This window comes from Mycobacterium sp. SMC-2, from assembly GCF_025263485.1.
Taxonomy (GTDB): Bacteria; Actinomycetota; Actinomycetes; order Mycobacteriales; family Mycobacteriaceae; genus Mycobacterium.
Genome location: NZ_CP079863.1, coordinates 2742773 through 2797867, shown reverse-complemented (window position 1 = coordinate 2797867; position 55095 = coordinate 2742773). Strand labels below are relative to the sequence as shown.

58 protein-coding genes (2 of these 58 only partly in view) are annotated in these 55095 nt (G+C 68.3%); 25 read left to right on the top strand and 33 right to left on the bottom strand.

Going from position 1 to position 55095, the window contains the following annotated elements; translation table 11 throughout:
- Positions 1 to 337, bottom strand: partial view of a pyridoxal 5'-phosphate synthase lyase subunit PdxS gene (gene pdxS / locus KXD96_RS13420; protein ID WP_260745364.1) — the beginning only. Its footprint begins 512 nt before the window's first position; only the first 337 of its 849 coding nucleotides appear in the window; it begins with the start codon at positions 335 to 337; the stop codon falls past the left edge of the window.
- A gap of 259 nt (positions 338 to 596) precedes the next feature.
- Between pdxS and KXD96_RS13415 the strand changes: the two genes are divergently transcribed.
- Complete coding sequence (locus tag KXD96_RS13415; protein ID WP_260745003.1) at positions 597 to 1724, top strand: PPE family protein; 1128 nt, start codon at positions 597 to 599, stop codon at positions 1722 to 1724.
- 15 nt (positions 1725 to 1739) lie between these two features.
- Positions 1740 to 3041: a PE-PPE domain-containing protein gene (locus KXD96_RS13405; RefSeq protein WP_313901645.1), complete on the top strand. Its 1302-nt coding sequence runs from the start codon at positions 1740 to 1742 to the stop codon at positions 3039 to 3041.
- A 9-nt stretch (positions 3042 to 3050) separates the two neighbouring features.
- On the opposite strand, the gene KXD96_RS13400 is transcribed toward KXD96_RS13405, so the two are convergent.
- From KXD96_RS13400 to thrS, 6 genes are read right to left on the bottom strand one after another with little or no spacing between them, the layout of a single operon-like run.
- Entirely contained in the window at positions 3051 to 4076 is a 1026-nt protein-coding gene (locus KXD96_RS13400; protein ID WP_260745002.1) for an NUDIX domain-containing protein, read from the bottom strand.
- Positions 4076 to 5200 carry a glycosyltransferase family 4 protein gene (locus tag KXD96_RS13395; protein WP_260745001.1) on the bottom strand — a complete coding sequence of 375 codons (1125 nt, stop codon included), beginning with the start codon at positions 5198 to 5200 and terminating at the stop codon, positions 4076 to 4078. Before KXD96_RS13395 ends, KXD96_RS13400 begins: the two co-directional genes overlap by 1 nt.
- Positions 5200 to 6138, bottom strand: coding sequence for a phosphatidylinositol mannoside acyltransferase (locus KXD96_RS13390; RefSeq protein ID WP_260745362.1), 939 nt, complete (start codon positions 6136 to 6138; stop codon positions 5200 to 5202). The genes KXD96_RS13395 and KXD96_RS13390 overlap by 1 nt, the downstream gene beginning before the upstream one ends.
- An 8-nt stretch (positions 6139 to 6146) precedes the next feature.
- Positions 6147 to 6779, bottom strand: coding sequence for a phosphatidylinositol phosphate synthase (gene pgsA / locus KXD96_RS13385; protein ID WP_260745000.1), 633 nt, complete (start codon positions 6777 to 6779; stop codon positions 6147 to 6149).
- Positions 6776 to 7315: an HIT family protein gene (locus tag KXD96_RS13380; RefSeq protein WP_396878795.1), complete on the bottom strand. Its 540-nt coding sequence runs from the start codon at positions 7313 to 7315 to the stop codon at positions 6776 to 6778. Before KXD96_RS13380 ends, pgsA begins: the two co-directional genes overlap by 4 nt.
- A 36-nt stretch (positions 7316 to 7351) precedes the next feature.
- Entirely contained in the window at positions 7352 to 9406 is a 2055-nt protein-coding gene (thrS, locus tag KXD96_RS13375) for a threonine--tRNA ligase (protein WP_260744998.1), read from the bottom strand.
- A 130-nt stretch (positions 9407 to 9536) separates the two neighbouring features.
- On the opposite strand from thrS, the gene KXD96_RS13370 reads away from it, so the two are divergent.
- Positions 9537 to 11117 carry an MmgE/PrpD family protein gene (locus tag KXD96_RS13370; protein WP_260744997.1) on the top strand — a complete coding sequence of 527 codons (1581 nt, stop codon included), beginning with the start codon at positions 9537 to 9539 and terminating at the stop codon, positions 11115 to 11117.
- On the opposite strand, the gene KXD96_RS13365 is transcribed toward KXD96_RS13370, so the two are convergent.
- Positions 11108 to 11734 (bottom strand): PaaI family thioesterase, encoded by a 627-nt coding sequence (locus tag KXD96_RS13365; protein ID WP_260745361.1) that lies wholly within the window; start codon positions 11732 to 11734, stop codon positions 11108 to 11110. The two genes, KXD96_RS13370 and KXD96_RS13365, sit on opposite strands and share 10 nt — an antisense overlap.
- A gap of 35 nt (positions 11735 to 11769) precedes the next feature.
- The gene (locus tag KXD96_RS13360) at positions 11770 to 12654 is read right to left on the bottom strand and encodes an aldo/keto reductase (protein ID WP_260744996.1); all 885 of its coding nucleotides are present in this window, start codon (positions 12652 to 12654) and stop codon (positions 11770 to 11772) included.
- A gap of 57 nt (positions 12655 to 12711) precedes the next feature.
- Between KXD96_RS13360 and KXD96_RS13355 the strand changes: the two genes are divergently transcribed.
- Entirely contained in the window at positions 12712 to 13212 is a 501-nt protein-coding gene (locus KXD96_RS13355; RefSeq protein WP_260744995.1) for a DUF1990 family protein, read from the top strand.
- Positions 13213 to 13222: 10 nt separating this feature from the next.
- On the opposite strand, the gene KXD96_RS13350 is transcribed toward KXD96_RS13355, so the two are convergent.
- On the bottom strand, positions 13223 to 13660 hold the full coding sequence (locus KXD96_RS13350; RefSeq protein WP_260744994.1) for a DoxX family membrane protein: 438 nt from the start codon (positions 13658 to 13660) through the stop codon (positions 13223 to 13225).
- 79 nt (positions 13661 to 13739) lie between these two features.
- Here KXD96_RS13350 and KXD96_RS13345 point away from each other — a divergent pair, with 79 nt between their 5' ends.
- Entirely contained in the window at positions 13740 to 14447 is a 708-nt protein-coding gene (locus tag KXD96_RS13345; RefSeq protein WP_260744993.1) for a metalloregulator ArsR/SmtB family transcription factor, read from the top strand.
- Between the two features lie 7 nt (positions 14448 to 14454).
- On the opposite strand, the gene KXD96_RS13340 is transcribed toward KXD96_RS13345, so the two are convergent.
- From KXD96_RS13340 to fdxA, 5 genes are read right to left on the bottom strand one after another with little or no spacing between them, the layout of a single operon-like run.
- Positions 14455 to 15396 carry a nitronate monooxygenase family protein gene (locus KXD96_RS13340; RefSeq protein ID WP_260744992.1) on the bottom strand — a complete coding sequence of 314 codons (942 nt, stop codon included), beginning with the start codon at positions 15394 to 15396 and terminating at the stop codon, positions 14455 to 14457.
- Positions 15397 to 15400: 4 nt separating this feature from the next.
- Positions 15401 to 15745 (bottom strand): cupin domain-containing protein, encoded by a 345-nt coding sequence (locus KXD96_RS13335; RefSeq protein ID WP_260744991.1) that lies wholly within the window; start codon positions 15743 to 15745, stop codon positions 15401 to 15403.
- 32 nt (positions 15746 to 15777) lie between these two features.
- A complete protein-coding gene (locus KXD96_RS13330) occupies positions 15778 to 16203 on the bottom strand; it encodes a hypothetical protein (RefSeq protein WP_260744990.1) in 426 nt (141 codons plus the stop codon).
- Entirely contained in the window at positions 16200 to 16880 is a 681-nt protein-coding gene (locus KXD96_RS13325) for a metalloregulator ArsR/SmtB family transcription factor (RefSeq protein WP_260744989.1), read from the bottom strand. Before KXD96_RS13325 ends, KXD96_RS13330 begins: the two co-directional genes overlap by 4 nt.
- A 7-nt stretch (positions 16881 to 16887) precedes the next feature.
- Entirely contained in the window at positions 16888 to 17244 is a 357-nt protein-coding gene (gene fdxA / locus KXD96_RS13320) for a ferredoxin (protein WP_260744988.1), read from the bottom strand.
- Between the two features lie 95 nt (positions 17245 to 17339).
- Here fdxA and KXD96_RS13315 point away from each other — a divergent pair, with 95 nt between their 5' ends.
- Positions 17340 to 18161, top strand: a complete 822-nt coding sequence (locus tag KXD96_RS13315; protein WP_260744987.1) for a class I SAM-dependent methyltransferase — start codon at positions 17340 to 17342, stop codon at positions 18159 to 18161.
- Positions 18162 to 18167: 6 nt separating this feature from the next.
- Here the strand turns inward: KXD96_RS13315 and KXD96_RS13310 are convergent, their stop codons facing one another.
- Both KXD96_RS13310 and KXD96_RS13305 read right to left on the bottom strand, forming a co-directional pair.
- Positions 18168 to 19328 carry a site-2 protease family protein gene (locus tag KXD96_RS13310; protein ID WP_260744986.1) on the bottom strand — a complete coding sequence of 387 codons (1161 nt, stop codon included), beginning with the start codon at positions 19326 to 19328 and terminating at the stop codon, positions 18168 to 18170.
- 135 nt (positions 19329 to 19463) lie between these two features.
- A complete protein-coding gene (locus KXD96_RS13305; RefSeq protein ID WP_260744985.1) occupies positions 19464 to 21569 on the bottom strand; it encodes an adenosylcobalamin-dependent ribonucleoside-diphosphate reductase in 2106 nt (701 codons plus the stop codon).
- 134 nt (positions 21570 to 21703) lie between these two features.
- On the opposite strand from KXD96_RS13305, the gene KXD96_RS13300 reads away from it, so the two are divergent.
- The 3 genes from KXD96_RS13300 (at position 21704) to KXD96_RS13290 (ending at position 24076) form a co-directional block, all read left to right on the top strand.
- On the top strand, positions 21704 to 22135 hold the full coding sequence (locus KXD96_RS13300) for an Hsp20/alpha crystallin family protein (RefSeq protein WP_260744984.1): 432 nt from the start codon (positions 21704 to 21706) through the stop codon (positions 22133 to 22135).
- A 196-nt stretch (positions 22136 to 22331) separates the two neighbouring features.
- Positions 22332 to 22547 (top strand): hypothetical protein, encoded by a 216-nt coding sequence (locus KXD96_RS13295; protein ID WP_260745360.1) that lies wholly within the window; start codon positions 22332 to 22334, stop codon positions 22545 to 22547.
- Positions 22548 to 22660: 113 nt separating this feature from the next.
- Entirely contained in the window at positions 22661 to 24076 is a 1416-nt protein-coding gene (locus KXD96_RS13290; RefSeq protein WP_260744983.1) for a wax ester/triacylglycerol synthase family O-acyltransferase, read from the top strand.
- 18 nt (positions 24077 to 24094) lie between these two features.
- Here the strand turns inward: KXD96_RS13290 and KXD96_RS13285 are convergent, their stop codons facing one another.
- The 3 genes from KXD96_RS13285 to KXD96_RS13275 all read right to left on the bottom strand — a co-directional run bounded on the left by KXD96_RS13285 (position 24095) and on the right by KXD96_RS13275 (position 28534).
- Positions 24095 to 25747 (bottom strand): HAD hydrolase family protein, encoded by a 1653-nt coding sequence (locus KXD96_RS13285; RefSeq protein WP_260744982.1) that lies wholly within the window; start codon positions 25745 to 25747, stop codon positions 24095 to 24097.
- A 126-nt stretch (positions 25748 to 25873) separates the two neighbouring features.
- Positions 25874 to 27265 (bottom strand): wax ester/triacylglycerol synthase family O-acyltransferase, encoded by a 1392-nt coding sequence (locus KXD96_RS13280; RefSeq protein ID WP_260744981.1) that lies wholly within the window; start codon positions 27263 to 27265, stop codon positions 25874 to 25876.
- A 15-nt stretch (positions 27266 to 27280) separates the two neighbouring features.
- Entirely contained in the window at positions 27281 to 28534 is a 1254-nt protein-coding gene (locus tag KXD96_RS13275) for a S9 family peptidase (RefSeq protein ID WP_260744980.1), read from the bottom strand.
- A 215-nt stretch (positions 28535 to 28749) separates the two neighbouring features.
- On the opposite strand from KXD96_RS13275, the gene KXD96_RS13270 reads away from it, so the two are divergent.
- A complete protein-coding gene (locus KXD96_RS13270) occupies positions 28750 to 29019 on the top strand; it encodes a hypothetical protein (protein WP_260744979.1) in 270 nt (89 codons plus the stop codon).
- Between the two features lie 8 nt (positions 29020 to 29027).
- Here the strand turns inward: KXD96_RS13270 and KXD96_RS13265 are convergent, their stop codons facing one another.
- The 3 genes from KXD96_RS13265 to KXD96_RS13255 all read right to left on the bottom strand — a co-directional run bounded on the left by KXD96_RS13265 (position 29028) and on the right by KXD96_RS13255 (position 33404).
- Positions 29028 to 31829, bottom strand: coding sequence for an AMP-binding protein (locus KXD96_RS13265; RefSeq protein ID WP_260744978.1), 2802 nt, complete (start codon positions 31827 to 31829; stop codon positions 29028 to 29030).
- Positions 31830 to 31832: 3 nt separating this feature from the next.
- Positions 31833 to 32315, bottom strand: a complete 483-nt coding sequence (locus KXD96_RS13260) for a flavodoxin family protein (RefSeq protein WP_260744977.1) — start codon at positions 32313 to 32315, stop codon at positions 31833 to 31835.
- 105 nt (positions 32316 to 32420) lie between these two features.
- On the bottom strand, positions 32421 to 33404 hold the full coding sequence (locus KXD96_RS13255) for a GNAT family N-acetyltransferase (RefSeq protein WP_260744976.1): 984 nt from the start codon (positions 33402 to 33404) through the stop codon (positions 32421 to 32423).
- A 329-nt stretch (positions 33405 to 33733) separates the two neighbouring features.
- On the opposite strand from KXD96_RS13255, the gene KXD96_RS13250 reads away from it, so the two are divergent.
- From KXD96_RS13250 to KXD96_RS13240, 3 genes are all read left to right on the top strand, one after another.
- Positions 33734 to 33997 carry a hypothetical protein gene (locus KXD96_RS13250; protein ID WP_260744975.1) on the top strand — a complete coding sequence of 88 codons (264 nt, stop codon included), beginning with the start codon at positions 33734 to 33736 and terminating at the stop codon, positions 33995 to 33997.
- 159 nt (positions 33998 to 34156) lie between these two features.
- Entirely contained in the window at positions 34157 to 35998 is a 1842-nt protein-coding gene (locus KXD96_RS13245; protein WP_260744974.1) for a long-chain fatty acid--CoA ligase, read from the top strand.
- Positions 35999 to 36003: 5 nt separating this feature from the next.
- Entirely contained in the window at positions 36004 to 37350 is a 1347-nt protein-coding gene (locus KXD96_RS13240; protein ID WP_260744973.1) for a nicotinate phosphoribosyltransferase, read from the top strand.
- A gap of 3 nt (positions 37351 to 37353) precedes the next feature.
- Here KXD96_RS13240 and KXD96_RS13235 read toward each other — a convergent pair whose 3' ends face one another.
- On the bottom strand, positions 37354 to 38442 hold the full coding sequence (locus KXD96_RS13235) for a YncE family protein (protein ID WP_260744972.1): 1089 nt from the start codon (positions 38440 to 38442) through the stop codon (positions 37354 to 37356).
- Between the two features lie 105 nt (positions 38443 to 38547).
- Here KXD96_RS13235 and KXD96_RS13230 point away from each other — a divergent pair, with 105 nt between their 5' ends.
- From KXD96_RS13230 to rtcB, 3 genes are read left to right on the top strand one after another with little or no spacing between them, the layout of a single operon-like run.
- Positions 38548 to 39672, top strand: a complete 1125-nt coding sequence (locus KXD96_RS13230; protein ID WP_260744971.1) for a hypothetical protein — start codon at positions 38548 to 38550, stop codon at positions 39670 to 39672.
- Positions 39673 to 39683: 11 nt separating this feature from the next.
- A complete protein-coding gene (locus tag KXD96_RS13225; protein ID WP_260744970.1) occupies positions 39684 to 40106 on the top strand; it encodes an archease in 423 nt (140 codons plus the stop codon).
- A 15-nt stretch (positions 40107 to 40121) separates the two neighbouring features.
- Positions 40122 to 41540 carry an RNA-splicing ligase RtcB gene (gene rtcB, locus KXD96_RS13220; protein WP_260744969.1) on the top strand — a complete coding sequence of 473 codons (1419 nt, stop codon included), beginning with the start codon at positions 40122 to 40124 and terminating at the stop codon, positions 41538 to 41540.
- A 37-nt stretch (positions 41541 to 41577) separates the two neighbouring features.
- Here the strand turns inward: rtcB and KXD96_RS13215 are convergent, their stop codons facing one another.
- Positions 41578 to 42381: an HPF/RaiA family ribosome-associated protein gene (locus tag KXD96_RS13215; protein ID WP_260744968.1), complete on the bottom strand. Its 804-nt coding sequence runs from the start codon at positions 42379 to 42381 to the stop codon at positions 41578 to 41580.
- Positions 42382 to 42409: 28 nt separating this feature from the next.
- Complete coding sequence (locus tag KXD96_RS13210; protein ID WP_260744967.1) at positions 42410 to 42691, bottom strand: DUF1876 domain-containing protein; 282 nt, start codon at positions 42689 to 42691, stop codon at positions 42410 to 42412.
- Between the two features lie 215 nt (positions 42692 to 42906).
- Between KXD96_RS13210 and KXD96_RS13205 the strand changes: the two genes are divergently transcribed.
- Entirely contained in the window at positions 42907 to 43554 is a 648-nt protein-coding gene (locus tag KXD96_RS13205; RefSeq protein WP_260744966.1) for a TetR/AcrR family transcriptional regulator, read from the top strand.
- Here the strand turns inward: KXD96_RS13205 and KXD96_RS13200 are convergent.
- The 5 genes from KXD96_RS13200 to KXD96_RS13180 are packed head-to-tail and all read right to left on the bottom strand — an operon-like array spanning position 43542 to position 47563.
- Positions 43542 to 44771, bottom strand: coding sequence for a lyase family protein (locus KXD96_RS13200; RefSeq protein ID WP_260744965.1), 1230 nt, complete (start codon positions 44769 to 44771; stop codon positions 43542 to 43544). The genes KXD96_RS13205 and KXD96_RS13200 overlap by 13 nt on opposite strands.
- Positions 44768 to 45340 (bottom strand): protocatechuate 3,4-dioxygenase subunit alpha, encoded by a 573-nt coding sequence (gene pcaG, locus KXD96_RS13195; RefSeq protein WP_260744964.1) that lies wholly within the window; start codon positions 45338 to 45340, stop codon positions 44768 to 44770. The genes KXD96_RS13200 and pcaG overlap by 4 nt, the downstream gene beginning before the upstream one ends.
- A complete protein-coding gene (gene pcaH / locus KXD96_RS13190) occupies positions 45333 to 46088 on the bottom strand; it encodes a protocatechuate 3,4-dioxygenase subunit beta (protein WP_260744963.1) in 756 nt (251 codons plus the stop codon). Before pcaH ends, pcaG begins: the two co-directional genes overlap by 8 nt.
- A gap of 60 nt (positions 46089 to 46148) precedes the next feature.
- On the bottom strand, positions 46149 to 46634 hold the full coding sequence (locus KXD96_RS13185) for a hemerythrin domain-containing protein (RefSeq protein ID WP_260744962.1): 486 nt from the start codon (positions 46632 to 46634) through the stop codon (positions 46149 to 46151).
- A complete protein-coding gene (locus KXD96_RS13180) occupies positions 46631 to 47563 on the bottom strand; it encodes a Rieske 2Fe-2S domain-containing protein (protein WP_260744961.1) in 933 nt (310 codons plus the stop codon). Before KXD96_RS13180 ends, KXD96_RS13185 begins: the two co-directional genes overlap by 4 nt.
- Before the next feature lie 342 nt (positions 47564 to 47905).
- Here KXD96_RS13180 and KXD96_RS13175 point away from each other — a divergent pair, with 342 nt between their 5' ends.
- From KXD96_RS13175 to KXD96_RS13155, 5 genes are read left to right on the top strand one after another with little or no spacing between them, the layout of a single operon-like run.
- A complete protein-coding gene (locus KXD96_RS13175) occupies positions 47906 to 49204 on the top strand; it encodes an aromatic ring-hydroxylating dioxygenase subunit alpha (protein ID WP_260745359.1) in 1299 nt (432 codons plus the stop codon).
- Complete coding sequence (locus tag KXD96_RS13170) at positions 49201 to 49725, top strand: 3-phenylpropionate/cinnamic acid dioxygenase subunit beta (RefSeq protein ID WP_260744960.1); 525 nt, start codon at positions 49201 to 49203, stop codon at positions 49723 to 49725. Before KXD96_RS13175 ends, KXD96_RS13170 begins: the two co-directional genes overlap by 4 nt.
- A 50-nt stretch (positions 49726 to 49775) precedes the next feature.
- On the top strand, positions 49776 to 49949 hold the full coding sequence (locus KXD96_RS13165) for a dihydrodiol dehydrogenase (protein WP_260745358.1): 174 nt from the start codon (positions 49776 to 49778) through the stop codon (positions 49947 to 49949).
- Positions 49946 to 50740, top strand: a complete 795-nt coding sequence (hcaB, locus tag KXD96_RS13160) for a 3-(cis-5,6-dihydroxycyclohexa-1,3-dien-1-yl)propanoate dehydrogenase (RefSeq protein ID WP_260744959.1) — start codon at positions 49946 to 49948, stop codon at positions 50738 to 50740. Before KXD96_RS13165 ends, hcaB begins: the two co-directional genes overlap by 4 nt.
- On the top strand, positions 50737 to 51459 hold the full coding sequence (locus tag KXD96_RS13155) for a class II aldolase/adducin family protein (protein ID WP_260744958.1): 723 nt from the start codon (positions 50737 to 50739) through the stop codon (positions 51457 to 51459). The genes hcaB and KXD96_RS13155 overlap by 4 nt, the downstream gene beginning before the upstream one ends.
- Positions 51460 to 51538: 79 nt before the next feature.
- Here the strand turns inward: KXD96_RS13155 and KXD96_RS13150 are convergent, their stop codons facing one another.
- On the bottom strand, positions 51539 to 52351 hold the full coding sequence (locus tag KXD96_RS13150) for an IclR family transcriptional regulator (protein WP_260744957.1): 813 nt from the start codon (positions 52349 to 52351) through the stop codon (positions 51539 to 51541).
- A 50-nt stretch (positions 52352 to 52401) separates the two neighbouring features.
- Here KXD96_RS13150 and KXD96_RS13145 point away from each other — a divergent pair, with 50 nt between their 5' ends.
- Positions 52402 to 53220: an SGNH/GDSL hydrolase family protein gene (locus KXD96_RS13145; RefSeq protein ID WP_260744956.1), complete on the top strand. Its 819-nt coding sequence runs from the start codon at positions 52402 to 52404 to the stop codon at positions 53218 to 53220.
- A 36-nt stretch (positions 53221 to 53256) separates the two neighbouring features.
- Positions 53257 to 53922 carry a DedA family protein gene (locus KXD96_RS13140; protein ID WP_260744955.1) on the top strand — a complete coding sequence of 222 codons (666 nt, stop codon included), beginning with the start codon at positions 53257 to 53259 and terminating at the stop codon, positions 53920 to 53922.
- 9 nt (positions 53923 to 53931) lie between these two features.
- On the opposite strand, the gene KXD96_RS13135 is transcribed toward KXD96_RS13140, so the two are convergent.
- On the bottom strand, positions 53932 to 54552 hold the full coding sequence (locus tag KXD96_RS13135) for a TetR/AcrR family transcriptional regulator (protein WP_260744954.1): 621 nt from the start codon (positions 54550 to 54552) through the stop codon (positions 53932 to 53934).
- Between the two features lie 154 nt (positions 54553 to 54706).
- On the opposite strand from KXD96_RS13135, the gene KXD96_RS13130 reads away from it, so the two are divergent.
- On the top strand, positions 54707 to 55095 hold the 5' portion of the coding sequence (locus tag KXD96_RS13130) for an anti-sigma factor antagonist (protein ID WP_260744953.1). It continues 49 nt past the right edge of the window; 389 of the gene's 438 nt are visible here — the first part of the coding sequence; it begins with the start codon at positions 54707 to 54709; its stop codon lies off the right edge, out of view.

Below are 55095 nucleotides of genomic sequence, written 5' to 3'. Positions count from 1 at the left end.
ACGGCACGGTGAACTTCCACTTGTCGATGTGGTGGGTGTAGTCCGCGGGGGTCAGCACCTCGGACTCGTCGACGTAGTCGACACCGAGGCTCTGCAGGATCTGCGCCTCGACGAAATGGCCGATGCGCGCCTTGGCCATCACCGGGATGGTCACCGCGGCAATGATGCCCTCGATCGTGTCGGGGTCGCTCATCCGCGACACCCCGCCCTGGGCGCGGATGTCGGCGGGCACGCGTTCCAGCGCCATGACTGCGACGGCGCCGGCGCCCTCCGCGACGCGGGCCTGCTCCGGGGTGACGACGTCCATGATGACGCCGCCCTTGAGCATCTCGGCCATGCCGCGCTTGACGCGCGCGGTTCCGGTTCGCCCGCTGCCGTTGGGTGAAGCGGCGCTATCCACTGCTGATCTCCTTCAACCGATTGTCTGTCCAGTCTAGTGGGGGTCGGAAGCGAGTTTTCCCACCGCGGATTCACAAAGGGCCGATTGACCCTAGGCCCGCAAACCGGCCGTTTGTTACACACGTTTTCGTTATTTTGCTCGTGTGGCTACCTAGTTGCGGAGACGGCGGCCGCCACGGGGTTAGGGAGGGATCGCGATGGTGCCGGATTTTGGGTTGTTGCCACCCGAGATCAACTCCGGCCTGATGTACGCCGGGCCGGGGGCGGGTTCCATGCTGGCCGCCGCGGCCGCGTGGGCCGGTCTGGCCGCCGAGCTGGGTTGGGCGGCGTCGTCGTATGGGACGGTGATCTCGGCGCTGACCAGCGGGCCATGGCTGGGCCCGTCGGCCGTGGCGATGGCCGCAGCGGCCAGCCCCTATGTGACCTGGCTGGCGTCGACGGCATTGCAGGCCGAGCAGGCGTCGCCCCAGGCCACCATGGCCGCGGCCGCCTACGAGGCGGCGTTCGCGATGACGGTGCCCCCTCCGGTGATCGCCGCCAACCGCGCACAGTTGATGACGCTGGTCGCCACCAACTTTTTCGGTCAGAACACCCCGGCGATCATGGCCACCGAGGCCCACTACTCCGAGATGTGGGCGCAGGATGCCGCCGCGATGTCCGCCTACGATGCCAGCACGCTGGCGGCGGCCGCGCAATTGACGTCTTTCGACGAGCCGCCCGGCGGTCTGGGCGGGTCCCCTCAGGCCGTGGACAGCGCCCCGGCGGCGGTAGACCAGGCGCAGTCGGCCATGTCAGACGCCCAGCTGGTGGCGAATCTCTATAGATCGTTTGGACTTTCGCCCTCCTCGGCCTCGGGTCTGTCGCCGCTGGAGATGCTTTCCATGGGCGGCGAGTTCGGGATGCAACCGCTGAGCATGATCGTGAGTCAGCTCTTCGGCCAGTTCCTGGGTGGCGGCAACCCGTTGATGGGCGGCGCCATGGGCGGCATGCCGATGCTGGGTTCCCTGGCGTCCACGGCCGGTTCGGCGATGGGCGCGCTGAATCCCGCGCAGCTGAGCGCTCCAGCGGTGTTGGCGGACGTGGGGCGGGCGGGCTCCATCGGGCCGTTGTCGGTGCCGCCGAATTGGGCCACCGAGGTGCAGGCGACCACGCCGAGTGCTCCGGTTTCGGCGTTGCCGACCGGTGGTGTGAGTCAAGTCGCGGCCAACGTGCCGAGAATGCCGTTCAAAGCCCCGATCAGCGCGGCCGAGCGCGGCCCGGGTGCCGCCACTCCAGTGGGCGAGGGGTCCCGCGCCGCCGTGGTACCGCGCACGGTGGTCGGCTAGCCAGGGGGAGATGCGATGTCGTTTGTGGTCACGGCCCCGGACACATTGGCAGCGGCCGCCGCTGATCTGCAGGGAATCGGGTCGACGATAGCCGCCGCCGACGGGGCCGCGGCCACCCCGACGACCGTCGTGTTTCCGCCGGCCGCGGATGCGGTATCGGTGCGCACCGCGACGCTGTTCGCCGCGTACGGCCAGCGCTACCAGGAGCTCAGCGCGCGGGCGGCGGCGTTTCATGACCAATTTGTGCAAACGCTGATCGCCAGCAGGGATTCGTATGCCGAGGCCGAGGCCTCCAATGCCGCCGCCACGCAGCTGACGTCGGGGCTCCCAGCGCAGACCGCCAACGCGACGGGCAGCCAATTGTTGAGTCCCGCGCTGGCAAGCCCGATGCAGAGCACCCCGACGACGACGACGTCGAGCAACGTGGCGTTGATCATGGGCGGCACCGGAAACCCGCAACCCAACGCGGCCTACCTGAGTTCCGTCTACAACACCTACATCGCCCCGCATTACCCCGGCTATAGCCCGGTTGGCCTGACCACGCCCGAGGACTTCTGGCCCGTCACCGGCCTCACCAGCCAAACCTTCGGCCAGTCGGTCCGGCAGGGCGTCGCGATACTGAACAATGCGATCATGAGCGAAACCGGTGCGGGCAATCATGTTGTGGTATTGGGTTATTCGCAGAGCGCCACGATCGCCACCCTCGAGATGCGCTATCTGGACGCCCTGCCCGCCGCCATCCGGCCGAGTTCGGACCTGCTGTCGTTCGTGCTGCTGTCCGACCCGAACGTTCCCGGCACCGGCATCCTCACGCACTTCATTCCCGGCTTCGGCGCGTTTCACGTGCTGACTCCGGTGGACACCCTGTACCAGACCGCCATCTACACGGTCCAATACGACCCCATCGCCTACTTCCCGCGGAGCATCTTCAACATCGCGGCGGACCTCAACGCCCTCCTGGGTTTCCCCTACCTGCACTCGACATATCCAAACCTCACCGTCGCGCAGCTGGCCACCGCCATCCAGACGCACATCGGCGTGACCACCTATTACCTGATTCCCACCCAGAATCTGCCGCTGCTGGAACCGCTGCGCATGATCCCGATCCTGGGGGACCCGCTGGCCGACCTGCTCCAGCCCTTCATTCGGCCGTTCGTCGATTTCGGGTACGCCACCGGGCTTCCCGGGCCGTTCCAGTCCATCTCGATCACCGCTGCCGGTAGCCTGCCTCCGGTTGCCGCCCAGGCGATCCCGGAACCGATCGTCGCGGCGTTGAGCCCGCCACCCGACTTCCCTGCCTCCTTTGACAGGCTTTAGCCCGCTGGATCAACGGATGGAGTGCAGCGGGCCCGGCGCGCGGCCGCCGGCCAGCGCGGCCGCGTCGGTGAGCAGTTCGGCCAGCTGCATCGGGTACACCGTCTCGCCGGCCGCGGCCAGTCGGGCGATGTCCGCGGCATCACACCAGCGGTGGCCGTGAATGTAGCTGTGTTCGAAGTCGGTTCGGCCCGCGCCGGAAGGCTCGAACCGGCGGGTGCGGTAGACGAAGTAGAACTCTTCGCTGTCGATCAGGGAGTCGTTGAACTCGAATACCTCGTCGCGCCGCCAGACAGGGCCGATCATCTCGCCCGGCGCCACTCGTAACCCGGTCTCCTCGGCCAGCTCCCGGGCGGCGGCCTCGGCCAACCGCTCCCCCTTGCGCACCTCGCCACCGACGGTGATCCACCATTTCGGCGCGTCCTCGCGGGCCAGCGCCGGATCCGAACCGCGCAGCAACAGCACCGCGCCGGCCTCGTCGAGCAGCACCACCCGCGCCGAGGTGCGGTGGTCGAGCACCCCGTGGTCGCCGTGGGCCAACGCGTGGGGCCGTTCGACGATCTCGAAATAGCTTGGCAGCGCGGCGGTTCCACCGAGGTGGAACAGGCGGACCAGGGGCCGCTCGGCCAGCGCCAGGGTGTCGCGCACCGCGTCGTTGTGGAACCGGCGCGCCAGCAGCACCCGGGCCTCGGCGTCGGCCAGCTCGGCGATCAGTCCCGTCGGCAGCGAGGCCGGATCGACGACCGCCAGCGCGGCCGACAGCTCGTTCTCACAAGACTCACGCGCGTGCCGCGGCGCGCCCTCGGCGGCGTCGGCCAGCGCGGCCAGTCGCCTGCCCTCGGAGGAACCGCCGTAGGCGTCGATGGCGACCGCCCGTGCGACCACCGCGCGCCGGGCCAGCGCGCCGTCGAGCGCCTGCCACGACAGGTCGTAGCGGACGTGCAACCGGTCCAGCCGGTTGGCCGTCTGGTAGGCCCAGGCGCCCAGGATCGCGAGCAGCCCGACGAACACCGCGAGGGCGACCAACAGCCACGTCATCAGCCGGCCACCTGAACCTTGGCGCCGGACGCGGCGACCGTCTCGTAGACCCGCATGATCTGGCTGGCCACCACCGACCAGTCGTAGCGCTGGACCGCCGCCGAACCCGCCGCCACATAACGTTCACGCAGCACATCGTTTTCTAGCACCGAAACCAGGGCGTCCGCGAGCGCGGGCCCGTCGCCGACCGGCACCAGGCGCCCGACTTCGCCGTCACCCAGCACGCGCCGGAAGGCGTCCAGGTCGCTGGCCACCACCGCGGTGCCGGCGGCCATCGCCTCGACCAGGACGATGCCGAAGCTCTCGCCCCCGATGTGGGGCGCGCAGTACACGTCGGCGCTGCGCATCGCCGACGCTTTCCCGGCGTCGTCGACCTGCCCCAAAAACCGCATGTGCCTCACCAATTCGCCCGCCTGCCCGCGCAATTGGTCCTCGTCGCCGCGGCCGACGATGAGCAGCTGAACATCCGGGAAGCGCTGGACCACCCCGGGCAGCGCCTCGAGCAGGACCGACATGCCCTTGCGGGGCTCGTCGTAGCGGCCCAGGAACAGCACGGTCCTGCCCGGCCGCGGATAGCCGTCCAGCGGGGGCGCCGAGGCGAACGAGTCGACGTCGACTCCGTTGGGAATCTCGACCGCGTCGGTCCCCAACGCCTCCACCTGCCAGCGGCGGGCCAGGTCGGACACTGCGATCCGGCCGACGATCTTCTCGTGCATGGGCCGCAGGATGCCCTGGAAGACGGTCAGCGTCAGCGACTTGGTGGTCGAGGTGTGAAACGTCGCGACGATCGGACCTTCGGCGATGTTCAGGGCCAGCATCGACAGGCTCGGCGCGTTCGGCTCGTGCAGGTGCAAAACGTCGAAATCGCCTTCGGCCAACCATTTCTTGACCTTGCGGTGGGTCGCCGGGCCGAACCGCAGCCGGGCGACCGAGCCGTTATAGGGAATGGGGACGGCCTTCCCCGCGGACACGACGTAGTCGGGCAGCACCGCGCGCGGCGAAGCCGGCGCCAGCACGCTCACCTCCTGCCCCCGCCGGCGCATCACCTCGGCCAGCTGCAGGACATGCGACTGCACCCCGCCCGGGACATCGAACGAGTAGGGGCAGACCATCCCGATTCGCATCAGGTGTCCTCGAGCCGGGCCAGCTTGACCTGCCTTTCAGTCGGCAGGTCGGCCAGCCACTGCGGTTGCAGCATGTGCCAGTCCTCGGGGTGCGCGGCGATGTTTTCGGCGAATCGGTCGGCGAGCGCCTGGGTGATGGCGCCGACGTCGCCGCTGCTGCAATCCAGGGGTTCGAACACGTGAAATCCCCAGCCGTCGCCGTCGAACCAGCAGTGCACCGGAAGCAAGGCCGCCCCGGTCGCGATCGCCAGCTTCGCCGGACCGGCCGGCATCCGGGTGGCTTCGCCGAAGAAGTCGACCTGCACACCGGTGCGGGTGAGGTCCCGATCGGACATCAGGCAGACCAGCCCGTCGTCTCGCAGCCGGTCGCACAGCACCTCGAAGGGCGGCCGCTCGCCTCCGGACAGCGGCAGCACCTCGAAGCCGAGGCTCTCGCGATAGCGGACGAAACGCCGGTACAGCGACTCGGGTTCGAGCCTTTCCGCGACGGTGGTGAAGGTGCCGCGCGTCTGCGTGAACCACACCCCGGCCATGTCCCAGTTGCCGCTGTGGGGCAACGCGCATATCGCGCCGCGGCCCGCCGTCAGCGCCGCATCCAGGTTGTCGGCGCCCCGGAACGCGGCGTCGAGTTCGCCGGCCAGCGCGCGCCGGTCCATCGACGGCAGGCGAAACGCCTCCCGCCAGTAGCGGGCATAGGACTCCAGCGATGCCCGCATCAGGTCGTCGGAAACCTCGGCGGGCGGGACGCCGATGACGCGGGCCAGGTTCTTGCGCAGCTGCTCCGGTCCGCCGCCGCGGGCCGCGTAGCGCGCCCCGGCCTCGAACGCGGCGCGCGCGGCGAACTCCGGCAACGCCCTCACCGCCATCCAGCCGGCCGCGTACGCCCAGTCGCTCGCGGCGCCGGACACCCGGCGCCGCCGACCGGCGATCAGCCCCATGCCCGGGATCACGGCATGCGCTCCGTCGCACCGGGCGAGGTCCACACCGTGCGCAGCCGCTGCACGCAGGTGAGCACGCTGGCCGCCGCCAGCAGCCACATCGCCACGGGCAGCGCGGGCGGCCAGTCAACGAACGGGAAGTCGGCTACGCCGGCACCGACCAGCACGATGATCAGCCGCTCCGGGCGTTCGATGATGCCGCCGTCGCCGCGCAGCCCGCTGGCTTCGGCTCGCGCCTTGATGTAGGAGATCACCTGCGAGGTGACGAGGCAGATCATGGTCGCCACCGCGAGCGGTTCGTCGTGCATGCCGAAGGCGACCCACCACAGCAGGCCGCAGAACACCGCGCCGTCGCTGACGCGGTCGCAGGTGGCGTCCAGCACGGCGCCGAAGCGGGTGCCGCCCCCGCGCTCGCGGGCCATGGCCCCATCGAGCATGTCGAAGAGCACGAAGAACCACACCACGCAGCTACCGGCGAACAACTTGCCCATCGGGAAGAGCGTGAGCGCACCGGCCACGGACCCGGTGGTGCCCAGGACGGTGACCAGGTCCGGGGTCAACCCAAGCCGCAGGCACGCCTTGGCGGTCGGGGTGGTGAGCCGCGCGAACGCCGCCCGCGACAGGAACGGCACCTTGCTCATGGCTGCTTTGCCCACTCCGTGGCCAGCAGCTGGCGGGTTTCGCGCAGCAACTGCGGAATCACTTTGGACCCGCCGATGATGGTGATGAAATTCGCGTCGCCACCCCAGCGCGGCACGACGTGCACGTGCAAATGTTCGGCCAGCGACCCGCCGGCCGACGTGCCCAGGTTGAGGCCGACGTTGAAGCCGTGCGGCCGCGACACGTTCTTGATGACGCGAATTGCCTTCTGCATGAAGGACATCAGCTCCGCGCTCTCCTCCGCGGTGAGGTCCTCCAGCTCGGACACCCGCCGGTACGGCACCACCATCAGGTGCCCCGGGTTGTACGGGTAGAGATTGAGCACGGCGTAGACGAGTTCGCCGCGGGCGACCACCAAGCCTTCCTCGTCGGACAGCAGCGGGATGTCGGTGAACGGCTGCTCGGTCTTGCCCGAGGAGTTGGGGTCGCGCTTGAGCGGCGCTTCGGCCAGGTAGTTCATCCGGTACGGCGTCCACAGCCGCTGCAGGTGGTCGCTCTGGCCCACACCGGTGTCCATGATGGTGTCGTCGGCGCGTTCGTCTTCGGTCACTGTCTACTCACCGCCGGTTACCTTCACGAGTTCGGCCGTGGGGGCGGCATTCTCGCGCTCGGCGATCCACGCCACGATGGCGTCGACGGCGCTGTCGCGGGGCACGCCGTTGATCTGCGTGCGGTCACCGAAGCGAAAGCTCACCGCCTTCGCCTGGACGTCGCGGTCACCGGCGAGCAACATGAACGGCACCTTCTGGCCGGTGTGGTGGACGATCTTCTTGGCCATCCGATCGTCGCTGCTGTCCACCTCTACCCGCACTCCGTGCGATTTCAGTTGCGCGGCAACGCTTTCCAGGTAGGGAACGTGCTCGTCGGCGACCGGGATGCCGACCACCTGCACGGGCGCCAGCCACGCCGGGAACGCCCCCGCGTAGTGCTCGGTGAGGATGCCGAAGAATCGCTCGATCGATCCGAACAGCGCGCGGTGAATCATCACGGGCCGCTGGCGGGTGCCGTCCGGGGCGGTGTATTCCAGCTCGAAGCGCTCCGGGAAGTTGAAGTCGACCTGGATGGTCGACATCTGCCAGCTGCGGCCCAGCGCGTCGCGCGCCTGCACGGAAATCTTCGGTCCGTAGAACGCCGCACCGCCGGGGTCGGGAACCAGTTCGAGGCCCGACTCGGCCGCCACCTCGGCCAGGGAGTTGGTGGCCTGTTCCCACATTTCGTCGGTGCCGACGAATTTCTCCGGGTCCTTGGTGGAGAGCTCCAGATAGAAGTCCTCCAGGCCGTAGTCGCCGAGCAGTTCGAGGACGAATCGCAGCAGCGACGCGAGTTCGCCGTGCAGCTGCTCGCGGGTGCAGAAGATGTGCGAGTCGTCCATGGTGAACCCGCGCGCCCGGGTCAGCCCGTGCACGACGCCGGACTTTTCGTAGCGGTACACGGTGCCGAATTCGAAGAGCCGCAACGGAAGTTCGCGGTAGGAGCGCCCCCGCGACCGGAAGATCAGCGTGTGCATCGGGCAGTTCATCGGCTTGAGGTAGTAGTCCTGCCCGGGCTTGCGCACCGTTCCGTCGTCGTCGAGCTCGGCGTCGAGGTGCATCGGCGGGAACATCCCCTCGGCGTACCAGTCCAGGTGGCCCGAGGTGTGGAACAGCTGCGCCTTGGTGATGTGCGGGGTGTTGACGAATTCGTACCCGGCCTCGATGTGCTTGCGCCGCGAGTACTCCTCCAGCTCCCGGCGCACGACGCCGCCCTTGGGGTGGAAAACGGCCAGCCCCGAACCGATTTCGTCGGGGAAGCTGAACAGGTCCAGCTCGGTGCCCAGCTTGCGGTGGTCGCGGCGCTGGGCCTCCGCGAGCAGCTCGAGGTGGCGGTCCAGCGCCTCCTGCGACTCCCAGGCCGTGCCGTAGATGCGTTGCAGGCTCGCGTTTTTCTGGTCACCCCGCCAATAGGCGGCGGAGCTTCGGGTCAGCTTGAACGCCGGGATGTGCTTGGTGGTGGGGATGTGCGGCCCGCGGCACAGGTCGCCCCACACCCGTTCGCGGCTGCGGGGATTGAGGTTGTCGTAGGCGGTCAGCTCGTCGCCGCCGATTTCCATGATGTCGGGGTCGCCGGACTTGTCGTCGACGAGCTCGAGCTTGTAGGGCTCGTTCGCCAACTCCGAGCGCGCCTGGTCTTTGGACTCGTACACGCGGCGCTCGAACAGCTGTCCCTCTTTGACGATCTGGCGCATCCGCTTTTCCAGCGCCGCCAGATCCTCGGGGGTGAACGGCTCCGCCACGTCGAAGTCGTAGTAGAAGCCGTCGGTGATGGGCGGCCCGATCCCCAGCTTGGCTTCGGGGAAGAGACCCTGGACGGCCTGGGCCAACACGTGCGCGGCCGAGTGCCGGATGACGCTGCGCCCCTCGTCGGTGTTGGCCGCCACCGGGACGACCTCGACGTCGGTCTCGGGCACCCAGCTCAGGTCCCGCAGCTTGCCCTCGGCGTCGCGCACCACCACGATCGCGTCCGGGGCGCCCCGGCGCGGCAGCCCGGCCTCGCCGACCGCGGCGGCCGCGGTAGTCCCGGCGGGCACCCGGATCGGGGCTGCTCGGACGTCGTCGGCGGGGGCACTCATCGGGTCAATTCTCCAGGTTCGGACATGTCGGAACGATGGCGACCATGCTATCCGTGCGGCCGACCACCACCCGACACCGCCAGGCCAGCACTGATTGACCCCTCGATCGAAGTGCGCCTACCGTGCCAGCGTGGTCACGACGATCGAACGGTTGGCCGGGTGGGCCGCCGCCCTTCGTCTCGGCGATGTCCCGGACGCGGTGGTCGACCTGTGCCGCACCCAGCGCCGATCCGTGTTCGCGGCCACGGCCGCATCGGCCCGCGACGTAGCGTCACGGCGCGTGCTCGCCGGCGTGGAAAGCTGGGCCGGCGACGGCCCCGCAGCTGTGCCGGGATTACACCGCTCCGTCGCCGTCGACGACGCCCTCTACGCCGCGGCCGCGTTGTCCATCGCGCTCGACTTCGACGATTACATGTGCTTCGCCCACGCCGGCCACTCCGCTGTATGGGTACCGGTACTGCTCGCCGCCGAGACCGGCGCCTCGGCGGCCGAACAACTCACCGCCCAGGTGGCGGCCAACGAGCTCGAGGCCCGCCTGGGCGGCGCCTGCCTGCTCGGGCCGCTCAATGGTCAGTTGTGGTCGTTCGTGCATGCCGCCGGGGCCGCCGTGGCCACCGGGCGGCTGCTTGGACTCGGCGCGGGCCGGCTGGCGCATGCCCTGGCCCTTGCCCTCTACCAGGCTCCGCGGCCCACCGTGCCGGGGTTCATGGCCCCCGATTCGAAGCTGCTGACGGCGGCCGAACCGACTCTGGCCGGTGTCCGGGCCGCCCGACTCGCCGCCAATGGCGTCACCGGTCCACTCGATGCGCTCGACCACCCGCAGGGCTTCTTCGATGCGTTCTCCTACGCGCCGCTGCCCGCGCTTCTGGGTGGGCTTGGCTCCGATTGGGCGACACGGACTCTGAGCGTCAAGCGGTATCCCGGTTGCGCTTATGTCGACACGACCGTCGACGCGCTGCACGAACTCGGGCCGCCGCCGGCCGCCGAAGTCGCGTCGGTGGTCGTCGACGCCGGCGTGCTGACCTGCGGGATGGACGCCATGTCGCACGGGTACACGGCCGAGCGCGTGCCCACACCGGTGACCATCAACTTCTCGATCCCGTGGACCGTCGCCGCCACGCTTGTCGCCGGCCGGCTCACGCCGGACGAAGTCAACGAGGAATGGCTGGCCGGTCACCACCGCGAGCTGGCCGACGTCGCCGCCCGGGTGTCGTTGCGGCACGACTGGTCGCTCACGCTGCGAACAGCCGAGGCGATGGCCCCGCTTCTTCCGGTTCGCGCCATGACGGCGGGGACGCCCACCCGCCGGCTGCTCGGCGCCGTCCGGCGAACTCGCCGGGAACACAAGGGCGTTCGCTTCGCCATCGGCGACGGCATCGCCCTACTCCGCGCCCTGCGGGATGGCGGACTCGGCGCGGCTGGGCGGGCAGCGACGGGACGGTTGTGGGCGCCGGCGGCACTTGACGCGTTCACCATGACCTTCCCGGCCCGGGTGCGGGTGAGGTTGCGCGACGGCCGGGAGCTAGCGGCCGAATGCGCTGTTCCACACGGCGGGGCCGGCAACGCGAAAACCAGTCCCGACGCCGTCAGCCGCGAAAAGCTTTCGGCGAGCGGCCCTGCGGTGTGGGGCCAACAACGGTCCGACGACATCGTCGAGGCGATCGACGGCGACGCCGACGACCTGTGGCGCCTGCTGGGCCGTCAGGGCTGACCGGGCTTGAGCCGGACGAACAGCGCGTCGGCCTCCGTCAGCAGCGTGTCGCCGTCGGTCAACCGGCCGGACACGAAGATCTTGCGCCCGTCCACCCTGTCGATGCCCGCGTCGAACTGCAGCTCCTTCTCGATGGGCACGATGTGGCGGTAGTCGATCTTCAGGTAGGCCGTGCGCTGGTAGGGCCCGCCGGTGAGCACCGAGGACGTCAGCCCGAGCACGCTGTCGAACAGCATCCCCAGGCACCCGCCGTGCACGGCGCCGTTGCGGCCCAGGTGAAACCGGGCGAAGCGGGCCGTACCGTGGATCCGGCCGTCGTCGCCCTTGCTCGCCTTCATCGGGATGCTCAAGATGTTGCCGCGCATGGGCAGGTCCATGCGGCGCCCCGACGGGGATGCCCATTCGTCGGCGTCGAACGGGCTCAGCAACGACGACACCTTGTCCAGCAGGTCGGCGGCCTCGGTGATCACCGCGTCGGGCGCGTCGACGGCGCGGGCGTGGTCCTGCAGGGTGCGCACGGCGTCGATGAACCTGCCGTAGTCGGGCCCGCCCTTGGTCGTCGGCTCGGGCGGGTTGAACCCGCCGCCGCGATGCTGCTCATGTTCCGCCACCACCACACCGTATTGGGCCGGAAGCGCACGGCGCGCGGCGGTCACACCGTCTGTTGCGCCCCGGCCGCCGAGAGGGTTTCGAACTCGTCGTCGGACAGCGTGATCTCGGCGGCGGCGACGTTCTCCTCCAGGTGCGCCACCTTCGATGTGCCCGGAATGGGCAGCATCACCGGCGACCGTTTCAGCAGCCAGGCGAGCGCAAGCTGCGACGCAGTCGCGTCATGCTCGCCGGCTATACGCTGCAGCGGGCCGTCGGGAGCGGCCAGCGGACCCGCGGCCAGGGGGAACCACGGGATGAAGCCGATACCCCGCTCGGTGGCGGCGTCCAGCAGCGGTTCGGCGCCGCGGGCGGCCACGTTGTACATGTTCTGCACCGACACGATCTCGGTGATCCGCTGCGCCGCGTCGAGCTGATCGACGTCGATCTCGGACAGGCCGATGTGGCGGATCTTGCCCTCGTTCTTCAGCGCCACGAGCTCGCCGACCTGATCGGCCAGCGGGAAGTTCTTATCGATGCGGTGCAGCTGGAACAGGTCGATGGTGTCCACGCCCAGGCGGCGCAGGCTCATCTCGCATTCCTGGCGTAGATAGCTCGGATTGCCCAGCGGGATCCAGATGTCCGGCCCGGTGCGCAGCAGCCCCGCCTTGGTCGCGATGACCAGACCCTCGTAGGGGTGCAGCGCCTCGCGAATGATGTCCTCGGAGATGTACGGGCCGTAGGAGTCCGCGGTGTCGATGAAGTTCACGCCGAGTTCGACGGCGCGCCGCAACACCCGGACACATTCGTCGCGGTCGGCGGGTGGGCCCCAGACACCCTTGCCGGTCAGGCGCATGGCGCCGAAGCCGAGTCGGTTGACGGTCAGGTCGCCGCCGAGGGTGAACGTTCCGGACGCTTGTGCAACGGTTTTCGAGTTTTGTGCGGTCACTTTTATGACCGTACGCCGGAAATGTGGCCGCGCATCTTGGCGTGGCAAGCTGGGCGGGTGGACCTAGCAGCGCTCGAGGAACTCCCGTTGACCTACCCCGAGGTGGGGGCGACCGCGTCCGGCACGCTGCCCGCGGGATACGGCCACCTGCACACGGAGAAACAGATCGGCACGGGGCGGCAACGCTTCGAGCGGGCCGCCGACGCCGTCATGCGCTGGGGCATGCAGCGCGGGGCCGGCCTGCGGGTGCGGGCCAGCTCCGAGGTCGCCGAGGTCGGCACCGTGGTGTTGGTGCGGATGGGTTTTCTGCCGGCGCCGTGCCGGGTGGTGTATGTCATCGACGAGCCCGACATCCGCGGATTCGCCTACGGCACCTTGCCGGGACATCCGGAGTCCGGCGAGGAACGCTTCGTCGTCCGGCGCGACCCCGTCACCTCCGCGGTGTTCGCGGAGGTGACGGCGTTCTCGCGGCCCGCGACGTGGTGGAGCAAGGCCGCGAGCCCGCTGGTGTCGGTGGCCCAGCGCCTGATCGCCAAGCGCTATCTGCGCGGGGTGTGAGCCACCGGGGTCATCGGCGCCCGATGCTGCCGCTGTGCACGCCCTGCGCGAGCCGGGCGAGCGCGATGGCGCCGACCAGCAGACCGAAGTCCCGCAGCGCCACGTCGTAGAAGCCGGGCCCGGTGACCAGGTCGAGGATGATTCCGGCCAGCCACGCCGCGACCACCCACGCGCCGAACCGCGGAGCGATGGCGACCAGCACACCGGCGACGATCTCGATCACGCCGACCAGATACATGCATTGATCGGCGGTGCCGGGCACCAGGTCGTCAATCCAGCCGGCCAGGTACATGCTCCAGTGATGCGGGTGGGTCAGCACGTTGAAGAACTTATCCAGCCCGAAGACGATGGGCGCGATGGTGAAAACGGTGCGCAGCGCGTAGTACGCCGACAGCGCCGGGTCCTTCAGCTGGGAAGCGACCGGGGAGTTTGCGTGGGTCGTGCTCATCATTTGCCTCCTTCTAACGGATAGTAATTTGAACGTTAGAACCTGTAGACTGTAGCGTCAAGAGTTTTATCTGTTAGAAATGGTTGCCGACGTGGACGACGACTCGCTGCAGCGCGACGCCTCCGGCATCGGGGCGCTCGCCGATCCGGTGCGCCGCGAGCTCTACGGGTTCGTGTGCGCCCAATCCGCGCCGGTGAGCCGCGAGCAGGCGGCCGACGCCGTCGGGATTCCGCAGCACCAGGCCAAGTTTCACTTGGATCGGCTGGCCGCCGAGGGGCTGCTGGAAAGCGAGTACGCGCGCGTGACCGGCCGATCCGGGCCGGGCGCGGGACGGACGTCCAAGCTGTATCGCCGGGCGCGCCGCGATATCGCGGTCAGCCTCCCCCAGCGCGAATACGAACTGGCCGGACGGCTGATGGCAACGGCGATCGCGGAGTCGGCCAGCACCGGTCGGCCGGTTGTCGAGGTCCTCAACAGGGTCGCGCACGACTTCGGGCGCACCATCGGCGCGACGCCGCGCCGGCCCGCGAACGCGTCGGCGGGGCTCAAGCTCGCCGTCAAGGTCTTGAGCGAGTACGGCTACGAGCCCCGCCACGTCGGCCGCTGCATCGAACTCGCCAACTGCCCGTTCCACGCGCTCGCCCGGGAGCAGACGGAATTGGCGTGCAACATGAACCTCGCACTCATCACCGGCGTGGCCGATGCCCTCGCGCCGCACGGTCCCGACGCCCGGCTATGCCCCGGGCCGGATCGCTGTTGCGTCGTGCTCACCCAGGGTGACGCCTAGGCGGGCGTCATGAACCCCAGGTGTTCAACAAACGCTCTGCGCCCGAACACATTTCGTCGATCACCTCGGCCACCGACGCGTCGTCGCGGATCATCTCGACGCCCTGGCCGGCATCCACGGGGGCGACCCGGCGGTCGTCGGCGACGATGGCGTCCGCGAGTTCGTCGCAGGCCTGCGGGTCGAGCGTCTCCTCCTTGCCCGTCCAGCGTTCGACGAAGTCGTTGGCCAGCACCCGCGACGGGAATCGCGCGGGCCACGGCCGGGCCTGGGCGACGTCGAAGGCCCGGGTGACCGCGGTGTCGGTGGCGCGCGCCGCGATCAGCGCGCGGCGGCTGCCCTCACCGGAGAGCGCCTCCGGACACGCGGCCAGGCGGGTGCCCACCCACGCCCCGCTCGCCCCGGCGGCCAGCACGGCGGCCAGGCTGCGCGCCGATGCGACACCGCCGCCCGCGAGGACCGGCACCGAGACGGCGTCCAGCACGGTGTCGAGCAACGGCAGCGTCGCGAGCTTCGTCTCACCGTGCCCCCCGCCCTCCGAGCCGCGGGCCACCAGGATGTCGACGCCGGCATCGGCGGCCTGGCGAGCCCCGACGCTGTCGTAGACCTGCGTCGCGGTGGGGATCCCGGCATCGTGCGCCTTCGCGACCCAGGACCAGTCGGTGCCGAAACTGACCGACAGCAGGGCCGGCCGCACCGCCAGGGCGTCCTCGAGCAGGCCTGCCTCGGTCCGCATCACCCAATCGACCAGGCCGATGCCGAAGGGCCCCCGCACGTGCCGCAGCTGGGCTTGCAGCAGGTCCCTCGTCGCCACACTGCCCATGCCGACCATTCCGAGACCGCCGGCCGCGGTGACCGCCGCCGCCAGCCGGCCACCGGCGACCCCGCCCATCGGCGCGTTGACGATCGGTACCCGCAGCCCGAATTCCCGTGACCAGGGCGTTGAAAGCATCCGGCTAGTGAGCCGACGGAATGGTCTTGAGCACGGTCAGGATGACCACCGAATCCTCGACCGCGTGCAGGGCGTGGCGTTCGGCCGGAATCGCGACATGGTCACCGGTCTTGCCATGCCAGGCGTCATCGCCGGCGGTCAGGCGCACGTGGCCCTGCAGCACCTGCAGCGTCGCCTCACCGGGGCTGTCGTGTTCGGCAAGTTCGTTTCCGGCAAGCAAAGCCAGCACGGTCTGCCGAAGTTCGCGGCTGTGGCCGCCGTGGATGGTGTGAGCGGCCCGGCCGCTGTGCGATTCCTTAGCCTCGGCGAGCTTTTCGGACGCGAGGCTGGTCAACGAGATCGATTCCATTGGCTGAGTCCTTTGCGCTTGAGCGGACCCGGTCAGCCCGTCAATAGCAGTATCCCCGCCACGATGAGCGCGGCCACCTTGACCACCTCGAAGCCGACGTACACGTAGTGGGCCCGGGAGCGCGGTCCCTCCGCCCCGGCGAGCACGCTGTCGGATCGGCGCGTCAGCGCCGGGCGCACCGCAATCAACTGCACGGCCAGCGCAGCGGCGGCGACGAAAATCGCCGTGGAGATGCCCGCCGAGATGTGGCCGGCGACCGCGATGGCCACGACGACCACGGCGAAGCACACCTCGACGGTGTTGAGGGCGCGAAACACCAGCCGGCCGATGCCGAGCCCGATCTGCAACGTCACGTTGGGCGCGCGGAACTTCAGCGGCGCTTCCAGGAACGAGATGGCCAGCACCATGCCGAGCCACACAAAGATGACCGCGACGGCGATCGCCGGTCCGGTGCTCATTTGGCCTCCTTCTGCAGCGCCAGGTGCGCCACGCACAGATCCGGTTCGACGAAGGCGTCGAGCCGATCGACCGAGACCGGCGCTCCCCAGGCGTCCATGGCGCCTTGCATGAGGCCGAGGTGCACAGGGCACACGACGGTCGTCCGGTTTTCGGCCAGCTCCAGGAACGGGCAGTGGCGCAGCCCCACCTGTTGCTCGCCGTCGGCGACCCGGCGTTCGGGCGCGAAGCCGAGTTCGTCGAGCATGTTGACCAGGTGGTCGACGGCGTCGACGGCGCTGGTGGGGCTCGTCGGCACCGGCTGTCGGCTGGCATCCAGCTTTCGCCCCCAGGCCCGTCCCGCGGCCAACGCCTTGGCGCCGGCGTCGCGCTCTCCGGCGAACGCCGTGGCCAGGACCTCGGCGAGCAGCCGATAGTGCCGCGTCCCGCCGCGATCCATCTGCCGAACCGCGCGGAACATCAGCGGTGGCCGCCCGGGCCCCTTACGGTCCAGCTCGACCAGTTCCACCTGGCCGTCGCCGACGAGGCTGTCGAGGTGGAAACGGACGGTGTTGGGATGCACGCCCAGCATGTCGGCGATCGCGGCGATGCTCAGGGGATCACGCGACGCCCGCAGCACCCGCAGCACCTCGCGGCGGCGGCCGGCGGACTCTCGGACCGACGTGGGCGGCAGCTTCACGGCACCCTCACGCTCCTTCCGCTTCCTCGGCCCTCGGATGAGCGGCCACCAAAGGAGTGTCTACACCGAGCGGACCTATTTTGGCCGCCCCACCCGGGGAACCCAGCGGGGCGTCGCGGCCCGGCAGCGTCTCGGTGAAGAACACCTCGTTATCGGCCAGATACGGTTTGAGGTCTTCGGGCAGGTCGTCCTCGTAATAGATGGCCTCGACCGGGCACACCGGCTCGCAGGCGCCGCAGTCCACGCATTCGTCGGGATGAATGTAGAGCGCACGGCCGCCCTCGTAGATACAGTCGACGGGACACTCCTCCACGCAAGCACGGTCCATCACGTCGATGCATGGCTTACCGATCACGTACGTCATGCGCTAGAGTTTACACAATATGACTTGTAAAAACGAAACAATTTGGGAGCACAAATCGTGAAGCCCCTGGAAAACCCTGCGCGGCAGGCGGTCTGATGACTAAGCCGCACGCCGAGTCCCGCCGTCCCCTGCCTTCGGCGAGTCGCGCCGACGATGCTGTTGCCGGCCATTGGCTGCTGGCCCGGCTCGGCAAACGCGTCCTTCGCCCCGGCGGTGTCGAGCTCACCCGCACCCTGCTGGCCCGCGCCGAGTTGGCCGACGCCGACGTGGTCGAGCTGGCCCCGGGCCTGGGCCGCACGGCCACCGAGATCCTGGCCCGCCACCCGCGGTCGTATGTCGGCGCCGAGGGCGATCCCGACGCGGCCAACGTGGTTCGCGGCGTGCTCAGCGAACTCGGTGTCGAGAACGGCGCCGTCCGGGTCACGGACGCGGCGTCCACCGGATTGCCGGACGCCAGCACCGATGTCGTCATCGGGGAGGCGATGCTGACCATGCAGGGCGACGCGACCAAGCACGCCATCGTCGCCGAGGCGGCCCGGGTGTTGCGGCCGCGGGGCCGCTACGCGATCCACGAACTGGCGCTCACGCCGGACACGGTCTCCGACGAGGTCAGCACCGACATCCGGCGGTCGCTGGCCCGTGCGATCAAGGTGAACGCGCGGCCGCTGACCATTGCGGAATGGTCGCGGCTGCTGGTCGACCATGGGCTCGTGGTCGACCACGTCGCGACCGCCCCGATGGCCCTGCTGCAACCGCGCCGACTGGTCGCCGACGAGGGGGTGCTCGGGGCGCTGCGGTTCGTCAGGAACGTGTTGGTGCACTCCGAAGCCCGCAAGCGGGTGCTCACGATGCGGCGCACGTTCCGCCGGCATCGCAGGCAACTCGCGGCCGTCGCGATCGTCGCCCACAAACCCTGACCTATCTCAAATGCTCTGCGCCGAAGCCGGTCTCGCGTCATCTGGGTGGGCGAGCCGGTAAACCTCGATGAGGCGCGCCACATCGGTGGGCGTCACGATGCCGACGACCTGGCCGCCGTCGAACACCAGGGCACGGCTGCGGTGGCCTGCGGGCGCCATCCGCTCCAGCAGGGCGGTCAGCGGCTCCTGCGGCGCGCCGGACGGCACCTCTGGCAGGGGTTGCGCGACCTCACCCACGGTCGTGGTGGCGCGCCGCCCGGGCGGCACGTCACGCAACTGCCGCAACGTGATCAGACCCGAGACCGACCCGCTCCGGTCGACGACCGGGTACGCCGAGTGCCGATCGCCGAGCACATAACGCTGCACGAAATCGTCCACGCTGATCCACCCTGGGGCGGTGTGCGGCCGGGCCGTCATCGCGTCGGCGACGCGTACCCCGGAGAACATCTGCTGAGTCGAGATCCGCATCTCCTCTTCGCGACTGGCGGCGAAGATGAACCAGCCGATGAACGCCAGCCAGACGCCACCGACCAGGCCGCCGAGCAAGAATTCGGCCAAACCCAACGCAATGAGTATGAAGGCGACCACCCGGCCCGCGTGGGCCGCACCGATGCTGGCGCGCACGCTGTCCCCGTGGCGGCGCCACAGAAAGGCCCGCAGCACCCGTCCGCCGTCCAAGGGCGCGCCCGGCAACATATTGAACAGACCCAGCAGCAGGTTGATGCCGGCCAACCAGGAAGCGACGCCGACCACGATGGGGGCGGCCCGCACCGAATGCAGCGCCGCGGCCGATCCACCGAAAATGGCCGCCAGCGCGAGGCTGGTGGCCGGGCCGACAATCGCGATCCGGAAGGCCGCCTTGGGTGTCTTCGCCTCGCCGCCGAGGGTGGTCACCCCGCCGAACAGCCACAGCGTCACGCTCCCCACGGACACCCCGGCGCGGCGTGCGACGACGGCGTGCGCGAGCTCGTGCGCCACCAGCGATGCCAGCAGCACCAGCGCCCCGCACGCTCCAGCCGCCCAGTAGGCGAGCGGCGAATACCCTTTGACGCTGCCGGGCAGCGTGCTTGCCAGGCTCCAGGTGAACAACCACAGAATGACCAGCACGCTCCAGTGGACATTCACCGGAAAGCCGGCGATCCGCCCTAGTGGGATCGCATCGCGCACCTCAAACCTCCAATGTCGCCGAGGCCGGACCGTTCGACTGCCGCCTCCTACCCGAAAGTAGGGCGACGCCGTGGTCGCCACAAGGGTCGTTGGACCCCGCCCGGCCCGCCAATCGGCCTGCTCCTTTGGACTGGGTCAAAACTCGCACCTGCGTCCCAGGCAGCCGCCGCTGAACGTGGCGTCGGCGGCAAGCAGCGCCCGGTCGGAACCGACGTAACTGAGCACCTGTCCGGCCCGGGTCCCGTAGCGGTACACGGTGATTCCTTTCACCCTCGCCTTCCACGCGGCCAGATAGATCTCGCGGACGTCCTCCACGGTCGATTCGGCCGGCAGGTTGACCGTCTTGGACACCGCGGCGTCGACGTGGCGCTGCACGGCGGCCTGCATCCGCAGGTGCCACTCGGGGGCGATTTCCGCCGCGGTGGGAAACGCCGCCCGAATGTCGGCGGGCACATGAGGATCCTCCCGCACGCCGCCGCACCGGGCGATTTGGGCGATCAGGTCGGGATGGTAGAAACCCCGGTCGCGGGCCAGCCGGTCGAAACACGGGTTGACTTCCAGCAGGCGTCGCCCGATGACCGCGCGCACGTAGGCGATCGCGAACATCGGCTCGATGCCCGCGCTCGTGCCGGCGATCAACGAGATGGTGCCGGTCGGGGCGATCGAGGTGAGCTGGGCGTTGCGCCGCGGCGTCGAACCCGCGAATCGGCTGCCCGGAAAAGCCGGAAACGGCCCCCGCTCCTGCGCCAGCCGCTCCGAGGCGGCATGCGCCACCCGGTTGACGGTGCGGGCTATCCGGCCGGCCAGGCGAACCCCGCGCTCGCTGTCATAGGGAATTCCCAAGGCGGCCAACATTTCCGCCAAACCCATCACGCCCAGCCCGATCTTGCGGGTGGCCTTGGTGGCCGCCTCGATCTCGGGGAACGGAAATCGGCTGACGTCGATGACGTCGTCCAGAAAACGCACGGACAGCTCCGCCACCGCTGCCAGCCGGTCCCAGTCGACACCGCCGGCCCGGACCATCCGGGCCAGGTTGATCGAGCCCAGGTTGCACGACTCGTAGGGCAACAGCGGGACTTCCCCACACGGGTTGGTGGCCTCGATCCGGCCCAGCGCCGGCGTCGGGTTGGCGCGGTTGATGGTGTCGAGGAACACCAGTCCGGGGTCGCCGCATCGGTGGGCCGCCTCGCAGATCGCGGTGAACAGGTCGGCGGCGGGCACCGTCGCGACCGTCTTGCCCGTCCTCGGGTTGACCAACCGGTGGCTGCCGCCGCGCCCGACGGCGCGCAGGAATTCGTCGGTCACGCCCACCGACAGGTTGAACTGGTTGAGTTCGCTCGGCGAGCCGGCCTTGGTGGTGACGAAGTCGTAGATGTCGGGATGCGATGCGTCGAGCACCGCCATCGACGCGCCGCGTCGGCGACCGCCCATCGAGATGACCTCGGCCGCGTAGTCGAACAGCCGGAGAAACGACAGCGGCCCGCTGGCCGTCCCGCCGGTGCGGGCCACCAGATCACCGGCGGGCCGGAGGTGGGTGAAGGTGTAGCCGGTCCCGCCCCCGGCCTGGTGTATGTCCGCGCTCTGCGCGAGCGCCGTGAAGATCGAGCGCAGCGAATCATCCACGGGCAGAACGAAACACCCGGAAAGCAGCCCCAGCCCGGTGCCGGCGTTCATCAGCGTCGGCGAGTTGGGTAAGAACTCCAGGCCACGCAGCAGCTCCGAAAACCGCCCGGCCCAGACCGCCGAGGACCCGGGCCGGAACTGTTCTTCGGCCCTCGCGACATGCTCGGCGACGCGGTCCATCATCTCGCCGGTCGATTCCACGGGCCTGCCATGGTCGTCTCGAAGCAGGTACCGCTCGCCCAGCACTGTCGCGGCGGCGACGCTCAATTTCAGCTCATCGCGCACACCGATCAGGTCTTTGGTCGCGCGCAACTCGGCATGGTGCCGGCGGTAGACGACGTAAGCGCGGGCGACGTCGCCCAGGCCGGCCACCGCCAGCTGCGCCTCGACCACGTCTTGGATGTCCTCCACGGTCGGAATTCCGCTGCGGGCCCGACCCACCAGCGCGTCGGCGACCGACCCGGCCAGCGTGCCGGGCACGTCCGGGTCGGTATGCCCGACCTCACGCGCGGCCCGCGCGATCGCCGCCTCGATGCGGCCCACGTCGAAAGGCACCAGGCGGCCGTCCCGGCGCCTGACGCTCTTCGGCCACTGCGCGGACCGAACTTTCCTGACCATCCTCCGAGTATCCCCGTCACGCCAAAAGTCGTCGCCCAAAACGTGATAAGGACTTCCGTCCCTACCGCCGCGCAGGCTCGCATGGTCGGATCGAAGACGTAAGTTTCAGGCAACAGACATCTCAGGAGAAGACGATGACCACCTCCCTGCCCGCGGCACAGAAGCCGCACACGTTGTTCCCCGAGTTCTCGGAGTTCTTCTCGGCGTTCCCGTCGTTCGCCGGAATCCGTCCGATGTTCGACACCCGGCTCATGCGGCTGGAAGACGAGATGGTCGACGGCCGCTACGAGGTGCGCGCCGAGATCCCCGGCATCGACCCGGCCAAGGACGTCGATATCACCGTCCGCGACGGTCAGCTCACCATCAAGGCCGAGCGCAGCGAGAAGAAGGAGTTCGACGGCCGATCGGAATTCTCCTACGGCTCGTTCGTCCGCACCGTCTCACTGCCGTCCAACGCCAACGAAGACGACATCAAGGCCACGTACGACAAAGGCATTCTGACTGTCTCCGTGCCGGTTTCGGAACCGGCGCCGGAGGAGAAGCACGTGAAAGTGGCCGCCAAGTAGCCGACGGGAGCGTGGGCCCGGGCGTCGCCGCCCGGGCCCACCACGGCGGTCGCGGGCGCGGCGCCGGTGATGACTTTGGGCCCTATCCGCAATCCGCGCGTGACGGAATAATGGGGTCGTCTGACGTAATTTGGCTGATGCGGTTGCGGCTGAACAAAGGAGTATGACGGCCATGGGTGGTATCCCACCGTTGTTATTGACCGACTCTGACGTCGATGCCCTCGCTTCGGAATTCCTGCAGTCGCGGTATCTCGGCCCCATTTACGCCGACTGGTCCCCCGATCGACGCCTCGACACGTTCCTGCGCCGCCGCGGCCTGGCTCGCGTCGCCGACGACGGCGATCTCTCGAATACCGTCTTGGAACGCGTCCTGGGCCACGTGGGCCGCGCCTCGCAGCCGGCGCGGCGCTAGTTGTCCCGCCCCGGGGTAGACGGTCCCACCCCTTCGGGACCAACGGCACTACCGAGCCTCGCGCCGCGCGCCGGATAGTGATTCCGATCAGCGTGTATCGGAGATGAGCGGCAATGCAGCAGCTAACCACCCTGGAAGCCAGTTTCCTCGAGGCCGAAGACGCCGACCGGCACTTGAGTATGGCGATCGGCACCCTGGCCGTCATTGACGGGCCTGTACCGGATCGGCAGCAACTGATCGCCACGCTGTCCGAACGCATTCGCGCCGTGCCCCGGTTCACCCAGGTGGTGCGCAAGCACGCCTTCGATCTGACGGCGCCGGAGTGGGTCGAGGACAACGCTTTCGACATCACCCACCACGTGCGCTCGGTGGCTTTGCCGCCCCCGGGTGACGAATCCGCGTTGTACCGCTTGATCGCCGATCTCATGGAACGCAGACTGGATCGCGATCACCCGCTGTGGGAGTGCTGGGTCATCGAGGGCCTGCCGGAGGGACGGTGGGCCACACTGATGAAGATTCACCACTGCCTGGCCGACGGGATCGCCATCGTGCGGATGTTCACCAGCCTCGCCGACGCGGGCGCGGTCGAGACGTATGCCAGCGATATCCGCGCCGCCAAGGACCTACCGTCGTCCGTGGTCCTCTCGGCGGGACTGAGCCGTAACCCGCTGACCTGGGCCGGTGGGTTGTTGCGTGCCTCGGTGGCCACCACCAGCACGGCCGCGCACACCGCCATGGGGGCAACAGAATTCGTCACCGGCCTGCTGTCCCCGGCGCCGAAATCGACGCTGCGCGGGCCGGTGAGCAACGTGCGCCGTTACAGCGCGGCGCGGGTCTCGATGAGAGACGTCGAAACCGTGTGCCAGGCCTACGACGTCACCCTCAACGATGTGGCGCTTGCCGCGATCACCGATAGCTTCCGCACCGTCCTGTTGCGCCGCGGTGAAAAGCCCCGGCGCAACTCGCTGCGCACGATGATTCCCGTATCGGTGCGCTCGTCAAACGACATGGATCGCGACGATATCCGCGTCTCGGCGATGCTGTCCTCGTTGCCGGTCGACGAGCTTGATCCCGTCAAGCGGCTGAAGTCCGTCCACGCCCGACTGGGCCGGCTCAAGAGAAGCGGTGAGCGCGAGGCCGCGAACACCTTTGTGGCGCTGAGCAATTACCTGCCGTTCGCACTGAGTTCGTGGTCGGTTCGGTTGCTGACGCGGCTCCCGCAGCGCAGCGTTGTCACGCTCGCCAGCAACGTGCCCGGTCCCCGGCGGCGGCTGCAAGTCCTGGGACACCCGGTCGAGCAGATGTTGCCCATACCGCCGATCGCCCTCCAGCTGCGCACCGTGATCAGCATGCTCAGCTACGTGGACGAACTCGCGTTCGGCATCACCGCCGACTATGACGCCACACCGGACGTCGACGAACTCGCCCGCGGCATCGAACTCGGGGTTGCGCGCTTGGTCACCCGCGCCCTGTCCCGGAAACCCGCGCACCCCAAGCCGAGTCGTCATCCTTTCCGAGTCGCCAACTAGTGCGCCCCGGATTGGCGTTCAGTGGTGTTGTTCGGAAGGTAGATAACGGTTCTCCACCGCTTGCACGAGTTGCTGTCGTATGCGTTCCAGATCCGCGGCGCGGCGGGCTTCCAGCTCGTCCTCCCAGGCGGCCACCCGCGCCGCGAGCTCTCTGTCGGCGATGGTGCCTTCCAGCCAGTGCGAGAAGTCGCCCCGCTCGAGATGGTATTCGAGCACCTCTTGGTCGAGATGACGCAACGCAACCGCGAAGTCGTGCATCGTGGCCGCCGGGGCGAGGCCATCGGTGGTGTGGAAGTAGAACCGCCGCTCCATCGGCAGCCGGATATCGGCATATTTGTGACGGTGCCGGACGTGCCTGGTACGGCGCTCGCCGACGGTGAACTCGCGACGCGACCCCGAGCCGAATCGGATGGTGGCGCGACGCCGCGACGCCAGGTCTGTCGCCGTGTCGGACGTCGTGAGCGCGAGCACCACGTCAGTGCTGTCGATCTCCCCGAGGGGCAGCGATGCCGGGACGAACGAGCACAACACGTAACCGCCGCGGCGTTCCCAATGGGCGTCCTCTTCGTTGCCGAGAAGCTGGGCCTCGTCGTAGATCACCCAGTGTGGGAATCCGTACTGTTCGCGATGCGCCTCAGCGGTCGCCCGCAGTCGGCGCACATAGTCGGTCTTGCCCGGCTCGGCCAGTCCCGACAGATCCACCACCACGCTGGAGTGCGGACGCAGTGCGTCGACGAGCTCGGCCGGTTCGGGCAGGTGATGGCCGCTGTCGACGACCTGCACCTGGTTGAGTTGCTGCAGTTGCAGGTGGTCGCCTTCGGGGTCGATGACCAGAACGCAGTAACCGGCCGAAATCCATCGCTCTGCCATCAGGCCGACGAGATAGCTCTTTCCCGACGCGGCGGGACCGGTAACCAGGATGCGTCCCTGACTTCCCGGCAACCAGGTCGGCGTTCCGTCGTCGAACGTCCCGATCTCGAGCCAGTGGCGCGACGGGCACAGGCGTTCCGCCCCTGAGAGATACGGCCGGGACAAAAGCTCGGCGACCCCGGCCCCGCCCGGCTGGTCCAGGACCACATCGGCGAACCGCCGAAGCGATGGGACCGCGTCCGCCACCGCCGCACCGACCTCGGCGGTCGCGAGTAACGACAGATCGTTCTCCGCATCGCCCACCGCCACGGTGTTGTGCGGGGACAGGCCCAGCTTGTCCAACAGCGCGCTCAGGCCGGTCCCCTTGGTGATCCCTGCCGGCAGCACCATCAGGGCGCCCCGGTTTCGGATCAACTGGTAGTCCATTCCCAGCTCACCGATCGCCTCGGCGACGGCCGCCGCATGCTCACCGTCAACGGCCACCAACACCTCGCCCCGCCGGAACGGGATCCCGTGTTTGGCGAGCGCTTCGTCCAGATCCGGCCCCACCGGTGGCGCCAGCGCGTGCGCCTCTCCGGCGATCGAGGCCACGGCACCGTTCTCCAGTACCAACGCATCGACGTGCCCGGCCAACTGCGGGAATTCGGCGTGCAATTCGGCCCCGATGCGCCCGGTCGCCAGCACAACGACCAAGCCGTTGCTTCGGGCCTGGTCGATCGCCCGCACGGCTTCCGGATGCAGTTTGCCGTTCGACGTCAGGGTGCCGTCGATGTCGACTGCGGCCACTTTGAAGAACGCCACGGCCTTGTCCACACCTCGATTCGCAAAGATTGAGATTCGAATGTCTCGATGCCAACCTATGGCCCGTGGCATGCAGTCTTCTAGGGCCGTTCGGCCTCGTTGGCATTGACGACCGGCCTGGCGGGATCACAGGCCCAGGGCAGACTCCAGCTCGGCCAGGCACTCCTCGGTCAGCGGTATGAACTTCTCGACGTCGGGCACCACGTCGCAGCCCGCGGCGTAGCCGAATCCGACCCGGTCGGCGTACGAGCACGTCGTGATGTTGAGACCGTGGCCGTCGTAGACCGTCGACACCGGATACATCTCCTCGATACGTGCGCCGTTCCAATACATTTCGGCAACCGGACCACGCACATGCGAAATCGGCAGGTTGTATCCGGTGCGGATTTTCGGCGTGAAGGGCAGCAGCGGGCCGATCGCCGTCGCGGCGATGCTCCCGGCGTTCGTCAGCAGCGACGCCGCCGCTCCGCGTTTGGCCACCCAGTGCTTCCCCTCGGACATCGATCGATGGATGACATCGAGTCGGGCCAGCGGGTCGTCCAGGTCGGTGCCCAGCGGGCACATCCAAAGCCCGAACCTGTTGCCGTGCTGGTCATTCGGCGTTTCTTGTTCGCGGTCGCGCACCGTGATGGGGCAGGCGGCCACCAGTGGCCGTTTGGGCAGTTCCCCGCGATCACGCAACCAGCGCCGCACAACGCCGGCCGCCATCGCGGTGAGCACGTCGTTGCCGGTCACGCCGGCCTCCTGTCGCACGGCTTGGATGCGCTCCTTCGCCCAGCTGCCCGCGGCCACCACGCGCTCGGGGCCCAGCCGTCCGTTGAACCGGGTGTAGGGCGCCCCGAGGGGCAGCACCGTGGTGTGCCCGACCAGGCTGTCCAGCACCGTCGCAACCTCGCCGGTGGCAACCCGCCCGATCAATCCCGCGCCCGACGCCGCCGCCCCGGCCAGCGACCGCAGCGGTGCGACCAGACGGGACACCAACCCGCTCGATGGCGGCGGAGCGGGGTCCGGGCGGCGGTCGGCGTAAAACGGTGGCATCGAACGGCGGTCGGGGTCGCTGCAGAGCGCGTCGGTGATCATCTGAAAACCCGCGACCCCGTCGGTCACGGCGTGGTGCACCTTGATGTAGAAGGCGAAGCGGCCCCCGTCGAGGCCGTCGATCAGATACGACATCCACATCGGCCCGCTCCGGTCGAGGGGCAGGGCGTCCAGCTCGCCGATCAGGCGCCAGAGCCCGTCCCCGGACACGGTTCGGCGCTGGCAATGTCGGTTCACGTCAAGGGATTCCATGTGCCGCCAGACCCAGATGCCGCCGGTGTCCACACCGCGGTGCGGGTACGCGCGTAGCCTCGGGTCGATCGGATCGTTCCCCGCGAGGGTCGTTTGATGCAGCTCGTCGACGTAGTCGGGGCTGGCGTCGTCGGGAGGCGACAGGATCAGCACGGCGCCGACGTGCATCGGGTTGGACACCACCTCCGCGGTCATCATCGCCGCATCCAGCGGATCCAGCGGAATCATCGTCGATCTCCGCGACTAGGCGGGGCGGTCACGTTCGGCCACGGACCCAGTCAACAGGCCCGACTGCTGCAACGCCGCCTCGACGAACCGCTGGACCGGTCGCGCGCGGAAGAAGCCGGTGTGACCGCCGCGGTACCACACGATTTCGGGTTTGCCCCAGTGCTCCCAGAGGCGAACCACCTGCTCGCGGGGATGCACCACCTGATCCGCCAAGCCGGCGTAGATGAACCGGCCCGGCATGGGGACGAGCGGGGCGAGCGACAGGGGCGACGTCATCCGCCCGATGGGCCCGGCTAGTTCGATCGTCTGATGACGGGGGTCGTCGGGGGCAAGCCCGGAGTGCCGGCTCAGCAACCCGACCAGGTCTGCGACGGGGACGCCGAGGATCGCGCAGGTCAGCCCGGTTTCCAGGCTGGCGACCAGCGCGGTGATGTAGCCGCCCAGTGACAGCCCGTTCAAGCCGATCTGCGATTCGGGCTCTTGCCGGCGTATCCAGGACAGCAGCCGCCGGATGTCCCATACCGCCTGCGCCGTCGCGTGGACGTCGTCGAGGACGTCCTCTCCCGGAAACACGGCGCCCTTCGGCAGGCCACGGGCCCTCGGGCCGTGCATCGGGAGGACCGGCATGACGACGTTCAGACCGAGGTCTTCGTGTAACCGCCAGGCCCGGAACAGGGCGAGATCCAAAGCGGCTCGGCCCATCTCCGTTCCGTGCACGCACACCAGCCACGGTCGTGGTTGCGGATGGCGAAGCAACAGGCCGTACTCGCGGTTGTTCGCGGTGTAACCCATCCACCGCTCCGCGCCCGGCTCACCCGGCCGCGGCAGGTACTCGCTGTCGAAGGCCAGGCGGTAGAAGGAACGCCTGCCCTTCTTGACCTCTCGGATCGCGACGTCCGAAAGCGGCGGCGGGGCACCGAAAAACCGCTTCGGCTCCTCGAGCCATCCGCGGTCGCCGTAGAACTTCAGCGCCGCGGCCACCTCACCGGTGATGCGCTCGAAGTCCTCGGGGCGGCTGACGGGGCGGCGCGCCTTCAGGCCCAACAGGACGACTTCGTCGCGAAACGCCTGCGCCGCCAGGGCGAGGGTGGGTCGCGCGATCGGAAGCTCGTCGGCCGGTTGGCCGAGGTAGCTGCGCCACGAGTCGGCGAGGTAGCGACCGGTGCTCGTGAACGGTTTGACGGCACTGCTCAACCCGACACCGGCGGGCGGGCTCAATGGCAAGGCGCCCGGGCGTCGGGGAGCGTCGTCGTTGGTCGGTACCGCCATGGTGGCAAAGTATCAGGCGCACAAATCGTCCTGTTAGGGACTTACGGCCCGGTCGCAGCAGCGAAAGTCCTTGCCTGGTAAGCCGGGGGCACACCGGCCCGGGCCATATGGCCGGGCGCGAAGGGTATTTGGTCACTCGTGCCGACGCCCGGCCGGTCGTAACGTCGGAGCAGCCACAAGCACTTCCAACGCCCAGGTCGATGAGGAATGGGATCATGACAGAGGCACCACAGAAGACCGAGCCGCGATGGGCCGAACTCTCCGACGACGTGCTGGAATCGGTCGAGACCGGCCGCAAGCAAGCCATCGCGGCGGTCCGCAAGTTCGTCGACCAGATCAGTCCGGTGCTGCCCGAGCAGTCACGACGCAAGACCGTCGTCGACGCCGCCCTGGACCTGGCCGATGAGTTGAGCACCGCACGCATCGAGTTCTTCCGGAGCGTGGTCCGAAGCGCCGGCCACGCGGTGAGCAAGCACCCCGAGTAGACCGGCCGTCATTCGACGTCCGGCTCCCCCGAGAGCGCGAGGACGTCATCCCGGACGGCGCGCTGCAATTCGACTGCCGCGGTCCAGCCATCGCCCGCGGGCCCGATCGGCCTACCGACGGTGATGTCGATGGCCCCGCGCCGCGGGAAGTGGTGCTCTGGACGCAGGATGGTCCGGGTCCCGCGAATCCCCAGCGGGGTGACGGGCACGCCGGTCCGGGCGGCCACCACGAAGGCGCCCATGTGGAACCGCCGCAACCCCGGGGCGCGGGCCAGCCGGCCTTCGGGAAAGATGATGAGCGACTGGCCGGCGCGCACCAGGTCGGCCAGCCGGTCGGTGTCCGCCACGCCGTGTTCACGCTCGTGCCGTTCGACGAACTGGTGGCCAAGCCGCCTGAGGACGAATCCGTTGATCCCTTGACGCTCAAGCACTTCGGCGGCGACGAAGTGAAACGACTGCGGCATCACCGCGGCCAGCGCCAACGGATCGATCCAGCTGGGGTGGTTGGCCACCGCGATAGACCCGCCCGGCGGAAGGTGGTCGAGGCCGTGCGCGGTGATCGGCGTCCCGGTGAGGCGAGCCAGCAGCCGGACCGCGGTGCGGGCCACCCGCCAGCGCCATCCCGGCCGCGGTAGCAGCAGCAGGAGGGCGGCAACCGACAACCCGAGGACCGAGTACACGGCCCACGCGTAGCCGGCGAAGGCGACATCCCCCGCCGCTCGACGAGCGCGGCGCAGCGACGGCGCCGCACCGCGGAGGCGAAGCCGGGCCAGTTCCCACCACAGCGCGCGCGGCCGCGCGCCGATCTTGCCGGCCTGGTAGATGGCGCGGCTGGCGGCCCGCCGGATCTTGCCGCTGGACGTCTTCAGCACCGTGCGCGGCGGGGCCAGCACCACATCGTCGGGTGCCACGCCGAGCAGATCGACTGTGGTGGCGATGATTTCGGAGCGCAGTGCGGTGAGTGCGTCGTCTCGGAGGGCTCGTGTCTCGGCCATGACCACGAGTCGCTCCGGCCCACCAGAGGGATCGGGAGAGGCGAACACCGCCACGCAGCCCTTGCGGACGCCTTCGATCTCGCCCACCGCCTCTTCCAGTTCGGCGGGGTGCAGGTTGCGTCCGGCCCGGATGATCATGTCCTTGATCCGGCCGGTCACGTAGACGTCGGCATCGACCGTGTACCCGAGATCACCCGTGTCGAGCCAGTCGTCGTGGAACAGAGCGCGCGTCGCCGCCGGGTTGTTGAAGTAGCCCGCGGTCGCCGACGGACCGCGGAACTCGATGCGGCCTTCACGGCGATCACCCAATTCGTTTCCCGCGGCGTCGACGATCCGAACTTCGTGCCCAGGCAGGGGCCGGCCGCAGGCGACGAATCGCAGGTCGCGCTCCCCCGGCTTGGCCGGCTCCGCCTGACCGGACCTCACGAATGCGTCCCGCCGAATGCGGTCGATGACCGGGCCGCGGCCCAACGGGGGGAACGCCAACCCGACCGACGACTCCGCCAGCCCATACACCGGTGTCATCGCCTCCCGGCGAAACCCATACGGCGCGAAGCGATCCCCGAAGCGCTCGATGGTCGCAGCGCTCACCGGTTCGGCGCCGTTGTACGCCAGACGCCAGCTGCTGAGGTCCAGCCCCTCGATCTCGTCGTCACGGATCTTCGACAGGCACAGTTCGTAGGCGAAGTTGGGGCCCGCCGACATGGTGGCGCGGTTGGCATGGATCGCCCACAGCCATCGTGACGGCCGGATCAGGAACGCCTGCGGGCTCATCACCACCACCGGGACACCGAAGTACATGCAGCCCAACCACGCACCGATCAAACCCATGTCGTGATACAGGGGCAGCCAACTGACGAACGTGTCCGACCCGGTCGCCGCCGCGGCCCGGCCCATCACCCGGATGTTGGCGAGCAGGTTGCGGTGCGTGAGCGCGACCCCCTTGGGTTGGCCCGTGCTGCCGGAGGTGTACTGCACCAGCGCGAGGTCCTCGGGCCGCGGCCTCACCAGAGGCATCGTCGCGCCTTCGCCCGCTCGGGTGAGGGATTCGGGGACGACGACATGGCGCAGGCTCTCGACGTTCGAGCGCAGCAGGTGACCGAGGCTGACGGCCTGCGGCACCGTGACGAGCATCGCGGCCCCGGCGTTGGTGAGGATGCCGGTGGTGCGGAGCAGGTGGTCCGCCAGCTGCGACGGGCGCGCGGGCGGGTAGACCGGGACGGGCACGGCACCGGCGAGGACCACACCGGCGAAGGTCACGAAGTATTCCCGGCAGGTGGGCAACATGATGCCGACCGTCTCGCCCGGCATGACATCGTGCGCGATCAGGCCGGCGGCGACGGCGGCCGCCTCCCGGTGCAGGGCGGCATAGGTCACGTCGGTGGCGTTGGAACCGTCGCCGGCGTCGTCGAGGATGCGGATGTGCGTTCGGTCCGGGGTCGAACCGACGTGCCAGTTCAAGACGTCGTTCAGGGTCAGCGCGGACTCCGGCGTCGGAGCGTGCGGCCCGGTGGCCGGAAGCGAAACGACGCCGGTGTCCTCCCGCTGGGCGGGACGACCCCGCGCCAGGGCCGGGCCGAGGGCCGTTACCAGGTCGCGCGGCGTCTCCGCACTGGCCAGGATGTGCGGCGGCAGCGCCACCCCGAATTTGTCCTGGACGCGCAGCAACAGTTCCGCCAGCTCCAGGCTGCCGATGCCCAGGTTTTCGAAGGGGCTGTCAAGCGTCACCGCGGGCGGAGCGGCCTGCGGGTGAACCTCTTCGACGAGGCCGCGCACCAGTGCCAGCACGGCAGGGGCGCAGTCTTGGTGTGCCATCGTTCATGAAGCGGCCTGGGAACGCACGACCCGTTCGCGGAGGCGTGTGGCGAACGCCGCGGCTCGATCGAGATCGTGTTCGTTCGGCCGGTCCCTGTTGATGCCGCCGATGAGCCCGAATGGCCCCACCGTGTCGAATCCGCGGCAGGAGAAGGAGTCCAGGACCTCAAACCCCTTTTCCGTGAGATGGTCTCGAACCGGTTTGGTGTAATCCAGCAGCGGGATTTCCCGCGCACCGCTGGTGAAGAACGTAAACGCCCGGATGCCGTGCACCCGCGGCAGGCGACGGATCAAGTCGCGCACCCTCGAGTCGAAGGCCATGTAGTAGATGCCCGAGCCAAAACCGACGAGGTCGCACGCACAGAGCTTTTCGGGGTCCACCGCCTCCGGCGCCACGACCTTGGCACCAAGCACCTCGGCCATCCGGTCGGCTACCAGGCGGGTGTTGCCGTGGGACTTCGACGTGCAAACGATGAGCGACTTCATGGCGCGACTCCTTCGCTAGCGAACCGGTCTCATAATGCGCGCACACCGCGACGTCCGCTTAGGGCGCAAAGCCATCAATGTGCAGGGCATTTGTCACTCGCTGCGCTAGTCGAATGCATGGATCACCTGGCAGGCCACCTGCCGAACCTGCTGATACACAACGCGATCGAGGGGCAGATCACGAAAGTAGGGTATCTCCCCCGTCGTCGTGATGACGCCCGGTTCCTCCTGCGCCCACCGCGCGTTCACCTTCTCCCCCAACGCGCGCGCGGACGGATTGTCGGCCAGCACGCGGGCGTGAAACCGCCTGATGCCATCGACGCGCGCCGCGACCGCCAGCGCGCCGAGCAGCAGTGTGCCAATCCCTCTGCCCTGGTAGCCGTCGGCCACGGTGAGCGCCACCTCTGCCGAGACGGGGTCGTCCTGATCCCGGACGAAGCGGGCATCCGCGATGACCGGCCCCGCCACACCGCCGGTGACGACCCAGACGAAGTGGTCCACATAGTCGACCTCGAAGAGATAGGCGAGCCGCGCATCGGTCGGAGTGCCACCTTGGTAGCGCCGGTACAGGGTCTCCCGGGAGAACGAACCGCTGCTCTTGAACCGCTCGGCATCCCCGGGCAGGACGGGGCGCAGCGACACCACCGCACCGTCTTTGGTCGACACTTGGATGGGGGCGATGTGGGCGGCCAACCGCTGCCGCGCCGTACGCAGCATCCGGTCGGCGATGACCGGCATGTCCAGCATGCGGTCGAAGGCGGCGCTGTATCCGGTGTAGCCGCGCACCTCCTCCCGCGCGGTCAGCGTTGCGGTTCTGGTCGCGTGCCGCAGCAAGGCGATCTCGCCGACGATCGTCGCCGATGACAGCTCGGCGGTGGTCACCCGGCCCTTTGGGCCGACGTGTCGCACCGCGATCCGGCCGGACGCGATGATCGCGAAGGACTCCGCCGGTTCCCCCTGCCGCATCAGTACCTCGCCGGCGGCGGCATGCAGGGGCTCGAGCAGGGCGGCAAGCGTCGTAAGGTCCTTGGCCGCAATATCGGCGAAAACGGGCAGGGCCGCCAACTCATCGGCCCGGACAGCCCTCACACCGGCCCACCCGTCGGCTCGAGACTCCGGCCCGAATAACGCCTCGATTGCGGATCCATTGCTAAAGCGGTCATCTCGCCAATTTCGTAATCCAGCGCCCTCGAAACGAGTAGCGTGGCGGTGCACTACCTCCGGTGAACAGTACTCGACCGAGACCGCCGTCGCCGGAGAAGTGAGTAGCTGGCCGCAATGACAAAAGACCCTGTCGAACTGGGACTTCGGCAGACCGGAAGCGAGACCAAAGCCTTTCGGTGATCGTGCTCTTGGCCTCTACGGCCGGACCTTCGGTGCTGGTCGGATGGATCCACAAGGCAAATGGGGGAGGGAACATGAACACACCGAAGTGGCGGCAGCATTGGCCACAGCGCAGGCACGCGGCGACGATCTATCAGCTGACCGATCGGCTGCACGAGGGACACGTCGCCCGGGTACCCGCTCACCAGATTCCCGCAACCGTGTCCGCGTGGCTGGAGGAGCTCGGCGCCCACAGCCCGTTGGTCGACGACCTGGAGCGCGCGGTCCGAGGGGGCGATTGGTCCGCGGCGCACGCCCTGGGTGAGTGCCTCTCCATCGAGATAGCCCTGGCCGACTGACACCCACGGCCATGAGCGCGCCATAGCGCGGCGGGGACGTTCGCCGATCGCCACATGACTTTCGGCACTACCGCGTAGCCACAGCGCTCGGCAAGATACGGATGGTATACCGGTGCGACCACGCATCGGTATCGGCTTCGGCAACAATGGAATCGCGTCATGAAAGCACCGCTCGCCTCGATGGAGAGGCCCGATCTGCGCAAGATCGAAAACCGCGCCCCGTCGGTGGCACAGATGTTCGTCAACCGTGTCGCCGCCACCCCACACGCGGAGGCCTTTCGGTACCCGCAGGATCACACTTGGGCGAGCGTGACCTGGGAGCAAGTCGGTGAACGCGTACGCAATCTCGCCGCGGGGCTGATCTCGCTGGGGATCGCGCCCGAGGACCGGGTCGCACTCGCCTCCGCGACGCGCTACGAGTGGGTGCTCGCCGACTTCGCGATCATGTGCGCGGGCGCGGCGACCACCACCGTGTATCCGACGACGAACGCCACCGATGTCGCCTACATCGTCGCCAATTCCGGGAGCCGGGTGGTGGTCGCCGAAGACCAGGCTCAGCTGGACAAGCTGGTGGAGCACCGGGCCGAGCTGCCCGACGTGAGCAAGGTCGTCGTCATCGACGGCAATGGGGACGGCGACTGGGTGATCTCCCTCGCCGACCTGGAGCTACTGGGCAAGCAACTGCTGGCCGACAGACCCGACGCCGTCGACGAGCGCGTCGCGGCCGTCGGCCCCGACCATTTGGCCAGCCTCATCTACACCTCCGGTACCACCGGGCGGCCCAAGGGCGTACGCCTGACGCACGGCGCATGGACCTACACCGCCGCCGCCATCGATGCGCTGGACATCCTCGGTCCCAACGACCTGAACTTCCTGTGGCTGCCGCTGGCGCACGCGTTCGGCAAGGTGATGCTGGCATTGCCCTTGCAGGTCGGCTTCCCGACGGCCATCGACGGCCGCGTCGAGCGGATCATCGACAACCTCGCGGTCCTGCGACCGACCATCATGGGCGCGGCGCCGCGCATCTTCGAGAAGGCGCACGCCCGCATCCAGGACATGGCCGCCGAGCGGGGCCGGCTCAGGAAAATGATCTTCGATTGGGCGATCGGGGTCGGCACGAAGGTGTCGGAAGCCCGACAGTCGGGGAAGAAGCCGTCGCTGGCGTCGTCGCTGGCCTACAAGGTGGCCGACCGGCTGGTGTTTGCCACCATTCGGGAACGGTTCGGCGGGCGCTTGCGGTTCTTCGTTTCCGCCGCCGCCGCACTGGACCGCAACGTCGCCCAGTGGTTCGACGCCGTGGGCATCATCGTGCTCGAGGGCTACGGGCTGACGGAAACCGCCGCGGCGTCATTCATCAACCGCCCCAACGCTTATCGGTTCGGGACCGTCGGCTGGCCGTTCCCCGCTACCGATGTGAGGATCGCCGAAGACGGCGAAGTCCTGCTCAAGGGGCCCGGTGTCATGACCGCCTACCATGACCTGCCGGACGCCACCGCCGAGGCCCTCGACGGCGACGGGTGGTTCCACACCGGCGACATCGGGGAGATCGACAACGACGGATTCCTGCGGATCACCGACCGCAAGAAGGACATGTTCAAGACCTCGCAGGGCAAATACGTGGCGCCGTCGGCGATCGATGCGCGATTCAAGGGCTGTTGCCCGTACGTGAGCGAGATCCTGGTCTACGGGGAGGGCAAGCCATACTGTGTCGCTCTGGTCAGTCTCGACACTGAAGCGATCACCGACTGGGCCAACAGGAATGGCCTGGCGGGCAAGTCGTTCGCCGACATCGCGCGCGACGACAGGACACAGCGGCTGATCGCCGGGTACATCGACGCCTTGAACACCGAACTGAATCGCTGGGAACAGATCAAGAAGTTCGCGATCGCCGATCGTGAATTCACCGTCGAGTCGGGCGATCTGACGCCGAGCATGAAACTCAAGCGCAAGGTGGTCATCGAGAAATTCGCCGACCGCCTCGAGGCCCTCTACGAGCAATAGGCGCCATGACAACCGAATACTCTTCCGCGCTGTTCACCGACCTCTATGAGGTCACGATGGCGCAAGCCTATGCGGCCGAACGCATGTCGGGGACTGCGGTATTCGAGACGTTCTTTCGCAAGCTCCCCCAGGGCCGCTCCTACGTGATGGCCGCCGGCCTGTCCGACGTGCTCGACTTTCTCGAATCGTTTCATTTCCAGCCGGCCGACATCGACTACTTGCGCGAATTGAGGTTGTTCACAGAGGAATTCCTGCGCTCGCTGTCCGAGGTTCGCTTCACCGGGGACGTGTGGGCCGTGCCGGAAGGGACGGTGGTCTTTCCGAACGAACCGATCGTCCAGGTTATCGCCCCCATCATGGAAGCCCAGCTGTTCGAGACGTTCGTGGTGAACCAGATCCACCTGCAAAGCGTGATCGCCAGCAAGGCCGCACGAATGGTTGAAGCCGCCCGGGGCCGAAGGGTTATCGATTTCGGCGCGCGGCGTGCACATGGCACGGACGCGGCAAACAAGGTCGCGCGGGCCGCTTACCTCGCCGGCCTGGCGGGCACCTCCAACCTGCTGGCCGCGCGCACGTATGGCATCCCCGCCGTCGGCACCATGGCACACAGCTTCGTTCAGGCCTTCGACAACGAGGTGGACGCTTTCGACGCATTCGCCCGGCTCTACCCCGGCACGACACTATTGGTGGACACCTACGACACGCTCGAAGGTGTCGACCACGTCATCGAACTCGCCCGAAAGCGCAAGGATTTCGACGTGGCGGCTGTGCGGCTGGATTCCGGGGACTTGGGTGCCCTATCGAAGGCGACACGCGCCAAGCTCGACGCGGCGGGTTTGAATCACGTTGAGATCGTTGCGTCGTCGGGCCTCGACGAGTACCGCATCGCGGCGCTGATGAACGAGGGCTGCCCGATCGACACTTTCGCGGTGGGCACCAAGCTCGTAGTCGCCCAGGACGCGCCCGCGCTCGACATGGCCTACAAACTCGTCGAGTACGAGGGCACCGGGCGGACCAAGTTCTCCAGCGGCAAAGTTATCTATCCCGGACGCAAGCAAGTCGTACGCCGGCTCGACGACCGGGGAATTTTCGCCGGCGACACAATCGGCAGGGCCGACGAGCAACTCGACGGCGAGCCGCTGCTGGTGCTCGTCATGAAGAATGGCCGGCGCCTTCCGCAGGGCGATGCCGACCTGTCGGTGTCGCGAGACTGGGCGCGCCAGCAGGTCGATCGGCTTCCGCCCCAGCTTCGCTCCCTGGAAGCCGGCGACTGGTCCTACCCGGTGGACATCAGCCCGGGGATCGCGCGCGACCTCGAAAAACTGCGCCGTGCGTGGCAATCGATGAGTTGACGACTACGGCTGGACCGAAATGACGGTGACGGTGCCGGACCAATAGTCACCGACATAGAGCCGGTCACCATCGGGGCTCACCGCCAGCGCTTCGGGATTCCCGCCGACGTCGAAGGTGTCGGCCACGCATCCCTCGATGGTGTCGATGACCGACACGGTGTGATCGCCGAAGTTGCTGACGTAGGCGTTTTTACCGTCGGGACTAATCCGCACGCAGCGCGGCAGATCGCCGACCGGGATTCGATTCGCCTCACCGGCCATGGTGTCGATGACCGACAGCGAGCATCGGCCGGTCACGTACGCCTGCAGCCCGTCCGGCGTTATTTGCACGCCAATCGGATTGTCGCCCAGCTTGATCCGTGTGACCCGGTAAGTCGCGAGGTCGATCGCCGTAACGCACGAGTGGTCGTAGTGCGTCGCGTACAGCACCGATCCGTCCGGACCCATGGTGAGGCTATCGGGCGGCCCGACCAGGCCGATGGTGTGGATCGCGGCGTTGGCGGCGGTGTCGATTACGCCGAGTGAGCCGGCGTCGTACTGGTGGTGGTGATCGCTGCGCCGGCGCACCCCGACGTATACGCGTCGGCGTTCGGAGTCTGCGGAAAGATCGGTGACGGCGGAGCCGTCCAAGCCGTCAACGACTGCGACCATGGCACCCCCCTCGCCCAACACCGAGACCCGGCCACCACTCGCGGCATTGCCGCCCACGTAGATCAGCGCACCGTCCGCGGTGTCGACTTGCTGTGCACAGCACGCGTCGGGGATGACGGCGACGCGGTGGTCGGAAATGTCGATCACCGAAACCGAGCCGCCCTGGTTGGCCGCGTACAGCCGGCTGCCGTCGGCGGCGATGGCCAGCGCCCTCGGATGTCCGCCGACCGGTATGACGCATGAGATCCGATGCTGGCTGCTGAGCAGCGCGACCGAGTCGGTCAAGGCCGCGTAGGCGACGGAATTACCTGGGTTGGTGGCGAGATCGTTCACCCGGTCCCCGAGCGCAATGGTCGTGATGACGGATCCCCCGGCTCGTCGCTCCACGTCGCCCATCGTTCGCAACCCGGCCGCGGCGAACGTAGGGAAGAAAGTCCTCAAGAAAACGACGTTGGTCCCGCAGCTGGGGGCTAACGACCCTCGTGAACTCACCGACGTCCGCCATACGGTTGGCGAACACAACGACGCAAGCAGCGGAGGATTGGTATGCACTCGGATCACCTCAAGGGGCTGGTGAAAGCAGAAGGGCCCTTCGTGTCGGTCTATTTCGACGACTCACACGACACCTTGGATGCGGTTGAGCAGCTCGAAGCGAAGTGGGGCGACATCCGCAGGCAACTCGAAGGCATGGGCGCCGGCGCGAAGGTTCTGGGCGCGCTCGAAGAAGCCGTGCTGCAGCATCGTCCGCCCGTCGGCCGGCGGGGCCGTGCGGTGATCGCGACCAGCGATGAGGTGCTGGTCAACGAGCACTTGGTCAACCCGCCCGCGGCGACGGAGGTCCGCCTGTCGGATTACCCCTATGTCGTGCCGCTGATCGACACGCAGATGCAGCGACCGACCTACGTGTTCGCCACGGTTGACCACACCGGCGCGGACATCAGCCTGTATCAAGGTGCCACCGTCACCTGCACAACCATCGAGGGTGGCGGCTACCCGGTGCACAAGCCGGCCACGGCCGGGTGGAACGGCTACGGTGACTTCCAGCACACCACCGAGGAAGCCATCCGCATGAACTGCCGCGCGGTCGCCGACGAGCTCACCCGACTGGTGGACGACGCCGATCCCGAGGTGGTGTTCCTCCGCGGCGAGGTCCGTTCCCTCGCGGACCTAACCGCCGAGTTGCCGGAGCGGGTGGCCGCACGCGTGTCGCGGGTGCACGCCGCAGCCCGCAAGCGCGGTATCGACGAGGGCGAAGTCCGCGAAATCACGGCCGCGGAGTTCGATCGCCGTCGCGACGCCGAGCTGACCGCCATCACCGACCGGTTCGAAGCGCAGATCGGACGCGGCTCCGGGCTGGCCGCCGAAGGGGTGGCCGCGGTGTGTGCGGCACTGCGCGACGGCAATGTCGGCACCCTGATAGTCGGTGAGCTGGGCGACGCCACCGTGGTCACGGGTGAAGCGCTGACCACCATCGCACCGGATGCGGATGCGCTGTCCGAACTCGGCGAACCGGTGGTGCGCGTGGCGAGGGCCGACGAGGCGTTGCCGTTCAACGCGATCGCGGTGGGCGCCTCGTTGGTGCGAGCCGGTGACCGGATCACGCCCAGCGACGGAGTGGGGGCGCTGCTGCGGTACGCGACCGGCGACAGGGTCGGTCGGCGCGGTACGTAGTCCCAAACGCCGTGGCACACCATGGTTCAGGGCACCGAGCCGTGCCGCACACGGCGGACTTGCGCATCGAAGCCTGGGCGCCTACCCGTGATGGCTGTATCCGGCAGGCGGTGCTCGGGGTCGTCGAAAGCTTCCTGGACCTGTCGTCGGCGCGTGCGGACCACACCCGTCGGCGCCGGCTGACCGCGGATAGCGATGACGATCTGCTGGTAGCCGTGCTCGATGAGGTCATCTACCTGCTGGATACGTCCGGTGAAGCGCCCATCGATCTCGAGCTGCACGACGTCGGCGATGGCGTCGAGGTCGCGTTCGCGATGACCGACGCGCATGCGCTGGCCCAAGTGGGCGCGGTGCCAAAGGCGGTGTCACTCAACGATCTCCGGCTCTCGCGCGACCGGCAAGGCTGGCAGTGCCTGGTGACCCTCGATGTGTAAGACAAGGGCATGCGCATGAAGCTCATCGAAGAGACCCCGTACCGGTTCCGGATCGAAAAAGAGGGCGCGATGCGGGTGCCCGGAATAGTGTTCGCATCCAGAAAGCTGCTGCCCCACGACGAAGGCGACATGGCGCTGCAGCAGGTGGTCAACGTGGCCACGCTGCCGGGAATTGTCCGTGCGTCGTTCGCGATGCCCGATGTGCACTGGGGCTACGGATTCCCGATCGGTGGTGTGGCGGCCACCGACATCGAGAATGGCGGGGTCGTTTCACCGGGCGGAGTTGGCTTTGACATCTCTTGTGGTGTAAGGCTTTTGGTGAGCACCGAGTTAGACCGTGACCGGCTGCGGGCACGCCTGCCCGCGATCATGGACCGGCTCGATCGCGCGATACCGCGCGGCGTGGGCACCAAGGGTGTGTGGCGGCTGCCCGATCGCGACACATTGCAGCAAGTGCTGACCGGTGGTGCCCGGTTCGCGGTGGAGCAGGGACACGGCGCCACACGGGACCTTGAGCGGTGCGAAGACGGCGGCGTGATGGCCGGGGCGGACGCGGCCGCGGTGAGCGACCGGGCGGTCGAACGCGGCCTCGACCAGATCGGCAGCCTCGGCTCCGGCAACCATTTCCTCGAAATCCAGACCGTCGACCGCATCTTTGATCCGGTCGCGGCGACCCGGCTGGGTTTGGCCGAAGGAACGGTCTGCGTCATGATCCACACCGGCTCGCGTGGCCTGGGACACCAGATCTGCACCGATCACGTCCGGCTCATGGAGCATGTCATGAGCCGTTACGGCATTTCGGTGCCCGACCGCCAATTGGCGTGTGTGCCGGTGCGCTCTCCCGAGGGGCAGGCTTACCTCGCGGCGATGGCCGCCGCCGCCAATTACGGACGCGCCAACCGGCAACTGTTGACCGAAGCGACGCGCCGCGTCTTCGAGGAGGCCGGTACATCCCTGGATGTGCTCTACGACGTCTCGCATAACCTGGCCAAGGTCGAGGTGCACACCATCGACGGTCACCCGCGCTCGGTGTGTGTGCACCGCAAAGGTGCGACCCGCTCACTGCCGCCACATCATCCGGAGCTACCGGCCGATCTGGCGGCGGTCGGTCAACCCGTGCTGATACCGGGCACCATGGGCACCGCCTCTTACGTGCTCGTCGGGGTTGCCGGCAACCCGGCCTTCTTTTCCACCGCCCATGGCGCCGGGCGCACGTTGAGCCGTCACCAGGCGGCCCGTCACACCAGCGGCGACGACGTGCGTGCACGCCTCGCACAGGGCGGCGTCCTCGTGCGCGGGACCTCCCGCAGGGGTCTCGCCGAGGAAAAACCCGAGGCCTACAAGGACATCGACGCGGTCGTCGAGGCGAGCCATCAGGGTGGCCTGGCGAGCAAAGTGGCTCGCTTGATGCCAGTGGGGTGCGTCAAAGGGTAAGTGCGGGCCGCGACGCCTGTCGGCCTGCCGCGTGCGTTCAGCTCGCCGGGATGATGATTCCGTAGTGCCCGTCGTAGCGGTGATACAACACGCTGCCACGGTCCCTGGCGGTGTCAACGAAGAACAGGAACGGCAGGCCGAGTAACCCGATCCGCTCGATGGCCTGCTCGACCGTCAGCCGCGGGGCCGGCTGCGGACTGATGGTCAGCGGCAACCGGAACGGCGCCAGCTCGTCCGCGGTCGCCGGATTCACTTGTGCCAGGCGGTATTCGGCCCGACCTCCCCGGTAGAGCACGCTGTCCTGATGGGTGCCCTGCTCGGTGAAGAGGTGAAAATCATAGTCGAGCAGCTCCATCTCCAGCGCGGCCTCCTCGACCGTGCAGGTGGGCAGGCTGTACGACTTGTGCCGCACGATTCGGCGCTCACTTTCCGGCCGTGGGAAGTACTTCGGCCGGTGCGCCGGCTCGGTTTGGTGCCGCCATTCATGCGGGCCACGACCGGGCATGCCACCTCGTTTGGCTTCCCAGTGTTCGGCGGCGCGCTCGAGTTGACGACGCAGCCGCCCCTCGAGTCGGTCGATCGCTTCGCGCGCGGTGACGCCTTCGACCTGCGCGCGCACCAGCCGGCCGTTGACGTCGAGGTTTGCCTGCGCGATCACCCGGCGAGCCACCGCGGGGTCGCCGTGCTCGCCCAGCTTGACGTGGGCGTGCAGCACCGGTTCGTGGGTGAGGCGGCCGAGATCGCCGATCTTTGTCCGCGCGTAATCCTCGGCGCCGGGCAGCTGGCCGCTCGTCGTTACCTGCACGTCGAAGGCAGGCGGTAAATCGGGTCGTCGTTTCATAGTGCGTCTCGCGCTTCGTCGCTGTCGCTCAGTGATGCAAACCCGTGACGGGTTCGTGCGTGCTGGCCTGGATATCGGCGGATGTCGCAGCGAACAGCTGATTCGCCAGATCGGACAGCGCTCGGGCGATGGCGAGCTCGTCGCCGATCGCGGCCACGGGCTCGTCGGCCGGATCCAGTCGCGCCAGGCCGATGCCGACGAGCGTCTTGTCCGCCCAGCACAGCCGCGCCTTCGCCCGGGTCTTTTCGTCGCGCTCTTCAACCAGCACGTCGATGTGGCATGTCTTGGTGCCCTCGTCGTTCTTCGTCATGATCAGATGCGACCATTGCGCGCCGGGGCCACAGTAGGGGCGGAAGTCCCGAATCGCGGGGTCGTTCGTCGGCCGGCCCCCGGGACGGTCTCGCCTTGGAACGGGCCAGCAAATGTGTGGATGCGGGAAAGAAAGCGTCGAACTTAATCGACATTATTGCTGGGATTAATCAACAGTTTCGTTCGCGTATATCGGCGTGCCCGACAGTAACGGGCGTGTCCACCCTCCCGACACAGACCAAGTACCTGCATGCCTCGCGGGGCCGTCGGTCGTCATCGCACTCGGGTGACGACCGCGAACAGGCGATTCTGGCCACGGCGGAGCGCCTTCTGCAAGAACGGCCGCTCGCCGACTTTTCCGTGGACGACCTAGCAAAAGGCGCCGGGATTTCGCGTCCCACCTTCTACTTCTATTTCCGCTCGAAGAACGCGGTGTTGCTGTCGCTGCTCGACCAGATGAACGGCAAGGCGCATGCGGCCCTCCGGTCGCTGGGCGGAATATCGTCCGGCGATCCCGCGGAGCTGTGGCGCGCGCGCATCGAGGCTTTCTTCGAGGTGTCGGGCTCTCACCCGGCGGTCGCCGTGGCCGGCGCCGCCGCGAAGGCGACCAACCCGGAGGTGCGGCAGTTGTGGTCCACGCTCATGCAGAGGTGGATCTCGCTCACCACGGCGGCCATCGAGGCGGAGCGCGGGCGGGGTGCCGCCCCCGACACCATCCCGGCCGAGCAGCTCTCGATCGCCCTCAACATGCTCAGCGAGCGGGTGATGGCCGCGACCTTCACCGCCGAGGACCAGGCGATGCCCGAGGACCGGGCGGTCGACACGTTGCTGCACATCTGGCTGGCCAGCATCTACCAACGCTGACCGAGCGCCCTTCGGGCCCGGTCCAGGCTCTCGTCGATCAGCCGGTCCACCGCTCCGAAGTAGGTCGGCGACGGCGGCTTCGCCGCCAGCTCGGCGACCGCTTCCTGTTCCCCCGAAACGTCTGCGGCCTCGAGGTTTTCGGACATCCGCTCCGCGTGCACCTGCAGACCGGCCAGCAACTCGCCGCATTGGGATCCGGCGACGACGGTGCGCCGCGCCAACGTGCGCAGGGCGTCCCATTCGGCATGCCAGGCGCCGTCGGGCCGCTCGTCGTTGGCCAGCGCCGCCGCGGTGTGCAGGGTCGCGGCCAGCTGCGGTGCGGACAGGGCGGCGCGGCGGATGAGGATGGACAACACCGGGTTTCGCTTGTGCGGCATCGACGACGAGCCCCCGCGCTTCGCGTCGCCCGGCTCGCTCAGTTCGCCGATCTCCGGGCGGGCCATGGTGACGATGTCCGAGGCGATCCGGCCCCAAGCGTCGGTGCAGCCGACGAACGCGTCGGCCGCCGCGGTGACCGGTGTCCGCGTCGTGTGCCACGGCAGCCGGGTGACCAAACCCAAAGCCGTCGCCGTGTTCCGCACCAGCCCGGTCGAGACTCCGGCGGCGTCGGCGGCGCCGGTGAGCAGCGCCGCCAGCTCCGTGCTGGCGGCCAACGTCCCCGCGGCCCCACCGATCTGGATGGGCACGACCAGTGCGGACAACCCCTCGACGGCGTCGACGACGCCGTTCAGCCAGCCGGCCACCTTCGCCCCGAACGTGGTGGGCGCGGCGTGCTGGGTCAGGGTGCGCGCCACCATCGGCGTCACGCGGTGCAGCGTGGCGAGCTCGGTGAGGGTCGAGACTTGGCCCGCGACTTGCGCGGCCAGCTCCGTGACGACGCCGCGCACGCCGAGCATGAGGCCGGTGTCCAGGACGTCCTGGCTGGTGAGCCCGCGATGGATCCACGGTGCCACGGCCGGCGCGGCCCGTTTCCGCAGCAGGCCGACAAGGCCGATGACCGGGTTGCCGCCGTCCTCGGCGGCGGCAGCCAGGGATTCACAGTCGTTGGGGGTCAACAGCATTGGCAGGTCCGACCCCGCGCACTCGGCCGGGGCCAGGCCGGCACCGGCCAGCGCGTCGAGCCAGGCGGACTCCACCGCGACCATCGACTCCAGCAGCGCCCGGTCCGTCATGTGCTCCCCGGCCCGATGATCCCCGGGCCACAACAGGTTGGTCATCGGGCACCGTCCCGGTACGCCAAAAACACCGTCTCGCGCGGGCCCTGCAGGTGGATGTCGAAACGGTAAGCCCGGCAATCGCTTTCGGCGTCACACAGCAGGGTGGCGCGCCGCTCAGCATCGAGGCCCGCCAGCAGCGGATCGGCGCCCGGGTCGGTGCCGGGGAGGTAGGCGCGGGTGAACAGCCGGTCCAACAGGCCGCGCGCGAACACGGTGAGGGCGAAGAACGCCGGCCGGCCGGCGCCCGCCGAACCGGGCGCCACGGTGGTGAAGGCGTAGCGACCGGCGGCGTCGGTCGCGCACCGGCCCCAGCCGGTGAAACCCGCGTCGTCTTGATGGCCGCGGCGCAGCGAACCGGCCCGCCGCGGGATGCGGCCGGTGCCGTCGGGTTGCCACAACTCGACCAGGGCGTCCGGGACGCCGTCACCGGCGCCGTCGTAGACGGTGCCGTGCAGCCGGACCGCATGCGGATGCCCATCGCCCACCAGGGCGCTGTCGCCGGAGTACGGCAACCCGAGGTGCAGGAAGGGGCCGACGGTTTGCCCTGGGGTGCAGGCACATTCACTCATCGTGGCCCTCCATCGGGGTTTTCCGCGCCCCGGACAGCACGACGTCCCAGCGATACCCGGTCGCGTACTCCGGCTCGGTGAGGTCGTGGTCGTAGCGGGCGATCAGCCGTCGACGCGCGGCCGGGTCGAGGACCGACTGGAAGATCGGATCGAGGTCGAACAGCGGGTCGCCCGGGAAGTACATCTGGGTGACCAGGCGCTGCGGGAAAGCCGTCCCGAAGATGGAGAAGTGGATGTGCGCCGGGCGCCACGCGTTGTGGTGATTGCGCCACGGATACGGGCCGGGCTTGATGGTGAGGAAGCGGTACGAGCCGTCCGGCCCGGTCAGACACCGGCCGGCGCCGGTGAAGTTGGGGTCCAGCGGAGCCGGGTGCTGGTCGCGCTGGTGGCGATAGCGGCCGCCGGCGTTGGCTTGCCAGATCTCGATCAGCTGACCCGCCACCGGTTTGCCGAAGCCGTCGCGCACCCGGCCGGCCACGATCACGCGTTCTCCGAGGGGTGGGCCGGCGTGGCCGGCCGTCAGGTCGGCGTCGAGCGGGTCGACGTCCTGGTGGCCGAAGCACGGCGCCCAGCGCTCGATTTCCTCGGGATCGACCGGCGCCAGGGGGTGTCGGGGATGGCGCAGGATGGTGGCGCGGTAGGGCGGGTAGTCGAGCCGGGGCTGCGCTGCGCTACCGCGGTATTCGGCTGCGATGGCGGCCATCTCGGCCGTGATGTCACCCTGAGAAGCGGCGCACTCGGGGTTCATGAACCGTGACGCTACTCCCGACGGCCGGGCGGACGCCGCAAGCCGGCGGTGTCGCCGCAGTTACAGCGAGCGCACCAGCGCCGTCCGCCCCTTCGTGCGCATCTTATACAGGGCGGACCGGCGGTATTGTTCCATCTTCGCGGCCATCTTGTCGCCCAGTTCCTCGAGCTCAGCGTCGGTGATCTTCACCTCCGGGGGAGCCGGAATCATGTCGCGCTCCTCTTCGTCGGCGTGGGCCTCCAGCACCGTCTTGAACGAGTTCCACTCGTCCTCGTAACCGGGCGCGCTCTGTGGGGTCTTGAGCAACACCGACAGCTGGTCGATCACCTGGCGGTGCTCCGCATGGGCGACCGCGATCAGCTTGGTGGCGTCTTTGAGGGCCGGGTAGTACAGGTCGTCCTCGATGCGGAAATGAATGTCGAGTTCGATCAGCATGTCGTCGAAAAGGGCATGCCGCTCTTCGGAATTCACCGGCGCCTCGCTGACCTTACGGCCCAGGCCCTTGAGCATGATGTGGTGTTCTTTCAGCACGTCGTAGGCGTTCACTGGGCTACCTCCTCGGCACGCACCTCAACCATTCCGTCGACCAGCCTGGCCTCATAGCACGGCAGCGGCGCCGCCGCTGGGCCGCGCAGTACCTCTCCCGACTCGGCCGCGAACCACGAACCGTGCCAAGGACATACGAGCCGGCCCCGGTCGATCCAGCCGTCGGCCATCGGCGCCGCCAGGTGCGGGCAGCGCTCCCCGAACGCCGCGACCTCCCCGGGCTCGGTCTGGCACACCACCAGGCCCACTCCGTCGACCTCGACACGCACCGGTTTTCCGTTCAGCGAGCTCGCGGGGAGCACGGGCGTCCATTCGGTGGTGCGCAGCCGCGCGCCCGACTGGTCGATGCCGATGCCGGACTCGAACACCAACGCCCCGCCCAGGTAGCTGCCCGCGACGGTGATGCCGTAACCCAGTGCGGTGAGGGCGATGCCGCGGCCGTGGCGGCCCCGGCGGCGGTCCCACCACGATTGCGCGTACAGGGCGGTGGCCGCCAGGTTCACCAGGCCGTGCACCGCGCCGACGCGGCGGTCCTCCTCGTGGGTGTGCTGCCAATCGGTGACGCCGGTGACGGCGGACCCGATGCTGGCCAGGATGCCCACCCCCAGGGCGCGCGACGCGAACGTCGACGCGTCGCGCACTTCGCTGGCCGGCCGGCCCGGCAGCAGGCTGAGGGCGTCCAGCGCGACGGTGGTGCCGAGCGCGCCGCTCGTCAGCGACGCCAACGGCGGATGGACCGGGTGTCCCAGCCACACTCCGTGCAAAGCGTTGGCGACGGCGTTGCGTGCGCCGCCCAGGCCGTTATAGGCGAAGCTCAGAAAGTGTTCGAACCGATAGCTCGGCCGATCCAGCCACTCTTGACGCCCGATAGCGGACACCACTCGCGTTCCGAGCTTCTGCAATCGGCCATCCAGTGCCCGAGCGGCCATCACCAGTCCTTCCTCAGATTCGTTGACAGAAGGGCGCAATTACCGCAAAATCGCCCAATTTATCCCTCGTTTACCGCATGATCACACACGCAGCGCAGCTGACGTGACCACCGTAGCCCGCTCATCCGGCCATCCGGCTGTCAGCAACCTGGGAGTTGCCACAAAGCATCCTTGTAGACGGCTGGGCGCGCGGCCGGGTGCATTGACCGCGGTGGACGAATACGAGATTCTACTAAGCGGAAAAGATTTCTGCACAGCAGACAGGACGGCGGTGTCGTGACAGCTCATCGCGAGGACTTCGACCCAGTCTCCGACCGCCTTTTCGCCAGCGTCCGCCGGGGCATGATCCCCGCGCACATCTACAACGACGCCGGGCTGTTCGCGCTGGAGAAGGAGCGGCTGTTCGGCCGGGCGTGGACGTTCGTGGCGCACGAGTCCGAGATCCCGCACGCCGGCGACTACGTGGTGCGCCGGGTGCTCGACGACTCCTTCATCATCACCCGCGACGCGGGCGGCGATGTGCGGGCCTTGTTCAATATGTGCCTGCACCGCGGCATGCAGGTGTGTCGCGCGGAGATGGGAAACGCCTCCAACTTCCGCTGCCCCTACCACGGCTGGACCTACCGCAACGACGGCCGGCTCACCGGGCTGCCGTTCCACCGGGAGGCGTACGGGGGCGAGGACGGGTTTGCCAGGAGCGCCCAAACCTTGTTGCCCGCACCGAAATTCGCAAGCTACAACGGCCTGCTGTTCGTCAGCATGGACCCCGCGGCCGAACCGCTGGAGGACTTCCTCGGCGACTTCAAGTTCTATCTGGACTTCTACACCAAGCAGAGCACCGGCGGCCTGGAGGTCCGGGGGCCGCAGCGCTGGCGCATCAAGGCCAACTGGAAGATCGGCGCCGAGAACTTCGCCGGCGACATGTACCACACGCCGCACACCCACGCGTCGATCGTCGACATCGGCCTGTTCCGCGAGCCGAAAGCGCAGAAGCGCAAGGACGGCGCCACCTATTGGGCGCACCGCGGCGGCGGCACCACCTACAAGCTTCCGCCGGGCGGCTTCGACGAACGGATGCGCTACGTCGGCTATCCCGACGAGATGATCGGCCGGATCAAAGACGTGTGGACGCCGCAACAACAGCGCATGGTCGGCGAGGACGGGTTCATGATCTCGGCCGCCACCTGCTTTCCGAACCTGAGTTTCGTGCACAACTGGCCCAAGGTGCGCGACGGCCAGGACGACGAAACCTTGCCCTTCATCTCGATCCGGCTGTGGCAGCCAATCAGCGAGAACGAAACCGAGGTGTGCTCGTGGTTCGCGGTGGACTCCGCCGCTCCCCCGCAATACAAACAGGATTCGTACAAGGCGTATCTTATGTGCTTCGGTTCCACCGGCATGTTCGAGCAAGACGACGTGGAGAACTGGGTCTCGCTGACCACCACCGCCGGCGGCTCGATGGCGCGGCGGCTGCTGCTGAACAGCCGGATGGGCCTGCTGTCCGACGGCAGCCCGGTCGTCGAGCCGCTGACCGCCGAGTCGTTCCACGGGCCGGGCCGCGCGCAGGTCGGCTACAACGAGTACAACCAGCGCGCGCTGCTGAACCTGTGGGCGGACTACCTGCAGGGGGCCGGCGCATGAGAAAACCATTGCCCTTCAACGATGTCCGGCACCTGCAGGCGCACCAGTTCCTGGTGGACGAGGCCTGGATGCTGGACGCCCAGCAGTACGAGGCGTGGCTGGACACCCTGACCGACGACGTCCGCTACGTGATGCCCGTGCGGGTCACCACCGCCCGCGGCGCCGGGTTCGACACCTCACCGGGGATGGCGCACTTCGACGAGGACAAATATTCGCTGAGCCAGCGCGTCGCGCGGATGGCTACCGAGCACGCCTGGGCCGAGGATCCGCCGTCGCGGCTGCGTCACTTCATCACCAACGTGCGCACGTTTGTCGAGGATGACGCGCACCTGATTGTGGAGTCTGCCGAGTTGCTGTTCCGCAGCCGGGGAGACGTCAACGAGAGCGCGCTGCTGTCCTGCGGCCGCGAGGATCTGCTGCGTAGGTGCGACGAATCTCAACAAACACTCAAGCTGGCGCGCCGCGCAATTTTTGTCGACGAGTCCGTATTGCGGATGCAAAACCTGGCGGTGTTCCTGTGAGCGAACCAATCACGGTGGCAAACGAATTCGCCGAAGTCGAGGTCCGGCGGATGGACACCCGCAACGGATCGCGGCTACTCATCAGCGCCCCGCGAACCGGGCAGTCGATCAGCCTGGACGCGCTCGAATTGGAGGCGCTGACCCGGCAAAACACCCGTACGCTGGCTGCCATGGTCGGCAATCCCGAGGGCCCGCTGCTGCCCGACGAAGGTGACGAGCCATGACCGACTGGCTGCACGGCAAACGCGCCCTGGTCGTCGGCGGGGGATCTGGAATCGGCCGCGCCGTCGTCGACGCCTTCCTCGCCGAGGGCGCGACAGTTGTTGTGCTGGAACGAGACCGGGATAAGTGCAACACCTTGCGCGAGCAGTTGCCCGAGTTGCCGGTGGTCGAGGGCGACGCCATCACCCGCGAGGCCAACGAACGAGCGGTCGGCGTCGCGGTGGATACCTATGGCGGGCTGGACACCCTGGTCAACTGCGTCGGCGTCTTCGACTTCTATCAGGGCGTCGGCGAGATCGACGCCGACGCGCTGTCCGGCGCGTTCGACGAGATGTTTCGCACCAACGTGCTCAGCCACCTGCAGTCCGTCAAGGCGGCCCTTCCCGCGCTGCGGGCCGGAACCGGCCCCTGCATCGTCCTGACCGAGTCCGCTTCGTCGTTTTATCCCGGGCGCGGCGGCGTGCTGTACGTGTCGTCGAAGTTCGCCGTGCGGGGCCTCGTGACGGCGCTGGCGCACGAACTCGCACCGCAGATCCGGGTCAACGGGGTGGCGCCCGGCGGCACGCTGAACACCGACCTGCGCGGGCTGGCCAGCCTGGGGCTCGACGGCGCCCGCCTCGACGACACCCCCGGCCGGTCGCGCGATCTGGCGGCCCGTACCCCACTCAACGTCGCGCTCACCGGCGCGGACCACGCCTGGAGTTTCGTATTCCTGGCCTCCGATCGAGCCCGCGGTATCACCGGCGAAACCGTGCGCCCCGACGGCGGATTCGGGCTGAGCGCACCGCAATGACGTCCCTCGACGAGCAACGCGCGCTGGTGGCGCAGGGCTGCCGGGTGGCGGCGGCTCGTGGCCTGGTGGACGGGATCCTGGGCCACCTGAGCCTGCGTGTCGACGACGAGCGCCTACTCATCCGCTGCCGCAGCGACACCGACACCGGCGTGGCGTTCACCCGGCCCGGCGACGTCCGGCTCATCAAGTTCGACGGAACCGCCGGCACCGCAGGCGAACTCGAGGGGTACTGGGTGCCCAACGAGCTGCCCATCCACGTCGAGACCATGCTGGCCGATTCGCGGCACCGGGTTGTCGCGCACCTGCACCCGCCCGCCGTGGTCGCCGCCGACCTCGCCGGCATCGCGATCCGGCCGATCTACGGCGCCTTCGACATTCCCGGCGCGTGGCTCGCGCGCGGCGGCGTGCCCGTCTACGAGCGCGCCGTCTTGATCCGGACCGCGGCGCTGGGCAAGGAGATGGTGGCGGCCATGCGCGGACGGCCGGTGGTGATCTGCCGCGGACATGGGATCACTAGCGCGGCCGCCACGGTGCCGCAGGCGGTGCTGCAGGCGATCAGCCTCGACACACTGGCCCGAATGTCGTTGCGGGTGCAGGCCGCCGGCGGGACTCTGCGGGATATCGACGACGCGGACTGGGACGAGCTGCCCGACCTCGGGCCGTCGTTCACCACGGATGCCGCGTGGCGTCACGAAGTGGCGCGGTTACCGGCCGACTGAGCTGGTGTCACAGGTTCATGCTCGACGATGTATTCCTGCGACCGGAAATCCCGCGCCGCGCAGCCGGAGCGGTCGGTCATCAACCGAGTTGATCGCCAATCTCCTTGGCTGCCTTGACAAGTGCGGCCGCCACCGTCGCATACCGGATATCGTCCAGCCGGTTTTGGGGTGCGGCCGCGTTGAGCGCGAGGCGCAGGCCCGGGGCCCGCGTCGGTATGGGCACCGCGACGGAAGCGACGCCTTCCTCGCTCTCCTCGCGGTTGATGGCGTATCCGCGCTGGCGGATGGCGGCAAGCTCGGCCTCCAGCTCGGTCCGGCTGCCGATCGAGGATGACGTGATGCGTTCCAACCGCTCGTGCGGAAACAGTTGACGGAGCTCCGGCTCGGGCAGCTGCGCCAGCATGACCTTGCCCGTCGACGTGCAATGCGCCGGCATGCTGCGGCCCAGCCGGGATGCCACCCGGACCGCGGCCGGGCCTTCGACGGCGGCGATGAACCGGACGCTGGCGCCGTCCAGCATCCCGACGTGAACCGTTTCGCGCAGTTGTTCGCCGAGGCTACGCATGATGGGGGCGGCCGATCGCGGGATGTCGATGCGGCCGAAGATCGCGAACGCGACGCCGGTCAGGGACGGGCCGGGCAGGTATGCCTTCGACACCGGGTCCTGACGGACGAACCCGCGGTAGGCCAGCATGGCCAGCAACCGATGCGCGGTGGAGGACGCCACGCCCAGATAACGGGTGGCCTCACTCAACCGGATCTGGGGTTGTTCGCCCAACAGCAGCAGCAGCTTGAGCGCGTTGTCGACCGACTCGATCGGATACTGCGGCGCAAGCGAATCGGCGGCCGGCGCTGCGGCGCCCTCCCGACGCCCCGCACGCCTTTTCGCCATGCAGTCACGGTAACCAGTTATGGGGGATCCGTTCGATTATTCTCGGCTTCGTGTACGGGGCTATTCCTTCCGGATATCGCCGTTACGTCGCCATCGGGGACAGCCAGACCGAGGGCTTGTGGGACGGCGACGACGTCGTGGGTCTCCTCGGGTTTGCTGACCGGCTCGCCGTCACCCTCGATTCGCTCTACCCGGGCCTGCACTACGCCAACCTGGCGATCCGCGGCAAACGGATCGCCGACGTCTTGCACGAACAGGTCCCGCGAGCCCTGGCGATGCGGCCGGACCTGATCACCGTGTGCGCCGGGATGAATGACGTCATCCAGCCGGGGCGGTCGTTCGGCCCCGCCCTGGTCGATCTCGAGCGCCTCTACGCCACGCTGGCGCGATCCGGGGCGACGGTGGTGACGACGACCTTTCCGAACGTCGCGCAGTTCCTCCCGCTCGGACGGCTGGTCTCGGGGCGCCTCACCCGCATCAACGCGGCGATCACGGCGGCCGCCGAACGCTACGGATTCGGCCTCGTCGACCTGTACAACGCGCCGTCGATGCGCGAGTTGGACACCTGGGCCATCGACCGGGTGCACGCCTCCACCAAAGGGCACACGCTGTTCGCCGCCGCGGCCGCCGAGGCCCTGAATTTGCCTGGCAGCAACCATGATTGGGCCTACGCCAGCCCGGAGGCCAGGCGGCGGCCGCTGACCACCGGCGCTTACGAGCAGCTGCGCTGGACGCAGGACAGTTTCTTCCCCTGGATTTGGCGCCGGCTGCGCGGCATGTCCTCGGCCGACGGGCGAGAACCCAAACGGCCGCGGTTGGACAGCCTCAGCACGCCGAGCAGACCGGCCGACGCGAACCGGACGGTTTAGTGCGCGTTCCGCCGGGCGGTCAGGCATCCTGGACGCATGGACGTGGAGGCTTTGCTGCATTCGATCCCGCCGCTCGCGGTCTACCTGGTGGTGGGCGGTGTCGTCGGGCTCGAGAGCCTGGGCATTCCGCTTCCCGGCGAGATCATCCTGGTCAGCGCGGCGCTGATGTCGTCGCACGACGGCCTGGCCGTCAACCCCGTCGGCGTCGGTGTCGCGGCGGTGATCGGCGCCGTGGTCGGCGACTCGATCGGCTATACGATCGGGCGCCGGTTCGGCCTGCCCCTCTTCGACCGCCTCGGCCGGCGGTTCCCCAAACATTTCGGTCCCGGACACGTCGCGTTGGCCGAAAAGTTGTTCAACCGCTGGGGAGTTCGCGCGGTCTTCTTCGGCCGCTTCATCGCGCTGCTGCGCATCTTCGCCGGCCCGCTGGCCGGAGCCCTGAAGATGCACTATCCGCGCTTCCTGTCGGCTAACGTCTCGGGGGCCATCTGCTGGGCCGGCGGCACCACCGCGCTGGTGTATTTCGCCGGGATGGCCGCGGAACGCTGGCTGGAGCGGCTCTCCTGGGTAGCACTGGTCATCGCGATCGTGTTCGGCCTCATCGCCGCCTTCGCGCTGCGCGAACGCACCTCGCGGGCCATCGCTGAACTCGAGGCCGAGCATTACCGCAAGGCGGAAAGCACCGCGGCCGACGCCGCCTGACACCCGCGGCTAACTAGCCGCCTCGCCGAGATCCTCCGGAGCGACCGGCCGGTGCTCTTCGATGAGGCCGACCGCCATCCTGCGGGCGCGCAGGGCCGCATCCGAGTCACCCACGGCCGCCAGCACGATGGCGCCCTTCATCAGGATGTGCCAGGACGAGGCGAAGTCCTCGACGTCGATCAGCCCCGCCGCGACGGCGCGCTGACGGACGATGTCGCGGACGTGGTCGATGTGGACGATGCAGGCCCGTCCGGCGGGAGAGTCCGGCCCCAGCTCGAGCAGCACGTTGATGAACGAGCAGCCTTCGTAGCCGTCGCGAAGCTGGATCCAGTCGTGCATGACGTCGAAGATCGCGAGCAATTGCTCCTCGGGCGTCTCGCCCCGCTGGCGTGACTGCTCATCGATCAGGCCGTACGTCCACAGTTCCTCGCGCCGCTGCAGCACGGCCAGGACGAGGTCGTTCTTGGTCGCGAAATGGCGGTACAACGTGGCCTTGGCGACAGCGGCCTTCTCGATCACCTCTTCGGTGCCGACAGCGCGGATCCCGCGCCGGCTGAACAGGTCGTATGCGGCGGTCAGGATGCGTTCACGAGCCGACACGGGAGGCGTTCCGACATCGGAGGTTGTCATGGCAACCCACAACATACTCTTAGCCGGGATATGTAGACAGACTGACCTGTCTTGTTATAGAAATGAGATTCGCATTCCGCGAAGAGTCTGTCTTCAGATGGCAGGACGGGCATCCATCGCAGCGTCGTAGACGCCGGTCGATTAGGAGTCCACGATGAGCTCGGCCATTGCAGAATTTATGACAACCACCCACCTCATGCTGAGCACCAAGCTCGTCTACGAGCTGGGCGATCCGAACAGCACACTGCGCGCGACCGCCGATCGCAGCGGTCCGGCGGTGCTGATCTATGCGGGCGGGGAGATCGACGCCTGCAACGAGCACACCTGGCGGCAGCTGGTCAGCGAAGTCGCCGGCATCGTGATCGCGCCCGGGCCCCTCGTTGTCGACGTCACGGGACTGGACTTCATGGGCTGCTGCGCCTTCTCCGTCCTGGCCGATGAGGCGAAGCGCTGCAAGGACCGCGGTATCGAACTTCGCCTGGTGAGCTGCGAGCCGATCGTCGCCCGCATCATCGACGCGTGCGGCCTGTCCGCCCTGCTGCC

Excerpts from the sequence above, each read along its gene's own strand:
- KXD96_RS13415 (WP_260745003.1), top strand. The coding sequence starts at position 597 with ATGGTGCCGGATTTTGGGTTGTTGCCACCCGAGATCAACTCCGGCCTG.
- KXD96_RS13405 (WP_313901645.1), top strand. The coding sequence starts at position 1,740 with ATGTCGTTTGTGGTCACGGCCCCGGACACATTGGCAGCGGCCGCCGCT.
- KXD96_RS13400 (WP_260745002.1), bottom strand. The coding sequence starts at position 4,076 with ATGACGTGGCTGTTGGTCGCCCTCGCGGTGTTCGTCGGGCTGCTCGCG.
- KXD96_RS13395 (WP_260745001.1), bottom strand. The coding sequence starts at position 5,200 with ATGCGAATCGGGATGGTCTGCCCCTACTCGTTCGATGTCCCGGGCGGG.
- KXD96_RS13390 (WP_260745362.1), bottom strand. The coding sequence starts at position 6,138 with ATGGGGCTGATCGCCGGTCGGCGGCGCCGGGTGTCCGGCGCCGCGAGC.
- pgsA (WP_260745000.1), bottom strand. The coding sequence starts at position 6,779 with ATGAGCAAGGTGCCGTTCCTGTCGCGGGCGGCGTTCGCGCGGCTCACC.
- KXD96_RS13380 (WP_396878795.1), bottom strand. The coding sequence starts at position 7,315 with ATGGACACCGGTGTGGGCCAGAGCGACCACCTGCAGCGGCTGTGGACG.
- thrS (WP_260744998.1), bottom strand. The coding sequence starts at position 9,406 with ATGAGTGCCCCCGCCGACGACGTCCGAGCAGCCCCGATCCGGGTGCCC.
- KXD96_RS13350 (WP_260744994.1), bottom strand. The coding sequence starts at position 13,660 with ATGAGCACGACCCACGCAAACTCCCCGGTCGCTTCCCAGCTGAAGGAC.
- KXD96_RS13345 (WP_260744993.1), top strand. The coding sequence starts at position 13,740 with ATGGTTGCCGACGTGGACGACGACTCGCTGCAGCGCGACGCCTCCGGC.
- KXD96_RS13340 (WP_260744992.1), bottom strand. The coding sequence starts at position 15,396 with ATGCTTTCAACGCCCTGGTCACGGGAATTCGGGCTGCGGGTACCGATC.
- KXD96_RS13335 (WP_260744991.1), bottom strand. The coding sequence starts at position 15,745 with ATGGAATCGATCTCGTTGACCAGCCTCGCGTCCGAAAAGCTCGCCGAG.
- KXD96_RS13330 (WP_260744990.1), bottom strand. The coding sequence starts at position 16,203 with ATGAGCACCGGACCGGCGATCGCCGTCGCGGTCATCTTTGTGTGGCTC.
- fdxA (WP_260744988.1), bottom strand. The coding sequence starts at position 17,244 with ATGACGTACGTGATCGGTAAGCCATGCATCGACGTGATGGACCGTGCT.
- KXD96_RS13315 (WP_260744987.1), top strand. The coding sequence starts at position 17,340 with ATGACTAAGCCGCACGCCGAGTCCCGCCGTCCCCTGCCTTCGGCGAGT.
- KXD96_RS13305 (WP_260744985.1), bottom strand. The coding sequence starts at position 21,569 with ATGGTCAGGAAAGTTCGGTCCGCGCAGTGGCCGAAGAGCGTCAGGCGC.
- KXD96_RS13300 (WP_260744984.1), top strand. The coding sequence starts at position 21,704 with ATGACCACCTCCCTGCCCGCGGCACAGAAGCCGCACACGTTGTTCCCC.
- KXD96_RS13290 (WP_260744983.1), top strand. The coding sequence starts at position 22,661 with ATGCAGCAGCTAACCACCCTGGAAGCCAGTTTCCTCGAGGCCGAAGAC.
- KXD96_RS13280 (WP_260744981.1), bottom strand. The coding sequence starts at position 27,265 with ATGATTCCGCTGGATCCGCTGGATGCGGCGATGATGACCGCGGAGGTG.
- KXD96_RS13275 (WP_260744980.1), bottom strand. The coding sequence starts at position 28,534 with ATGGCGGTACCGACCAACGACGACGCTCCCCGACGCCCGGGCGCCTTG.
- KXD96_RS13270 (WP_260744979.1), top strand. The coding sequence starts at position 28,750 with ATGACAGAGGCACCACAGAAGACCGAGCCGCGATGGGCCGAACTCTCC.
- KXD96_RS13265 (WP_260744978.1), bottom strand. The coding sequence starts at position 31,829 with ATGGCACACCAAGACTGCGCCCCTGCCGTGCTGGCACTGGTGCGCGGC.
- KXD96_RS13260 (WP_260744977.1), bottom strand. The coding sequence starts at position 32,315 with ATGAAGTCGCTCATCGTTTGCACGTCGAAGTCCCACGGCAACACCCGC.
- KXD96_RS13250 (WP_260744975.1), top strand. The coding sequence starts at position 33,734 with ATGAACACACCGAAGTGGCGGCAGCATTGGCCACAGCGCAGGCACGCG.
- KXD96_RS13245 (WP_260744974.1), top strand. The coding sequence starts at position 34,157 with ATGAAAGCACCGCTCGCCTCGATGGAGAGGCCCGATCTGCGCAAGATC.
- KXD96_RS13240 (WP_260744973.1), top strand. The coding sequence starts at position 36,004 with ATGACAACCGAATACTCTTCCGCGCTGTTCACCGACCTCTATGAGGTC.
- KXD96_RS13230 (WP_260744971.1), top strand. The coding sequence starts at position 38,548 with ATGCACTCGGATCACCTCAAGGGGCTGGTGAAAGCAGAAGGGCCCTTC.
- rtcB (WP_260744969.1), top strand. The coding sequence starts at position 40,122 with ATGAAGCTCATCGAAGAGACCCCGTACCGGTTCCGGATCGAAAAAGAG.
- KXD96_RS13215 (WP_260744968.1), bottom strand. The coding sequence starts at position 42,381 with ATGAAACGACGACCCGATTTACCGCCTGCCTTCGACGTGCAGGTAACG.
- KXD96_RS13210 (WP_260744967.1), bottom strand. The coding sequence starts at position 42,691 with ATGACGAAGAACGACGAGGGCACCAAGACATGCCACATCGACGTGCTG.
- KXD96_RS13200 (WP_260744965.1), bottom strand. The coding sequence starts at position 44,771 with ATGACCAACCTGTTGTGGCCCGGGGATCATCGGGCCGGGGAGCACATG.
- pcaG (WP_260744964.1), bottom strand. The coding sequence starts at position 45,340 with ATGAGTGAATGTGCCTGCACCCCAGGGCAAACCGTCGGCCCCTTCCTG.
- pcaH (WP_260744963.1), bottom strand. The coding sequence starts at position 46,088 with ATGAACCCCGAGTGCGCCGCTTCTCAGGGTGACATCACGGCCGAGATG.
- KXD96_RS13180 (WP_260744961.1), bottom strand. The coding sequence starts at position 47,563 with ATGGCCGCTCGGGCACTGGATGGCCGATTGCAGAAGCTCGGAACGCGA.
- KXD96_RS13175 (WP_260745359.1), top strand. The coding sequence starts at position 47,906 with ATGATCCCCGCGCACATCTACAACGACGCCGGGCTGTTCGCGCTGGAG.
- KXD96_RS13170 (WP_260744960.1), top strand. The coding sequence starts at position 49,201 with ATGAGAAAACCATTGCCCTTCAACGATGTCCGGCACCTGCAGGCGCAC.
- KXD96_RS13165 (WP_260745358.1), top strand. The coding sequence starts at position 49,776 with ATGGACACCCGCAACGGATCGCGGCTACTCATCAGCGCCCCGCGAACC.
- hcaB (WP_260744959.1), top strand. The coding sequence starts at position 49,946 with ATGACCGACTGGCTGCACGGCAAACGCGCCCTGGTCGTCGGCGGGGGA.
- KXD96_RS13155 (WP_260744958.1), top strand. The coding sequence starts at position 50,737 with ATGACGTCCCTCGACGAGCAACGCGCGCTGGTGGCGCAGGGCTGCCGG.
- KXD96_RS13150 (WP_260744957.1), bottom strand. The coding sequence starts at position 52,351 with ATGGCGAAAAGGCGTGCGGGGCGTCGGGAGGGCGCCGCAGCGCCGGCC.
- KXD96_RS13140 (WP_260744955.1), top strand. The coding sequence starts at position 53,257 with ATGGACGTGGAGGCTTTGCTGCATTCGATCCCGCCGCTCGCGGTCTAC.
- KXD96_RS13135 (WP_260744954.1), bottom strand. The coding sequence starts at position 54,552 with ATGACAACCTCCGATGTCGGAACGCCTCCCGTGTCGGCTCGTGAACGC.